At 69.8% G+C, this 55938-nt stretch carries 55 protein-coding genes and 1 riboswitch (1 of these 56 only partly in view); of the genes, 29 read left to right on the top strand and 26 right to left on the bottom strand.

Going from position 1 to position 55938, the window contains the following annotated elements:
- Together AP234_RS27630 and AP234_RS27625 are read right to left on the bottom strand one after the other, a co-directional pair.
- Positions 1 to 22 carry the start of a hypothetical protein gene (locus tag AP234_RS27630; RefSeq protein ID WP_055482670.1) on the bottom strand. It extends 1136 nt beyond the left edge of the window, so the window shows 22 of its 1158 coding nt (coding positions 1–22); its start codon is at positions 20 to 22; the stop codon falls past the left edge of the window.
- Positions 19 to 1011 carry a helix-turn-helix domain-containing protein gene (locus AP234_RS27625; protein WP_235558406.1) on the bottom strand — a complete coding sequence of 331 codons (993 nt, stop codon included), beginning with the start codon at positions 1009 to 1011 and terminating at the stop codon, positions 19 to 21. The genes AP234_RS27630 and AP234_RS27625 overlap by 4 nt, the downstream gene beginning before the upstream one ends.
- A gap of 108 nt (positions 1012 to 1119) precedes the next feature.
- Here AP234_RS27625 and AP234_RS27620 point away from each other — a divergent pair, with 108 nt between their 5' ends.
- On the top strand, positions 1120 to 1956 hold the full coding sequence (locus AP234_RS27620; protein ID WP_055482668.1) for a DUF2249 domain-containing protein: 837 nt from the start codon (positions 1120 to 1122) through the stop codon (positions 1954 to 1956).
- 356 nt (positions 1957 to 2312) lie between these two features.
- Here the strand turns inward: AP234_RS27620 and AP234_RS27615 are convergent, their stop codons facing one another.
- Both AP234_RS27615 and AP234_RS27610 read right to left on the bottom strand, forming a co-directional pair.
- The gene (locus AP234_RS27615) at positions 2313 to 4247 is read right to left on the bottom strand and encodes a cellulose binding domain-containing protein (RefSeq protein ID WP_235558405.1); all 1935 of its coding nucleotides are present in this window, start codon (positions 4245 to 4247) and stop codon (positions 2313 to 2315) included.
- A gap of 81 nt (positions 4248 to 4328) precedes the next feature.
- On the bottom strand, positions 4329 to 5006 hold the full coding sequence (locus AP234_RS27610; protein ID WP_055482666.1) for a nitroreductase family protein: 678 nt from the start codon (positions 5004 to 5006) through the stop codon (positions 4329 to 4331).
- Positions 5007 to 5136: 130 nt separating this feature from the next.
- On the opposite strand from AP234_RS27610, the gene AP234_RS27605 reads away from it, so the two are divergent.
- The gene (locus AP234_RS27605; protein WP_055482665.1) at positions 5137 to 5628 is read left to right on the top strand and encodes an Lrp/AsnC family transcriptional regulator; all 492 of its coding nucleotides are present in this window, start codon (positions 5137 to 5139) and stop codon (positions 5626 to 5628) included.
- Here the strand turns inward: AP234_RS27605 and AP234_RS27600 are convergent.
- The 4 genes from AP234_RS27600 to AP234_RS27585 all read right to left on the bottom strand — a co-directional run bounded on the left by AP234_RS27600 (position 5625) and on the right by AP234_RS27585 (position 8408).
- Entirely contained in the window at positions 5625 to 6155 is a 531-nt protein-coding gene (locus AP234_RS27600; RefSeq protein ID WP_055482664.1) for an SRPBCC family protein, read from the bottom strand. The two genes, AP234_RS27605 and AP234_RS27600, sit on opposite strands and share 4 nt — an antisense overlap.
- Before the next feature lie 94 nt (positions 6156 to 6249).
- The gene (locus tag AP234_RS27595; protein WP_063843111.1) at positions 6250 to 6957 is read right to left on the bottom strand and encodes a sulfotransferase family protein; all 708 of its coding nucleotides are present in this window, start codon (positions 6955 to 6957) and stop codon (positions 6250 to 6252) included.
- A 211-nt stretch (positions 6958 to 7168) separates the two neighbouring features.
- The gene (locus AP234_RS27590) at positions 7169 to 7621 is read right to left on the bottom strand and encodes a VOC family protein (RefSeq protein ID WP_055482663.1); all 453 of its coding nucleotides are present in this window, start codon (positions 7619 to 7621) and stop codon (positions 7169 to 7171) included.
- Between the two features lie 94 nt (positions 7622 to 7715).
- The gene (locus tag AP234_RS27585; protein WP_055482662.1) at positions 7716 to 8408 is read right to left on the bottom strand and encodes a helix-turn-helix domain-containing protein; all 693 of its coding nucleotides are present in this window, start codon (positions 8406 to 8408) and stop codon (positions 7716 to 7718) included.
- Positions 8409 to 8631: 223 nt separating this feature from the next.
- Between AP234_RS27585 and AP234_RS27580 the strand changes: the two genes are divergently transcribed.
- Positions 8632 to 9072, top strand: a complete 441-nt coding sequence (locus tag AP234_RS27580) for an OsmC family peroxiredoxin (protein WP_055482752.1) — start codon at positions 8632 to 8634, stop codon at positions 9070 to 9072.
- Between the two features lie 104 nt (positions 9073 to 9176).
- Here the strand turns inward: AP234_RS27580 and AP234_RS27575 are convergent, their stop codons facing one another.
- Complete coding sequence (locus AP234_RS27575; protein ID WP_055482661.1) at positions 9177 to 9434, bottom strand: DUF2249 domain-containing protein; 258 nt, start codon at positions 9432 to 9434, stop codon at positions 9177 to 9179.
- Between the two features lie 158 nt (positions 9435 to 9592).
- Between AP234_RS27575 and fdxA the strand changes: the two genes are divergently transcribed.
- The 4 genes from fdxA to AP234_RS27555 all read left to right on the top strand — a co-directional run bounded on the left by fdxA (position 9593) and on the right by AP234_RS27555 (position 12438).
- Positions 9593 to 9937 (top strand): ferredoxin, encoded by a 345-nt coding sequence (gene fdxA / locus AP234_RS27570; RefSeq protein ID WP_055482660.1) that lies wholly within the window; start codon positions 9593 to 9595, stop codon positions 9935 to 9937.
- 194 nt (positions 9938 to 10131) lie between these two features.
- Entirely contained in the window at positions 10132 to 10737 is a 606-nt protein-coding gene (locus AP234_RS27565; RefSeq protein ID WP_055482659.1) for a pyridoxamine 5'-phosphate oxidase family protein, read from the top strand.
- A gap of 74 nt (positions 10738 to 10811) precedes the next feature.
- Positions 10812 to 11219, top strand: coding sequence for a histone-like nucleoid-structuring protein Lsr2 (locus AP234_RS27560; RefSeq protein WP_055482658.1), 408 nt, complete (start codon positions 10812 to 10814; stop codon positions 11217 to 11219).
- Positions 11220 to 11481: 262 nt separating this feature from the next.
- A complete protein-coding gene (locus tag AP234_RS27555) occupies positions 11482 to 12438 on the top strand; it encodes an ankyrin repeat domain-containing protein (RefSeq protein WP_055482657.1) in 957 nt (318 codons plus the stop codon).
- A 79-nt stretch (positions 12439 to 12517) separates the two neighbouring features.
- Here AP234_RS27555 and AP234_RS27550 read toward each other — a convergent pair whose 3' ends face one another.
- Together AP234_RS27550 and AP234_RS27545 are read right to left on the bottom strand one after the other, a co-directional pair.
- Complete coding sequence (locus AP234_RS27550; RefSeq protein ID WP_055482656.1) at positions 12518 to 13765, bottom strand: cytochrome P450; 1248 nt, start codon at positions 13763 to 13765, stop codon at positions 12518 to 12520.
- Positions 13766 to 13783: 18 nt separating this feature from the next.
- Positions 13784 to 15139 (bottom strand): glutamine synthetase family protein, encoded by a 1356-nt coding sequence (locus AP234_RS27545; protein ID WP_055482655.1) that lies wholly within the window; start codon positions 15137 to 15139, stop codon positions 13784 to 13786.
- Positions 15140 to 15319: 180 nt separating this feature from the next.
- Here AP234_RS27545 and AP234_RS27540 point away from each other — a divergent pair, with 180 nt between their 5' ends.
- Positions 15320 to 16132, top strand: a complete 813-nt coding sequence (locus AP234_RS27540; RefSeq protein WP_055482654.1) for an acetoacetate decarboxylase family protein — start codon at positions 15320 to 15322, stop codon at positions 16130 to 16132.
- A 136-nt stretch (positions 16133 to 16268) separates the two neighbouring features.
- A complete protein-coding gene (locus tag AP234_RS27535; RefSeq protein ID WP_200926747.1) occupies positions 16269 to 17102 on the top strand; it encodes a PaaX family transcriptional regulator C-terminal domain-containing protein in 834 nt (277 codons plus the stop codon).
- Positions 17103 to 17193: 91 nt separating this feature from the next.
- On the opposite strand, the gene AP234_RS39690 is transcribed toward AP234_RS27535, so the two are convergent.
- The gene (locus tag AP234_RS39690) at positions 17194 to 18549 is read right to left on the bottom strand and encodes an extracellular catalytic domain type 1 short-chain-length polyhydroxyalkanoate depolymerase (RefSeq protein ID WP_055482652.1); all 1356 of its coding nucleotides are present in this window, start codon (positions 18547 to 18549) and stop codon (positions 17194 to 17196) included.
- Positions 18550 to 18802: 253 nt separating this feature from the next.
- Here AP234_RS39690 and AP234_RS27525 point away from each other — a divergent pair, with 253 nt between their 5' ends.
- Entirely contained in the window at positions 18803 to 19273 is a 471-nt protein-coding gene (locus AP234_RS27525) for a MarR family transcriptional regulator (protein WP_055482651.1), read from the top strand.
- A gap of 72 nt (positions 19274 to 19345) precedes the next feature.
- On the opposite strand, the gene AP234_RS27520 is transcribed toward AP234_RS27525, so the two are convergent.
- Positions 19346 to 20839: an APC family permease gene (locus AP234_RS27520; protein WP_063843110.1), complete on the bottom strand. Its 1494-nt coding sequence runs from the start codon at positions 20837 to 20839 to the stop codon at positions 19346 to 19348.
- Between the two features lie 226 nt (positions 20840 to 21065).
- Between AP234_RS27520 and AP234_RS27515 the strand changes: the two genes are divergently transcribed.
- The gene (locus AP234_RS27515) at positions 21066 to 21638 is read left to right on the top strand and encodes a MarR family transcriptional regulator (RefSeq protein WP_055482650.1); all 573 of its coding nucleotides are present in this window, start codon (positions 21066 to 21068) and stop codon (positions 21636 to 21638) included.
- 120 nt (positions 21639 to 21758) lie between these two features.
- Here AP234_RS27515 and AP234_RS27510 read toward each other — a convergent pair whose 3' ends face one another.
- Complete coding sequence (locus AP234_RS27510) at positions 21759 to 22496, bottom strand: gamma-glutamyl-gamma-aminobutyrate hydrolase family protein (RefSeq protein WP_055482649.1); 738 nt, start codon at positions 22494 to 22496, stop codon at positions 21759 to 21761.
- A 106-nt stretch (positions 22497 to 22602) separates the two neighbouring features.
- Between AP234_RS27510 and AP234_RS27505 the strand changes: the two genes are divergently transcribed.
- The 7 genes from AP234_RS27505 (at position 22603) to AP234_RS27475 (ending at position 29933) form a co-directional block, all read left to right on the top strand.
- Complete coding sequence (locus AP234_RS27505) at positions 22603 to 24057, top strand: aldehyde dehydrogenase (protein WP_055482648.1); 1455 nt, start codon at positions 22603 to 22605, stop codon at positions 24055 to 24057.
- On the top strand, positions 24050 to 24991 hold the full coding sequence (locus tag AP234_RS27500) for a catechol 1,2-dioxygenase (RefSeq protein WP_055482647.1): 942 nt from the start codon (positions 24050 to 24052) through the stop codon (positions 24989 to 24991). Before AP234_RS27505 ends, AP234_RS27500 begins: the two co-directional genes overlap by 8 nt.
- Positions 24991 to 25848 (top strand): fumarylacetoacetate hydrolase family protein, encoded by an 858-nt coding sequence (locus tag AP234_RS27495; protein ID WP_055482646.1) that lies wholly within the window; start codon positions 24991 to 24993, stop codon positions 25846 to 25848. The genes AP234_RS27500 and AP234_RS27495 overlap by 1 nt, the downstream gene beginning before the upstream one ends.
- Positions 25849 to 25860: 12 nt before the next feature.
- On the top strand, positions 25861 to 26049 hold the full coding sequence (locus AP234_RS27490) for a ferredoxin (protein WP_055482645.1): 189 nt from the start codon (positions 25861 to 25863) through the stop codon (positions 26047 to 26049).
- A gap of 5 nt (positions 26050 to 26054) precedes the next feature.
- Positions 26055 to 27293, top strand: coding sequence for an NAD(P)/FAD-dependent oxidoreductase (locus AP234_RS27485; RefSeq protein ID WP_235558404.1), 1239 nt, complete (start codon positions 26055 to 26057; stop codon positions 27291 to 27293).
- A 24-nt stretch (positions 27294 to 27317) separates the two neighbouring features.
- The gene (locus AP234_RS27480; protein ID WP_055482644.1) at positions 27318 to 28736 is read left to right on the top strand and encodes an aminobutyraldehyde dehydrogenase; all 1419 of its coding nucleotides are present in this window, start codon (positions 27318 to 27320) and stop codon (positions 28734 to 28736) included.
- Positions 28737 to 28931: 195 nt separating this feature from the next.
- Entirely contained in the window at positions 28932 to 29933 is a 1002-nt protein-coding gene (locus tag AP234_RS27475; protein WP_055482643.1) for an AraC family transcriptional regulator, read from the top strand.
- A gap of 84 nt (positions 29934 to 30017) precedes the next feature.
- On the opposite strand, the gene AP234_RS27470 is transcribed toward AP234_RS27475, so the two are convergent.
- From AP234_RS27470 to AP234_RS27440, 7 genes are all read right to left on the bottom strand, one after another.
- The gene (locus AP234_RS27470; protein WP_055482642.1) at positions 30018 to 30758 is read right to left on the bottom strand and encodes a GH25 family lysozyme; all 741 of its coding nucleotides are present in this window, start codon (positions 30756 to 30758) and stop codon (positions 30018 to 30020) included.
- 12 nt (positions 30759 to 30770) lie between these two features.
- Positions 30771 to 30914: riboswitch (cyclic di-AMP (ydaO/yuaA leader) on the bottom strand.
- A 170-nt stretch (positions 30915 to 31084) separates the two neighbouring features.
- Positions 31085 to 32074 carry a pirin family protein gene (locus tag AP234_RS27465; protein ID WP_055482641.1) on the bottom strand — a complete coding sequence of 330 codons (990 nt, stop codon included), beginning with the start codon at positions 32072 to 32074 and terminating at the stop codon, positions 31085 to 31087.
- A 223-nt stretch (positions 32075 to 32297) separates the two neighbouring features.
- Positions 32298 to 33281: a DUF2804 domain-containing protein gene (locus tag AP234_RS27460; RefSeq protein ID WP_055482640.1), complete on the bottom strand. Its 984-nt coding sequence runs from the start codon at positions 33279 to 33281 to the stop codon at positions 32298 to 32300.
- On the bottom strand, positions 33278 to 34984 hold the full coding sequence (locus tag AP234_RS27455; protein WP_055482639.1) for a glycoside hydrolase family 2 protein: 1707 nt from the start codon (positions 34982 to 34984) through the stop codon (positions 33278 to 33280). Before AP234_RS27455 ends, AP234_RS27460 begins: the two co-directional genes overlap by 4 nt.
- Positions 34974 to 37010 carry an alpha-galactosidase gene (locus AP234_RS27450; protein WP_055482638.1) on the bottom strand — a complete coding sequence of 679 codons (2037 nt, stop codon included), beginning with the start codon at positions 37008 to 37010 and terminating at the stop codon, positions 34974 to 34976. The genes AP234_RS27455 and AP234_RS27450 overlap by 11 nt, the downstream gene beginning before the upstream one ends.
- The gene (locus AP234_RS27445; protein ID WP_200926746.1) at positions 37007 to 38728 is read right to left on the bottom strand and encodes a glycoside hydrolase family 13 protein; all 1722 of its coding nucleotides are present in this window, start codon (positions 38726 to 38728) and stop codon (positions 37007 to 37009) included. Before AP234_RS27445 ends, AP234_RS27450 begins: the two co-directional genes overlap by 4 nt.
- Positions 38718 to 40184 carry an MFS transporter gene (locus AP234_RS27440; RefSeq protein ID WP_055482637.1) on the bottom strand — a complete coding sequence of 489 codons (1467 nt, stop codon included), beginning with the start codon at positions 40182 to 40184 and terminating at the stop codon, positions 38718 to 38720. Before AP234_RS27440 ends, AP234_RS27445 begins: the two co-directional genes overlap by 11 nt.
- A gap of 72 nt (positions 40185 to 40256) precedes the next feature.
- Between AP234_RS27440 and AP234_RS27435 the strand changes: the two genes are divergently transcribed.
- From AP234_RS27435 to trhA, 6 genes are all read left to right on the top strand, one after another.
- Positions 40257 to 40886, top strand: coding sequence for a TetR/AcrR family transcriptional regulator (locus AP234_RS27435; RefSeq protein WP_055482636.1), 630 nt, complete (start codon positions 40257 to 40259; stop codon positions 40884 to 40886).
- A gap of 206 nt (positions 40887 to 41092) precedes the next feature.
- The gene (locus tag AP234_RS27430; RefSeq protein WP_055482748.1) at positions 41093 to 41812 is read left to right on the top strand and encodes an MOSC domain-containing protein; all 720 of its coding nucleotides are present in this window, start codon (positions 41093 to 41095) and stop codon (positions 41810 to 41812) included.
- A gap of 197 nt (positions 41813 to 42009) precedes the next feature.
- On the top strand, positions 42010 to 42753 hold the full coding sequence (locus AP234_RS27425; RefSeq protein ID WP_055482635.1) for a class I SAM-dependent methyltransferase: 744 nt from the start codon (positions 42010 to 42012) through the stop codon (positions 42751 to 42753).
- Between the two features lie 282 nt (positions 42754 to 43035).
- Positions 43036 to 43899, top strand: a complete 864-nt coding sequence (locus tag AP234_RS27420; RefSeq protein ID WP_055482747.1) for an isocitrate lyase/PEP mutase family protein — start codon at positions 43036 to 43038, stop codon at positions 43897 to 43899.
- A gap of 117 nt (positions 43900 to 44016) precedes the next feature.
- Positions 44017 to 44622 (top strand): DUF1707 SHOCT-like domain-containing protein, encoded by a 606-nt coding sequence (locus tag AP234_RS27415; RefSeq protein ID WP_055482746.1) that lies wholly within the window; start codon positions 44017 to 44019, stop codon positions 44620 to 44622.
- 148 nt (positions 44623 to 44770) lie between these two features.
- On the top strand, positions 44771 to 45448 hold the full coding sequence (gene trhA / locus AP234_RS27410; protein ID WP_055482634.1) for a PAQR family membrane homeostasis protein TrhA: 678 nt from the start codon (positions 44771 to 44773) through the stop codon (positions 45446 to 45448).
- 39 nt (positions 45449 to 45487) lie between these two features.
- On the opposite strand, the gene AP234_RS27405 is transcribed toward trhA, so the two are convergent.
- Entirely contained in the window at positions 45488 to 46603 is a 1116-nt protein-coding gene (locus AP234_RS27405; protein ID WP_055482633.1) for a winged helix DNA-binding domain-containing protein, read from the bottom strand.
- Positions 46604 to 46792: 189 nt separating this feature from the next.
- Here AP234_RS27405 and AP234_RS27400 point away from each other — a divergent pair, with 189 nt between their 5' ends.
- From AP234_RS27400 to AP234_RS27390, 3 genes are all read left to right on the top strand, one after another.
- Positions 46793 to 48841 carry a SpoIIE family protein phosphatase gene (locus tag AP234_RS27400; protein ID WP_055482632.1) on the top strand — a complete coding sequence of 683 codons (2049 nt, stop codon included), beginning with the start codon at positions 46793 to 46795 and terminating at the stop codon, positions 48839 to 48841.
- 214 nt (positions 48842 to 49055) lie between these two features.
- Positions 49056 to 49529 (top strand): hemerythrin domain-containing protein, encoded by a 474-nt coding sequence (locus AP234_RS27395; protein ID WP_055482745.1) that lies wholly within the window; start codon positions 49056 to 49058, stop codon positions 49527 to 49529.
- A 142-nt stretch (positions 49530 to 49671) separates the two neighbouring features.
- Entirely contained in the window at positions 49672 to 50286 is a 615-nt protein-coding gene (locus AP234_RS27390) for a cytochrome P450 (RefSeq protein WP_235558403.1), read from the top strand.
- Between the two features lie 312 nt (positions 50287 to 50598).
- Here AP234_RS27390 and AP234_RS27385 read toward each other — a convergent pair whose 3' ends face one another.
- The 3 genes from AP234_RS27385 to AP234_RS27375 form a co-directional block, all read right to left on the bottom strand.
- Entirely contained in the window at positions 50599 to 51354 is a 756-nt protein-coding gene (locus AP234_RS27385) for an SDR family oxidoreductase (RefSeq protein ID WP_055482631.1), read from the bottom strand.
- Between the two features lie 193 nt (positions 51355 to 51547).
- On the bottom strand, positions 51548 to 52315 hold the full coding sequence (locus tag AP234_RS27380) for a pirin family protein (RefSeq protein WP_055482630.1): 768 nt from the start codon (positions 52313 to 52315) through the stop codon (positions 51548 to 51550).
- Between the two features lie 106 nt (positions 52316 to 52421).
- Positions 52422 to 52985, bottom strand: coding sequence for a YceI family protein (locus tag AP234_RS27375; RefSeq protein ID WP_055482629.1), 564 nt, complete (start codon positions 52983 to 52985; stop codon positions 52422 to 52424).
- A 113-nt stretch (positions 52986 to 53098) separates the two neighbouring features.
- On the opposite strand from AP234_RS27375, the gene AP234_RS27370 reads away from it, so the two are divergent.
- Entirely contained in the window at positions 53099 to 53563 is a 465-nt protein-coding gene (locus tag AP234_RS27370) for a MarR family winged helix-turn-helix transcriptional regulator (RefSeq protein ID WP_055482628.1), read from the top strand.
- Positions 53564 to 53699: 136 nt separating this feature from the next.
- Here AP234_RS27370 and AP234_RS27365 read toward each other — a convergent pair whose 3' ends face one another.
- A complete protein-coding gene (locus AP234_RS27365) occupies positions 53700 to 55196 on the bottom strand; it encodes a DUF2079 domain-containing protein (protein ID WP_083502485.1) in 1497 nt (498 codons plus the stop codon).
- A gap of 161 nt (positions 55197 to 55357) precedes the next feature.
- On the opposite strand from AP234_RS27365, the gene AP234_RS27360 reads away from it, so the two are divergent.
- On the top strand, positions 55358 to 55549 hold the full coding sequence (locus tag AP234_RS27360) for a hypothetical protein (protein WP_055482626.1): 192 nt from the start codon (positions 55358 to 55360) through the stop codon (positions 55547 to 55549).
- Positions 55550 to 55938: the final 389 nt, after the last annotated feature.

Raw genomic sequence — 55938 nt, 5'->3', positions numbered from 1 at the left:
GTGGCGGGGCTCCGACGTTCATGATCCGGGACCTCCGACGCCGTCGCACGAGCACGCGGTCCCCCCGCAGCCGTGAGGCCGGTCGTGGTCGTGCCGGTCGTGGTCGTGCCGGTCGTGCTCGTGATGGTCGTGCAGCGTGGCGACGCACAGGTCGGGCCGTACGAACGGGTGCAGGTGAACGGCGTCGGGCGGGGCGCCCATCTCGGCGAGCGCCCCCTGCATGAGGCCGAGGTGCACGCCGCAGACGACCTCGGGGTCGGCCTGGGCGAGCTCGTGGAACGGGCAGCGATGCAGCTCGATGCGGGAGCCGTCGCCGATCGGCAGCGGCTCGAAACCGGCCTCGTCGAGCAGGGCCACGATCTCGGCGGTCGTCGCCGCGAGGGCGGTCTCCATCGGCGAATGATCATCCGCGTGCGGCCGGTCGTCCGCCGCCTCGCCCGTCGCCGTTTCAGCCGGGGACACTCGCTGCGCGGTCCGGTTCTCGGTACGTCTCCCGACGCGCTCGCCGTACGCGCGACCTGCGGCGATCGCGGCCGCCCCCCGGTCGCCGTCCAGTCCGCCCAGGTAGGCGAGCAGCACCTCGGCGAGCAGCCGATAGTTGCGCCGTTCGTCCCCGCCGCGTTCCGCCGTCGCCGAGTAGAGCAGCCGGGGGCGGCCCGGCCGTTCTCGGTCTTCCCGTCCCTCTGTCACGTAGCCGTGCTCGACCAGGAGCGCGAGGTGGCCGCGCACGGTGTTGGGATGCAGACCGACCTCGGCGGCGATCTCGGGAATGGCCATCGGCCGGCCGGCCCGTCGCAGGGTCTCCAGGACGGCCACGCGGCTCACGTCCGCCAGCACCCGGTGGGCGCGCGGGTCGATGTCCCGGCCGCGGCCGCCGGTCGAGCGCCGAGCCGCCGCACCCTGCGTCGCCTGGCCCTGCGTCCCGCTCTGAGTCGTCCCGCTCTGAGTCGTCCGGCTCCGTGTCTTCCCGCTCTGTGCCGGCTGGCTTTGAGTGACCCGTCGAGTTTCCACGGTATGTAGTATAAATACAGCCGAGACCGTGAAAACGCCTTCCGGCCGTCGGCCCGGAGGGAGAAGACGCTGCCGGCCCCCGGGCAGGCACGAGGTGAGGAGCCGTAGATGACCGTTACCGGCGAGAAGGACCAGCAAGCGACGGTGCAGGCGATCCGTGACCATCACCGGAAGCTCGGCCGGACGATGGAGGATCACGCGCTCACCATCGGGCGCGCGGTCGACCAGCTCTCCTCCCCGTCCGCCAGGCAGGCGACGATGGTCGCCTTCTGCCGGGAAGAGGTGCTTCCCCACGCGATCGCCGAGGAGCAGACGCTGTACGCCACGGGCGCGAAGCTGGCCGAGGCCGCGCTGCTGGTGCGCGCCATGACGGGCGAGCACACCGAGCTGCGCGACCTGGTGGACGCGCTGGAGCAGGCCCGCACCCCCGGTGAGCTCGCCGGTTCCGCCGCCGCGCTGAACGCGATGTTCCAGTCGCACCTGGTGAAGGAGAACGACGTCCTGCTCCCGGCGCTCGTCGACGCCGGCGTCGACCTCGGCGCGCTGCTGGGCGGTATGCACGAGATCCTCGGTGAGTCCGGCCACGCACACGGGACGGACCACGGGACGGACCACGGGGCGGACCACGGAGCGGAAGAGGCGCAGGGGCACGGCGGATGCTCGTGCTCGTGCGGCGGCGGTCACGACGAAGCCGCGGCCGCCGACACGAGTGCGGAGGTCGTGGACGGCGAGCTGGACGTACGGCGCCTGGCGCACGGGCGGCGGCACGAGGAGATCTTCGCGACCTTCCGCGCTCTCCGGCCGAAGGAGGCGTTCGTGCTGGTCAACGACCATGACCCGAAGCCGCTCTACTACCAGTTCGCCGCTCAGCACCCGGGCGAGTTCGACTGGGGCTACGTCGAGTCCGGCCCCGAGGTGTGGCGGGTGCGGATCGGGCGGCTCTGATCGTTCTGGTCGCGCCGATCGTGCTGATCGGAGGCACGCCCGTGGCCCGGTCCGCGGGCGCTCCGCTCTCCTCATAGGGGACAGCGTCTCGGGGATGCCCGGGTCGGCGGCAGGGACCAAGGTCCCGCTTCACCGGATCCGATGACCCGCGCTCCGCGCTCCGCGCTCCGCGTTCCGGGCCTTCCGGCAACGTCTCCGGGCCTCCGTCAGCGCCGGATCACCTTGAACGACTCCGGACCTCTCGGTGACGTCTACGGGTTTTTGAAACGCCGACGCCGGCGCTGGGAGGCCCCGTTGGGGGAAGCTCTCCCGTGCGCCGGCGTCGACGGACCGTCACTCCTGATCGGGAAGCGTGATCAGGGGAGGGTCGCGAGGTGGGGCTTGACGGTCTTGGAGAAGTTCCAGTTGTGGGTGGCGTCCCAGTTGATCGACCAGGTCATCGCGCCCCTGATCTCCGGGTAGGCCCGCGGCGGCACGAACGTGCCGCAGTTGGTCCTGGTGGCCAGACAGGTGAGGGCCTGGTTGACCAGGGACGGCGAGACGACGCCGCCGCCCGCGGCGCCCGCCCCGGCCGGCAGGCCGAGCGCGACCTGGTCGGGCCGCAGGCCGTTCTCCAGTTGGATGCAGGCGAGCGCGGTCATGAAGTTGACCGTCCCCTGCGAGTACGCCTGCGCCTGGTCGCAGCCGAGCATCGAGCCGGAGTTGTAGTACTGGGTGTGGACGACGGTGAGGATGTCCTTGATGTTCAGCGCGAGCTGGAAGTAGGCCATCCCGGTCGACTGCATGTCGATGGTCTGCGGCGCCATCGTGATGATCAGGTCGCTGCCGGCCTTCGCCCGCAGCGAGCGGAGCGCCTGGCCCATGTAGGTGGCGTTGAGCCCGTTCTCCAGGTCGATGTCCACACCGTCGAAGCCGTAGCTCTGCATGAGGCCGTAGACGGAGTCGGCGAACTTGGTCGCGGCGGCCGCACTGCCCACCTGGATCCGGCCCTTCTCCCCGCCGACCGAGATAATGACCTTCTTGCCGCGCGCCTGCAGGGCCTTCACATCGGCCTTGAACTCCGCGTCGGTGTAGCCGCCGAGCCCGGCCGACAGGTCGGCGCCAACGCTGAAGCTCACCTCACCGGGTGTCGAGGTGGCCTCGCCGAAGGCCACGGCGATCAGGTCGTACTCGTTCGGCACGGCCGACAGCTTCAGCAGCTTGGCCGCCTGGTTGTCGAAGTTGTGCCAGTAGCCGGTGAGGAAGTGCTTGGGCAGCGGACCGGTCGAGCAGCCGGTGGTGGTGACGCTCACGGGGGCACTCGCCGGGCCCTCGCCGACCGAGTTGTACGCGGCGACCGTGTACGAGTAGCTCGTGCAGGCGGTCAGACCGCTGATCGCCTGGGAGGTCCCGGTGGTCGTGGCGACGACCGTACCGCCGCTGCGGATGCGGTAACCGGTGACGGTGCCGGTCGCCGCGGGCCAGGTCAGGGTCAGGCCGGTATCGGTGACCGAACCCGCGGCGACCGTTCCCACCTTGCCGGGCACGCCGTTGGAGCACCCGGTGGTGGAGCCGGAGATCGGGTCACTCGCCGGGCCCTCGCCCGCCGAGTTGTACGCCTTGATCGTGTAGGTGTGCGAGGAGCAGGCGGCCAGGCCGGAGATGGTCGCGCTGGTCCCGGTCACCGAGGCGCGCTGCGTAGTGCCCTCGTAGACGCGGTAGCCGGTCACCGTGCCGGAGGCGGTGCCCCAGGACAGGGAGATCGAGGTGTCGGTGGTCGCGCCGATGCTCGGGGCACCGGGCTTGCCGGGAGGTTGGACCTCCGGGCCGCCGGCGCACGGCCCGCCGTTCACCGTGCAGTTGGTGATGCCGGGGAAGTTTCCGGGGTTGCCGTTGAAGCCGAAGCTCTGGCTCGCGCCGGGGGCCAGTGCCCCGGCCCAGCTCGGCGGGGTGAAGGTGTAGTGCTGGCCGCTGCGGGTCATGGTCGCGTCCCACGCGGAGGGAATGGAGAACCCGGCGGGCAGGTCGAACTGCACGTTCCAGTTCACCGGCGACGAGGTGCCGTTGGTGACGGTGACGCTGCCGCCGAATCCGGAGCCCCAGTCCTGGGTCTTGGTGAAGGTGGCGGTGACCGACCCCGCCGCATGGGCGGGGACCGCCATGAACGGCAGGATCAGGGCCGCCAGCGCGGCCAGGCCGCCCAGGGTGGCGCGTAATTTCATGTTCACCTCAGGGGTCGAGATGGTCGGGGGGAGCCGTACGGCTCGCGCCTCACGAGGCGACGGGCACGAGCCGTACGGGGGGAGAGTCATCCCGGCTCTATTAAGAAAGTTTCCTGATAGTTGTCGCGATCGTATCCCCGGGGCGGCCGCCCTTCAAGGCCCAAAATGCGGCTATGGCTGGAAGAACACCAGCGCGTCCGGCTTGCGGGTCAGATCCGGCACCTCGGCGTCGTGCGCCGCGTAGCCGACGGGGAACAGGATGTACGGCCGCTCGTTGGCGGGCCGCCCGCAGATCTCGCTGAGGAACGCCATGGGGTTGGGGGTGTGGGTGAGCGTCGACAGACCCATCGCGTGCAGCGCGGCGATGAAGAAACCGCAGGCGATGCCGACGCTCTCGTTGACGTAGTAGTGCTTGACCCGACCGCCGTCCGGCCGCGTGCCGTACTTCTCCGCGAAGCAGACCACCAGCCACGGCGCCACCTCCAGATAGTCCTTGTCGGAGGTGGTCTCCAGCGGGGCCAGCGCCGCACGCCATTCGGGGGGCAGCCGTCCACCCTCGTAGTTCTGCCGCTCCTCGACCTCGGCGGCCTCCCTGATCCGCTTCTTGGTCGCGGCGTCGCCGATCAGCACGAACTTCCATGGCTGCTGGTGCGCGCCCGACGGAGCGGTGTTGGCCGCCCGCACCGCGAGTTCCAGGCACTCGCGCGGCACGGGTTCTTCGCTGAAGAAGCGCACGCTCCTGCGCCGGTCCAGGTGCTCGTAGAATGCCCGGCCTCGGGCGATCATGTCCTGCTCCGCGTATCGCTCCGGGCGATAGGGGACGAACGGGTGGGAATGCTCCCGGGCCATCTGCCACCTCCGTGACTGCCCATATATGCAGGCGTAGTGTGATTCGCGATGGCAGGCCGGGCAACGGTTCGGTGTGATCGCTGCCAGATTGGCAGTCTCCGGTCGAGTTCGCGCCGCGGAGGTGGGCAGATTGGCAAGAACGGGGCTCGACGCGCTCGACGTACGGATCCTCCGGTTGCTCCGGGAGCGTCCCAGGACGGGCCTGCTGGAGATCTCCCGCTTACTGGGGGTCGCCAGAGGTACGGTCCAGGCCCGCCTCGACCGGATGATCGCCGACGGCGTCGTCGCCGACTTCGGGCCGAACCTGTCCCCTCGCGCCCTGGGCTACCCGGTGCAGGCGTTCACGACGCTGGAGGTCGAGCAGGCCTCCCGCGCCGACATCTCCGCCGCGCTGGCCGCGATCCCCGAGGTGCTCGAGGCGCACATCGTCACCGGTCCCGGCGACGTGTGGTGCCGGATCGCCGGCCGGGACAACGAGCACATCCAGTCCGTCATCGACCGCACCCTGACCATTCCCGGCGTACGGCGCAGCAGTACGGTCATCGCCCTGTCCGTCGTCGTCCCCCACCGCGTCCAGCCCCTCGCCGAACACGCCGAACACGCCGAACTCGGAGAACGCTAGCGAGGGCGCTCGGCGAGGGATTTGATGCCTTGCAGTGTGTTCTCCATGCCCGCGCGCAGGTCGGCGAGCCGCCACCGGATGATGGCCTCCTCCTGGTCCGGGTTTCCGGCTATCGCCAGGGTGAGCCCGGAAGGCGCCGGACCGATCCGCGTGCCGTGGACCAGGCGCGTGCCACCGGCCGCGGGTTCGAGGACGAATCGCCAGGTGGCCACGGGGGTTCGCGGGTCGGGCGCTGCCGCACCGAACCGGCCATCGGGGTCGACCACGGCCCAGGCGAACACACGCGGCGCGTCCAGCTCGACCACGTACGACATGGTCCGCCACTCGCCCAGCATGTCATTGCGGTTGTGCCCCTCGAAGCGGGCGTTCACCTCCGGATGGTCGACGCCGTCCAGCCATCGCACGCGTCGTAGCTCGGGGCTGAACCGGGCGGGCAGTTCGATGTCCGTCACCAACTCCCACACCCGCGCCGGGTCGGCCTCGATGTGCGTCTCGCACTCCACGCTCGGGCCATCCGTATGACGCACTACCCCATCTCCCCTCAGCCTGACCGATTCGGGCCACCTCCTGAAAATACGCAGCCGGGTCTTCCCCGCGTCGGGCGGGGCGTGCGGTCGTGGATCAGCGTCCCGCGTCGAAGGGTGCGGGCATGCGGCCCTCGGTGAGCAGTGTCGTTATGGAACGGCGCAGGGATTCGGCGTCGTTCAGGTGGGGGAACGGCTCGTCCACGGGTGGGTCCACGCCCAGGAAGGCGCACAGCGGCCCCCATCCCTGACGGACGTCGAACACGAGGAGACGCTCCGGCGGCAGGCTCTTCCTGACGGTGGCGATGTGCCGGTGATAGGCGGCGATGGCCTGGCGCTCGTCCGGCGCACCCTCACCGAAGTGCCACTCCACCCCGAAAACGGACTGGCCGATCTTGTGCAGCAGTGGGCGCATCCGCTCCATGGCGGCGAGGACCCGGTGCGAGGCGTCGTGCGCGTGCTCCTGGAAGGTCCGACCGGGTCCGTTCGCCATCAGTGCGTGGAAGCTCGCGTACCAGCCGGCCGGATCGCGAACGGTGAGAACGACCTTCGCCTCGGGATAGGTCTCCGCGAGCTCCCGCCAGAAATAGCTGGCCGGCCAGTCCACGCATGATTGGTAGCCCTCGAACGTCCGCTCCCAGTCCATCGGGGAGCCAGAGCCGGCGGGCAGCCAGTGCTCGGCGTACTCGGGGTGTGCCATGACCTCGAACATGTGGTAGCAGGGGCCGAAGCCCAGTCGCTCCAGGGCGGCCTTCGTCGAGGTCGTTCCGGTGCGCGGGAGCCCCGCGCCGATGACCTTTATCATCTTCAGCCACTTTCCGTCGCGGCAGTCGGCCGACCACCTTCATGTCGGTCGACCGTTGTGCCTGCCTGTTCCCGGCGGGCTGTAGCACTAATTGCCGCATTTTCGGAGAAAATGGCCAAGGCTTCGTGAATTCTCCGCGTGATCGAAGAAGAAGATCAGCGCGGGGCGGGCGCGCCGGCGGCCTGTCGGCGGGGACGCGCGAATCTCCGACCTACGCCACGCAGAACTCGTTGCCCTCCGGGTCCCGCATGATCCACCAGTGCCCGGCCGCCCCCTTGTTCACCTCGCCCACGCGGGTCGCGCCCAGGTCTTCCAGCCGGGTCACCAGCTTGTCGAGGCCACCGGGCTCGCCGTGGACGTCGATGTGCAGGCGATTCTTGCCGGACTTTCCCTCGGGCACATCCTGGAAGAGCAGCCGCCGCCCGTGGCCGACGCCGCTGACCTCGTCGTACGGATCCTCCGGATGCCGGATCGCGGCGTAGCCGCGGAAGATCTTGCGGCCGCGGTGATCGATGATCGCCTCTTCGTCGATGTGACCGGCGGCCAGCAGCCGCTCGATGAGCGCGCTCGGATCTTCCACCTCGTAGTCCAACGCCGCGGCCCAGAAGTCCGCGAGGGCGCACGCGTTCGCGCTGTCGATGACGAGTTTCCAACCCAGTGTCATGTAACCAGTTTTAGTGGTTACACGAGGCAGACGGCAGCCGAAGGGCCGATGTCGTGCTCCCGCACCGGCGGGTGACCGTTACCCGACCGATGTTCTACGACTCGGGGGACGTCGTGGGGGAGAGGTGGGCGATGCACAGGCCGGGCTCGACGAACGGGTCGAGGCGTTCGGCCTCCACCGGCGCGCCCAGCTCGGCCAGCAGACCCTGTATGAGCCCGAGATGGATCGAGCACACCACCTCTTGATGCTCCTCGGCGGTCTCCCGGAACGGGCAGTGGTGCAGCAGCACCTTCCGACCGTCGTCAGTGGACTCAGGGGCGAAGCCGATGTCGTCGAGCATGCGCACCAGTTGCCGGGTGGCGCTGTCGGCGTCGAGCCGCCGGAACGGCGGCGGCCGGTCCGCGAGGTAGCGGCCCCAGGCACGTCCGGCACGCAGGGCGGCCTGGGCGGGCTGGGGCGTCTCCGCCGCCAGTGAACCGGCGAGGATCTCGGCGAGCAGCCGGTAGCTGCGCCTCCCGGTGTGGGCGCTGCCGGGACGGGCGGTGTACAGGATGCGCGGACGGCCCGGTTGCTCGCGGTCTTCGACGTTCCGTTCGGCGAGGCCCCCCTCGACCAGGGCGTCCAGGTGGAAGCGGGCCGTGTTGGCATGGAGGCGCACGCGCTTGGCGACCTCGCCGGCGGACAGCGGCCTGGCGGCCTCCTGTAGCGCGGCGAGCACGTGGGAGCGGCTCTCATTCAGCGCCGGCACCCCTCCGGGGTCGGGGCGAGTCACCTTGCGAGCGTCCATCCGGCCATTTTACACAAGTTATTGGTGGAAACCAGATGATCGCGAACGCCGTTTCGGAGCGAAGATCTGCGCGCTGACTGATCGTTGAGTTTACATGATTACTACTGTAAAAATGTCAACGACAGGACAGAAGTGACCGGTGCCGACCGCCTTCTCGACGTCCGGCACCACGCGGGCGTGGGCGTCGTCCGGTTCGTTCGGGAAACGGCACATGGAGGCAGGAATGGCGATAGCGGAGCGTACGGCAGAGACCACCTGGGAGGGCTCGCTGGCCCGTGGTCGCGGGAAGGTGGACGGAGCGAGCGGGGCCATCGAGCTGCCCGTGACGTGGGCGTCCCGTACGGAGAGTCCGGACGGGCTGACGAGCCCGGAGGAGTTGGCCGCCTCGGCGCACTCCTCCTGCTTCGCCATGGCGCTCGCACTCAAGCTGGGCGAGCAGAAGGCGGTGCCCGAGCGGCTCACCGTGGCCGCCACCGTGACCCTCGACGAGGTGGACGGCGTGCCCACCATCGTGTCCTCGGCACTCAAGGTGCGCGGGCGGGTGCCGGACCTCGACGCCGACGGCTTCAGCAAGGCGGTGGACGAGGCGGCGGGGCTGTGCCCGGTGTCCCGGCTGTTCGCCGGAGCGAAGATCACTGTCGAGGCGGAGCTCGAATCGGAATGATCTGCCCCTGGTCGTCGTGATCAGGGCCGAGAGGCCGGCGAGCATCGGTCACGCCATCCGTGACCGATGCTCGCCGGCCTCTTCACTCCGCGCGGGAGCCCGCCTCAGCCGGCGGCGCCGCTCGCGTTCGCGGTGCGGCCGATCCGCACCCGCCAGGTCTCGGGCCCCTGCTCGAGGTAGTCCCAGCTGAACTGCCCGGTGTGCTCCGCGGCGAACTGGTAGTAGAGCGGCTTGGGGTCGTGGTCGTTGACGAGCACGAAGCCCTCTCCCGCGCCCAGTGCGGTGTAGGTCTCGAAGATGAGCTCGTGGCGGCGGGCGGGGGCCTCGCTGCGCACGTCGAGTTCGCGGTCCTCGGTTGCCATGGTGGTCGGTCTCCTCTGGATGGTCGATCAGGTCGTCGTCCGGCCGCTTTACGCCTCGTCCCGGCCTGAACGTCGATATTAACCAATCAGGTTTGTTTATACGAGCACGCTAGTGCAAAATAGCATGCGGGACAACGACCCGACCGAGGAGGCCTGCCGTGACATACGTGATCGGCGAACCGTGCATCGACGTGATGGATCGCGCCTGTGTCGAGGAGTGCCCCGTCGACTGCATCTACGAGGGGGAGCGCTCCCTGTACATCCATCCGGAGGAGTGCGTCGACTGCGGGGCGTGCGAGCCGGTGTGCCCGGTGGAGGCCATCTACTACGAGGACGACCTGCCCACGGCCTATCAGCCGTACGCGCAGGATAACGCGCGGTTCTTCACCGAAACGCTGCCCGGCCGCGACGCGCCGCTGGGCTCGCCCGGCGGTGCGACCAAGCTCGGCGCGGTCGGCGTTGACACCGCGCTGGTCGCCTCCCACCCCAAGCCGGAGGAGTGAGCCGTTCGGCGGAGCCCATGCCGTACCAGCGTGTCGGCGTGGGGCGACCGGCGATCATGCCCTCAGGCCGAAGGGCGGCATGATCGCCGGACTCGTGCGGATCACGGACACCGCGGAGTGGCACGCGGCCCTGGCGGAGGAGCGCGGCGTCGGCGCGACCGTAAAAGGGTTGTCTCCGCAGGCATGATGGCATCATGGGCAAAACCTATGAGCGGATAGCCGGTCGGCTGCGTGACTTCATCGAGGCGCAACCGATCTTCTTCACGGCGACCGCCCCCCTCGCGGACACCGGCAGGGTCAATCTGTCGCCCAAGGGTCTCGTTGGATGCCTCGCGGTCATCGACGACCTCACGGTGGCCTATCTCGACTTCGCCGGCAGCAACGCCGAGACCATCGCCCATCTCCGCGAGAACGGCCGGATCACGCTCATGTGGTGCGCCTTCGAGGGGCCGCCGAACATCGTGCGCGTTCATGGGCGGGGCGAACCGGTCTTCCGAGACGACCCTCGATGGGCGGAGTTGCTGGCTCACTTCCCCGACATCGACTCCAGCCTGCACGGCCTGCGGGCGATCATCGTCGTACATGCCGAGCTCATCCGCGACACGTGCGGCTATGCGGTTCCTTTCATGACGTACGACGGGGACCGGGATCTGCACGGCAAGCGCTTCGCGCGTGAGGACGACGAGTCGTTGAGCGCGTACTTCGAGAAGAAGGAGCACGTCGCGACCAGCCTCGACGGACTGCCCGGCCTTCCCTTGCCGTTGCCCCCGACGTCGAGGGCGCCGAAGGCAGGTCGATGACCGGCTTCTGTCGGCGGACACGAGTAGGATGCCACGGTCCAAGCAGGCGATGATCTACCTGGAAAGGGCTGCACGTGGCGCAGAAGGTGATACTGGTCGACGATCTCGACCTCTCTGAGGGCGATGATGTGGCGAGGCGGGAGTTCCCGCTGCTGAACCGGACCTTCGCCATCGACCTGTCCGACGCCAACCATCAGCGGCTGAACGAGGCTCTCGCGTTCCTCGACCGGATTTTGGAGAACTCCCGCGAGGTGAGGCAGGCCTCGCGGTCGAAGAAGGCCGCCGACACCTCCCCCCGTTTGCGCGGCTACACGCTCACCGATGTCCGCGAGTGGGCCCGTGAACAGGAGGTGGAGGTCCCGGCTCGGGGGAAGGTGCCCGACGAGGTCATCGAGCGGTTCATCGCGGCCCACCCCGACGCGGCAGCCGATGATCCCCAGCCGGAGGCGGAGCCCGCAGCGGACGACGCAGCGGGCGCCTGAAGCCCGGGCGGCTCGCCGAGATGACATAGGTCCGAAACGCACCTTCGCGGAGCACCGTCGAGGCCCACCGCGAGGAAGGTCCGTGCCGCACGGACATCATCAGAGGCTCGTGTCATGGGCCGGTCCTTCCGGGCCGCCGTTCAGACGTCGGGGCTCGCGGCATCAGCGGTGGCAGAGGCGAAGCCGTGGACGACCACAGAATGTCGGTCGGGTGCGCAATGATCGGCCAGCGTAGATCAAGTGCGTCGTCTCAAGGAGTGCCATGACCACCGCAGGATGGTCCGGCGTCGGCTGGCAGGACTGGTCCGATCTGAAGTTGATCCGCTCCCGGCTCGACGCGGGAGCGGATCCCAACTCGGGCGTCTTCTATCCCGGTCCGCCGCTGCATTCGGCGGCCGAGTACGGCTCACCCGCCGTGATCAGGGAACTCGTCGGCCGAGTCGACGACGTCGACGCGGAATATCAGGGCCGCACCGCTCTGTGGGCGGCCGTCTTCGCCAACCGCCCCGACAACGCCAGGGCCCTGGTCGCGGCGGGAGCGCGGCCGTGGCGGCAGATGATGGCCGGGTGGTCGCCCGGGCGGCTCAGCCTGGCGACTCCCACCCCCGACCTGTTCGACGTCCCTGATGGCGAGAGCGGTCTGTCCGCCGCCGAGGCCGCTGCCGTGGCGGAGGCCAGGCGTCTGATCGCGGCACTGGGCGATTTCGACTATGACGGACTGGGGTTGGCCTGTGTGGCCGGCATCGGCTCCGAGGAGGCGATTCATCGGCTCGAAGCCGTTCCGGTGGCTGACGAGGAACTCGAAGAGATGATGGAAGACGTCTTCGAGAATTTCGACGAGGCACTGGCCGTCGTCGGGGTCACGGACGTGTCCGGCGGATGCGTCGTCACCCAGCCCTGGGGCTACACCCCGTCCACTCCCGGCGTCACGAAGATCCTGTCGCGGGGCACCGTCTGCTATGGGCTGTACGCCAATCCCAAGAGCGGCAACCAGGGGAGCGTGACCCGCGACGGCGTCAACGAGGCATGGGACACCCACCCCGGCGGCGGCGACCCGTCTTCCGACGATCCGGCCGAAGAGATCCTCGCCACCTACCTCTACCAGGGGAAGGCGATCGCCTACTGCTGCGCGGGCGCGGGGCTGCGGCTGACCGACGATGGGGCGATCACGGATGCCGACACCTGGGTGAGGCTCCCCGATCGGGACTACTGGAGCTGATCGGACGGCGCGGACAGTGCCCGTCGGGGAGATCCGCCGCGCCGTCCCAGGTCAGGTGTCACAAGTCAGGTGTCACGCGTCAGGCGAGGGTGACGGTGACGGGCAGCTCCTTGATGCCGTTGACGAAGTTGGAGCGGACCCGCCGCACGTCTCCGGCGAGCCTGATGTCGGCCAAGCGCGGCAGCAGCTCCTCGAACATGATGCGGATCTCCAGCCGGGCCAGCGCGTTGCCGAGGCAGAAGTGCGGGCTGCCCTTGCCGAAGGTGATGTGGTCGTTGTTCTTGCGGGTGACGTCGAACGTGTAGGGGTCGGGGATGGCCCGCTCGTCCCGGTTGCCCGAGGCGAACCACATCACGACCTTGTCCCCTTCCGAGATCCGCTGTCCGTGGATCTCCACGTCGCGGGTCGCCGTACGGCGGAAGTGGTAGACGGGGGAGGCCCAGCGCAGGAACTCCTCCACCGCACCCGCTATGAGTGCGGGCTCGTCGCGCAGCTTCGCCAGCTGCTCGGGATGGTCGATGAGCGCGCGCATGCTGTGGGTGATCGCGTGCCGGGTGGTCTCGTTGCCGGCGACCACGAGAAGCAGGAAGTAGTTGTCGAAGTCGCGGTCGCTCAGCGGCACGCCGTCAGCGGGGGTCTGGTTGACGAGCCGGCTCACCAGGTCGGTGCCGTCGCCGCCGCGACGCCGACGGGCGAGCTCCCGGCCGTACTCGAAGACCTCCAGCGAGGCGGGGCTGCGGAAGGGCAGGTCGCGATATCTCTCGCTCTCCTCGCTGTGCAGCAGCACGTCGGCGTAGTCGGGGTCGGTGTTGCCGATGATCCGGTTGCCCCAGTCGATCAGCTGCTGGGTGTCGTCGGCGGGGACGTCGAGCATCCGGGCCAGCACGTTGATCGGGAAGTCGGCCGAGACCTCCTTCACGAAGTCGAACGTGCCCTTGGCCAGCGCGGCGTCCAGCGTACGCGCGGTCAGCCCGCGCAGGAACACCTCATAACCGGCGACGGCCCTGGGAGTGAAGTCCCGCTGCAGGAGGCGGCGCAGCGAGGTGTGCCGGGGCCCGTCGGTCTCCAGGAGAGAGCGCCGGATCTCGGCCTGCCGGTCGTCCACCTCCTCCAGGTTCACGAACTTCGTCGAGGTGAAGGTCGCGACGTCGCGGTCGGCCCTGACGATGTCGGCGTGCCGGGTGAGCGACCAGAAGCCGCTGCCGTGCTCGCCCTCGTCCTGCCAGTGGACCGGCGCCTCGTCCCGCAGCACGTCGAACATACGCCAGGGGGTCTCGCCGTCGAGGAAGTTGTTGAGATCGGCCAGGTCGACGTCTTCCGGGCGCATCCGTACTCCTTTGAACAATCAGAGGTGGTAGGCGTACTCGCGGAACTCCCAGTCGGTGACGAACTGCGAGAACCGCTCGACCTCGTTGCGCTTGTAGGCGAGGTAGGCCGTGGTGAACTCCTTGCCGAGCACCTCGCCGAGCGCGTCATCGGCGGCGAGCGCGTCGAGCGCCTCGGGCAGTGAGGAGGGCAGCATCGGCGACCTGCCGGTGTCGTAGCCGTAACCTTCGAGCGGGGGCGGCGGCTCGACGCGGTCGCGGATGCCGAGATAGGCCGCCGCGAGCAGGCCCGCTATGCCGATGTAGGGGTTGGCCGAGGCGTCGCCGAGCCGTACCTCGAACCGGCTGGCCGCGCCGCGCTCCGGCGGCACGCGGATCATGGCGCTGCGGTTGTCCAGCCCCCAGTCGATCAGCCAGGGGGCCAGGGTGTCCGGGCCGAACCGTTTGTAGGAGTTGATGGTCGGGTTGAGCAGGGCCGCCAGCGCGGGTGCGTGCGCGAGGACACCGCCGATCGCGTACCCGGCCGTCCGGGACAGTCCGTACGGCCCGGCGGGGTCGGCGAAGACGTTGCGGCCGTCGGCGTCGACGCAGGACAGGTGGGCGTGGAAGCCCGACCCGCCCTCGTCGTTGAACGGCTTGGCCATGAACGTGGCCAGCAGCCCGTCCCGCCGGGCCAGCTCCTTGATCGCCGACTTGAAGCGGAACGCGCGGTCGGCCGCGTCGACCGCCTCGCCGTGGTGCAGGTTGATCTCGAACTGACCGCCGGAGAACTCGTGGTTGCCCATCGTCACGCCGAGGTTCACCGGGCGCAGCGCACGCAGCGTGCGCAGGATGTGCGAGCCCCGGTCGCCCTTGGTGCCCGCCACGTACACATTGCCGGGGGCGTCGTCGTAGCGCCGCCAGCCGCCCGTGCCGTCGGGTTCCAGCAGGAAATACTCCAACTCTGGGCCGATCACCCCGGTCAGGCCCAGCTCGGCCAGGCGTGCCGCGGTGGCCCTGACCACCTCGCGCGGCGCCTCTGGGAAGGGTGCGCCCTCGACCGGATCCACCGCGTCGCCGAGGCAGGCGGCCACGCCCGGCTCCCACGGCAGCGGGACGAGGGTGGACAGGTCGGGGCGGATCGTGATGTCGGGCAGGCCCTGGTCGAGCCCGCCGGGCACCGGCACCACGTCGGCCTGGGGCGAGGTGTAGTAGACGGCCCGGCAGAACGCGACGCCGTGCTCCATGACGTCGGGGAGCCGCTCGACCAGGACGTCCTTGCCGCGTTCTGTCCCGATGAGGTCGGAATATCCGATCCGGACGATGTCGATGCCCTGGTCGGTGAGGCGTCGGACGAGCTCCGCCCCCGGCTCCGTGCTCGCTGAGCCCTCCACCATTGGGCCTCCTCAGAACTGGTCGAACGGGTCGTCGATTGATCGTTTGGGGGCAAACAATACGCGCCCGTGATTCGGGCCACAAGACCCCATGTCGGAACCCGCCTGCCGAAGGGTGGTGACAACGCCCAGCTCAGGGCATATCGTATGGGTCCAAATGATTACGACAAGGAGGCGGGCGCAGTGGCGACGGTGCGCGGTTTCTTCACGCCCAAGACGGCGACGGGACGATCCTCGCTGATTCCCAGCCCCCCGTGGTACTACTCCGGCGATCTGCTCACCGTGGAGTATCGGACCGACCCGGCGAAGGTGGCCGCGCTGTTGCCGGAACCGCTCGGCCTCGCCGAGGAGGACCCCGGCGCGGTGGCGGTGATCTGGGCCGACTGGCAGTCGTGCGCGCAGAGCCGGGAGGAACTGCTCGACCCGGTGCGCGCGCAGTACAAGGAGTGCTTCGTCGTGGTCCGCTGCTCCTATGGCGGGCGGACGTACTCCCGCTGTGTCTACATCTGGGTGGACAAGGACTTCGCCGTCGTCCGCGGCATCCACCAGGGCTACCCCAAGAAGCTCGGCTCGATCCACCTGACCCGGCCTCATCCGTACGGCCTCGCCGCGCCGCGCATCGGTGTGGGCGGTGTGTTCGGCGCCACGCTGGCGGCGGCGGACCGACGGCTCGCCCAGGCGGTTGTACGGCTGCGCGAGCCGAGTGAGACGAACGGCTTCGTCAACGGCCATCCGATGGCGCACCACCGCTGGCTGCCGTCCATCGAACCGGGCGGGGGACTGGCGCTGGACGAGCTCATCGCCACGTCGAGCGAGTCGTTCGAGGCCGGCCAGGCGTGGGCGGGCGAGGCCGAGATCGAACTGTTCGAGGCCCCCACCGAGGAGCTCGCCGACCTCACCGTCGACGAGGTCATCGGCGGCTACTACCGTCAGGTCGGGGTGAGCTGGAACGGCGGCACCCTGCTGGAGGCAGGCACCTCCGGCGCCCTCGGCTGAATCACGTTTCCGAAGTCATGAACGTCCGGATGCGCCTCGACTTAGGCCGGACAATCGCGACGTCGTCGAACATGCGTCACTTGTGTGACGGACGTCAAGGTTCTGGATGGCATCGGGAAGCGTCTACCCTTTTGCTGTGACTCTCGGTGGCGAAGACGACCAGGTGACGCCATCCGCGCGCCCGCAGTCATTGATGTTCAGCTTCCTCGGCATCTATGTGCTGCACCGTGACGTCGCCGTCTACTCCGGGAGCGTCATCGACGTGTTCGCCCGCCTCGGCGTCTCCGAGGAGGCCGTGCGATCGACGCTCGCCCGCATGGTGAAGCGCAACCTGCTGGTACGCCATCGGCGGGGCAGGAAGGTGTACTTCGGGCTGACCCCGCGCGCCGTGGAGGTGCTCGAAGACGGGCGCGAGCGCGTGTGGAAGACCGGTGCGGTGAACCGCGACTGGGACGGCACCTGGACGGTCGTCGGGTTCTCGCTGCCGGACAGCCGCCGCAGCACCCGGCACGACCTGCGCTCCCGGCTCATCTGGAACGGATTCGGCCTGCTGCAGAGCGGGCTGTGGATAGCGCCGGGCACCAAGGAGGTCGCCGAGGTCCTCGCCTCGCTGGAGCTGGGCGACAACGTCACGGTCCTGACCGCCCGGGCGTTCGAGCCGACCGACGCCGCCGACCTGGTCAGGAAGGCGTTCGACACCGAGCAGATCGCCCGGCGTTACGGGGCGTTCCTCGCCCAGTGGGACGTCCCCCGGCCGCTTCCCGGCGCGCCGGACGATCTCGCGCGGCAGCTGCTGCTGCACACCGATTGGCTGCAACTCGTCCGTCAGGACCCCCTCCTGCCGACCGAGCATCTGCCCGAGGACTGGCCGGCGATCCGGGCCGAGCAGGTCTTCCACACGCTCGCCCGGGATTACGAACCGCGTGCCGCCGCACTGGCCGCAGCCGTTCTGGACGAACTGGCCGTGTGACGGCGCACTCCGCGGCCCGGTGGCGAGGGTGGTGCTGGCCCGAGGTGGGCCTGCACCACCCTGATCCCGGCTCCGTGCCGTACGGCTCGAGCTACGCGATGCCGCAGGTCGTTCCGTTGAGTGCGAAGCCGGTCGGCGCGGCGTTGGCACCGCTGTAGCCGCCCTGGAAGCCGAAGTTGGTGCTGCCTCCGGCGGCGACGGTGGCGTTGTAGAAGACGTTGCGCGCGGTGACCTGGGCGCCGGACTGGGTCACGGTGGCGTTCCAGGCATTGGTGACCCGCTGATTACCCGGCCAGGTCCAGGTGAGGGTCCAACCGTTGATGGCGGCGGAGCCGGAATTCGTGATCGTGATATCCGCCGTGAACCCGTCGCCCCAGGAGTTGGCGGCATAGGCGACGCGACAGGTGGTGCCGCTCGGGCCCGACGGAGTGGGGGTGGGTGTCGGGGTTGGGGTCGGGGTCGGTGTCGGTGTCGGTGTCGGTGTCGGTGTCGGGGTGGGCGTCGGTGTCGGTGTCGGACTCGGGCCGGTACCGGTGAGGCCGAAGAACTCGATGGCGTTGGCGGCCATGCCGTTCGACGGGAGAGTGTGCCCGGCGCCCTGGATGCTGTACGCCTCGACCTTCACCGCTCCGGAGGCGTCGGCGTAGCGGCGGCGGTTCCAGCCGGCTTGTGGGGTGTCCGTGCCGGTCGGCGTCTGGCTCAGGCCGTGCACGTTCGTCCACTGCTTGATCTCCTCCTCCAGTTCGGAGTAGGAGACGACGAAGTCGTTGGTGCCATGCCACAGCTGCATCCGCGGCCACGGTCCGTTGTAGGAGGGATTCGCGTTGCGCACCAGGTCGCCCCACTGCTGCGCGGTCTTGCCGACGCAGGGGGCGGAGTTGCCGCCCGGCTGGTAGGCCGCCTCGTTGGGGAAGCACGTGAACGGCACCCCCATGAACGCCGCACCCGCCTTGAACACCTCCGGATACAGGGCGAGCATGGCGTTGGTCATCATGGCGCCCGAGGAACTGCCGGTCGCGAACACCCGGTTCGGGTCGCCGTGGTACTGCTGCTCGACGTAGGTCACCATGGACATCAGCGACACCGGGTCGGTCTGGCCACCGCGCACCTTGGACGCCTCGGACCAGTTGTCGAAGCAGTTCATCTTCTTGGACGCCGACGGGTAGATCACGATGAAGCCGTACCGGTCGGCCAGCGAAGCGAACTCGGAGGAGGAGTAGAAGCTCGGCCCCGAGCCGCCGCACGGATGCATGGCCAGCACGATCGCCGGATTCTGCTGGGCGTTGTTCGGCACGTACACGTGCATGCGCAGGTTGCCGGGATTGGGACCGAAGCCGGTCACCTCGGTCAGCGTGGCCGCGGCGGCGGGGTGCGCGACGACCAGGGTGGCGGCGGCGCACAGCACCCCGACGCAGGCTCTGGTGAGCACCGTGAGTAATCGTTTCATCCGCTCCTCCTCTGCGAGTTGCGGCGGTTTCCCCTGCCCGGCGCATCGGACGGAGGCGCCGCCGACTCGGAATGGCATGACGCCATCCGATATAGGAGCGGTCAAACCAATGGTCAAGGCGGGTGGGGCCGGGGCATGGCGACCCCGGCGCGGAGAGAGCGCGTTCGCGCAGGTTATCAAGCAACTTGTTATAAAGATGCTTGATACCGCTTCGCGAAACTTACATCTCGGACTCGCGCGATATCGTCGTGCGATGACCCCCCGCCGTACCCGCCCGGCCGTCCAGCAGGCCGCACCCGCACCGCGCCTCGGCTACCTGGTGTTCCGGCTGGAGCGCCGCATCCGAGCCCGTCTGGACGACGCACTCGCCCGGCACGGCGTCACCACGACGGAGTACATGGCGCTCAGCGAACTGCGCACGCGCGAGGGAGTGTCCTCGGCGGAGCTGGCCCGCATCGCCTTCGTCACGCCGCAGGCGATGAACCTCGTCGTACGCGATCTGGAAGGGCGCGGACTGATCCGCCGCGACCCGCACCCGGACGGTGGCCGGGTGCTGTGCTCCCGGCTCACCTCCGAAGGTCTGGCCGTGCTGCGGCGCTGCGACGGCTCCCTCGACGACATCGAGGCGGTCATGCTCGCGAAGATCGACGATGCCATGCGCGAGACGCTCGTGGAGGGGCTCACCGTGTGCGCGCGGGCCCTGCGTCCGGATGCGCCTGTCTGATTCCGGACTCCGGCCGCCCGCCCCGGAACCGGTGTTCCGGGGCGGCGCGCTGTGCTCATGACCTCGTGGGCGCTATCGGTCCAGGGCTTCCTGGGCCGCTCCCGCACCCTGGCCGATCCGGGCGTAGGTGCCCGGCCTGTTCGCCTTGATCCACCGGCCGTAGCCGAGGCCGATGATCCCGGCGATCACCACGAGGCTGGGGATCAGCCAGTTCAGCACGGAGTCGGGCGGGGTGCCGAGCAGCGCGTGGAAGTTGATGATCGCGAGCACGAGGATGACCGTCAGCGCCGCGCCGGCCAGCGCCGGTGCGACCATCCGGCTCCAGTGGTCCTCGCCGCGCGGATCGCGCGAGAAGAAACCGACGACCGAGATCGAGGTGATCACCAGGAGCAGGATGACGCCGAGCGCGCCGAGGTTGGTGAACCAGTTGAACAGCGTCTCGGTGGGGTCGTCGCCGATGACGGCGAAGACGAGCACCACGGCCGCGGCGATCACGGTCTGGGTGGCCGAGCCCACGTGCGGCGAGCCGTGCCGGGGGTGGGCCCGGCCGAGCTTACGCGGCAGCACGCCCTCGCGCCCGAGCGAGAAGAAGTACCGCGCGACCGCGTTGTGGAAGGACAGCAGGGCGGCGAACACCGCGGTGACCAGGAAGATCGCCCCGATCCTGCCGAACGTCGGGCCCATCGTGCCGCTGCCCAGCACGAACAGCAGGTCGGGGCCGTGCTCGCCGGCCTGGTCGACGACTCGGTCCACGCCGGCGCCGATCCCCATCGCCCAGGCGGTGAAGGCGTAGAAGACGCCGATGACGCCGACCGCGATATAGGTGGCGCGGCCGACGGTGCGGCGCGGGTCGCGGCACTCCTCGCTGTAGATCGCACCGGACTCGAAGCCCATGAACGACGCCATGACCCAGCAGAACCCGGCGCCGACCGCACCGGTGGTCAGCGCGCTCCAGGAGAGCGCGTCCATGGTCGGCCCGGCCGGGGCCGAGGCGATCTGGGAGACGTCGAAGACGAGCACGATGATGCTCTCGCAGATCAGCAGGACGGCGAGCACGCGGGCGTTCAGGTCGATGCGGCGGTAGCCGAGGAACGCGATGAGGAGGATCGCCGCGAGCGAGACCGCCCACCAGGGGACGTCCACCCCCAGCTCCGCGGTGATCACGCCGGCGGCGGCGAAGCCGAACAGGCCGTACAGGCCGGTCTGCATCGCGTTGTACGCCATGATGGCGACGAACGAGGCGCCGACGCCCGGAATCCGGCCGAGTCCCTGCGCGACATAGGCGTAGAACGCGCCCGCGTTGGAGATGTGCCTGCTCATCGCCGCGTACCCGGCGGAGAAGAGGGCCAGTACGGTGGCGAGGATCAGATAGATCACCGGGATGCCGACCACCCCGGTGGTGGCATAGCTCAGCGGCAGTCCGCCGGCGGCGACGGTCAGCGGTGACGACGCGGCGACCACGAAGAAGACGATGTGGACGACGCCGATGCGACGACGGGACAACTCATGTTTCGCAGGTGTGGTCGCGGGGACGGACCGCCCCGCTGCGATGGCCTCGTCTGCCATGGGGACCTTCCATCGGGGGAGGGAATGGGTTCGATAGAGTGATCGGCCGACGGCCCGATCAACGCCCGGGTGAAGATCGTTTGCCCCCGAACGACCTGCATGTCCGCGGATCGTACGTGCACAAATGACCTGATGCAAGAGTCGGGGTTGTTTCGAAAAGGCCGGCCGTGCGTAGCAGGACAGGGTTTTTCGAACACCCCCTTGAGTCTCCGAAGGGAGCCGGGACGTGCCCGCGCACTATTCGTTGTCCGCCACGGAGGAGGCGGTCAGTCGTCGGCTGGGCTCCATCCCGGTCAATCGGGAGGCTCTCGTCGCGGTCTCCAACATCCACCGCGCGGCCAGTGCCGTACGCCAGCACCTGGAGAACTCGGCGCTGCGCGCCGCGGACCTCACCTGGAGTGCCTTCGTGGTGCTGTGGGTGGTGTGGATCTGGGAGGAGATCGAGACCCGGCACACGGCGGCCGAGGCCGGCATCTCCAAGGGCACGCTGACCGGCATCATCAAGACGCTGGAGTCGCGCGGCCTGATCGAACGCCGGCAGCATCCCGACGACCGCCGCCTGGCCCTGCTGCGCCTCACCCCGGAGGGGCTGGCGCTGATGGAGGAGATCTTCCCCGCGTTCAACGCCGAGGAGGCGTTCGTCGTCGACCCCCTGAGCGGAGAGGAGGCCCTGCACCTCGCGGACACCCTCCGCCGCATCATCACCCACCTGGAGGAGAAGGGCGAGGAGCGGCGCGAGAGCCTGCACCGCGACGCCCCGGTCCCGCCCCGCCGCGGCGGCCGCCGCCGCGCCACCTGAAAGGCCGGCACGTACGCCATCGGAAACGCCGGTCCGCAGGCCATCGGAAACGCCGGCACGTACGCCACCGGAAACGCCGACCAGTAGACCACCGGAAACGCCGGCCTGCGGGCCGAGCGGTCAGTCGCCGAAGGGCCGCCCGCCGGAGGTTCGGCCGCCGGCCGCGGCGACGAGCGCGTCGAAGATCCGCTGGTTGGCCGGGTCGGTCGCCGCGGTGTCCTCCGGATGCCACTGCACGCCCAGGAACCATCCGTACGGCTCCGCCGACCCGGCCGGCTCGGTCAGCTCGGCGGCCTCGATCGTGCCGTCCTCTGCGTGGGCGGCGGCCACCAGGCCCCGTCCCAGCGATGAGGCGCACTGGTGGTGGTAGCAGGACGCCTCCACCTTCTCGGCACCGGTGACCTCGGCGAGCAGCGAGCCGGGCCGCACCCGCACGGGATGCACGACGTGCCGGTGGTCGGGCTCCATGTGCTGGCGCAGCCGGCCGCCGAGCACCACGTTGACGACCTGCAGCCCCCGGCAGATGGCCAGCGTGGGCAGACCGGTGCGCAGCGCGTGCCGGGCCGCGGCGAAGTCGAAGTCGTCCTGCTCGGCGTCCACGTCGTAGACCGTGTCGTGCGGCAGGCTCTCGCCGTACGCCGCCGGGGCGATGTCGCCGCCGCCGGGCAGCAGCAGCCCGTCGGCGACGGCGAGCCGGGCGGCGGCCTCGCCCGCGTCAACGGGATGCATGAGGAACGGCTCCCCGCCCGCCCGATAGACGGCGTCGGCGAGCGCCCGCGCGGTCACCACGGCCGCGTAGCGCAGCGCGGAGGTCGTGGCGGCGAACCGGGACGGGATCGCGATGATCGGACTGGCCATCCGGACACTCCTACGGGTTGTTCGTCCCCAAACGATAGTCCTTGTATTGACTCCTGAGCAGCCACGACCCTAAGTTGTTTGGGACCAAACGACTTGGAGGAAGCGGATGGCCACTGTCGCGGATGTCACTGTCCACGAGGGGCACTGGATCGGCGGCGAACGGATCTCCTCACCGGCCGACTTCGACGACGTGTCGCCGATCGACGGACAGGTGATCGCACGCGTGGCCCGCGGCGGCGCCGAGGAGGCCGCCGCCGCGGTGAGCGCGGCCGAGCGGGCGTTCCCGGCCTGGTCCCGCACCACCCGGGAGGAGCGGGCGAGGCTGCTGCACGCGATCGCCGACGGTGTGGAGAAGCGCCTGGAGCGGCTCGCGATCGTGGAGACGACCGACAACGGCGCACTGCTCCGCTCGCACCTGCGCGGCGTGATGCCCCGGGTGGCGCACAACTTCCGGTTCTTCGCCGACTGGCTGCTGCGGCTCGGGCGGGACGACTTCGAGACCCGAGGCCACCGCAACCACGTCTCGTGGGACCCCGCCGGGGTCTGCGCGCTGATCACCCCGTGGAACGCCCCGCTCATGCTCGCGACCTGGAAGATCGCCCCGGCGCTCGCGGCCGGGAACACGGTCGTGCTCAAACCGGCCGAGTGGTCCCCGCTGACCGCCTCACTGCTGGCGGACATCACGGCCGAGGCCGGGCTGCCCGACGGGGTGTTCAACGTCGTGCAGGGCTACGGCGAGGAGGTCGGCGCCCCCCTCGTCGCCGACCCCCGGGTGCGCCGGATCAGCTTCACCGGCTCGGTGCCCACGGCCCGGCACATCGCCGCGGCCGCGGCGCCCAACCTCACCCCGCTGTCCCTGGAGCTCGGCGGCAAGTCGCCGCTGATCGTGTTCGCCGACGCCGACCTCGATCTCGCCGTCGATCTCGCGGTGGAGCAGTACGACAACGCGGGGCAGGTCTGCCTGGCCGGCACCCGGCTGCTCGTACAGGAGGAGATCTCGGCCGAGTTCACCGAGCGGTTCCTCGCCAGGGCCGCCGCCCTGCGCCAGGGCGACCCGCGTGATCTCGCCACCGACATCGGGCCCCAGATCCACGCCGAGCACTTCGCCCGGATCGACGGGTTCGTACGCCGGGCCGTCGAGGCGGGGGCCACCCCGCTGATCGGCGGCGGGCCCAACACCGACCTCGGCGGGCTCTACTACCGGCCCACGCTCTTCACCGGTGTGGCCGCCGACAGCGAGATCGTCAACGAGGAGGTCTTCGGACCCGTTCTCACGCTGCAGACGTTCCGTACCGAGGAGCAGGCCGTCGAGATGGCCAACTCCACCGAGTTCGGGCTGGCCGCCACGCTCGTGACCGGCTCGCCCGAGTCGGCCGGGCGGGTCGCCGCCCGCCTGGTCGCCGGCACCGTCTGGGTCAACTGCTTCTTCGTCCGCGATCTCCGGGCGCCGTTCGGCGGGGCGCGGCAGTCGGGCATGGGCCGCGAGGGCGGCGACTGGAGCTTCGACTTCTACTGCGACGTCAAGAACACCGTCTTCGCGCCGGGAGGCTGGAATGGGTGAGGTCGTCGGCGCGGGAATCCTCGCGCACGCCCCAACGATCATGCTGCCCCTCGAGGTGCGCAAGGAACTCAACGAGGGCAGGGAGATCAGCATCGTCCCCGGGCTGCACCGCCTGCGGGAGGAGGTCTTCGACGCCCTCGACTACGACACGGTGATCGTGTTCGACTCGCACTGGGCGACCACGTTCGAGTTCGTGGTCACCGCGCAGGACCGCCGCTCCGGGCTGTTCACCTCCGAGGAACTGCCGCGCGGCATGTGCCGCATCCCCTACGACTTCCCCGGCGACCCCGAGCTCGCCCGGTCGATCGCGTCGTATCAGGACAGGCACGCCACCTGGATCACCGCGATCGACGACCACCACCTGCCGATCTTCTACGCCACCGTGAACCTGTGGAAGTACCTGGGGGCGCCCGGCAAGCGCTGGATCTCGATCAGCATGTGCCAGACCGCTGAGATGGAGGACGACCTCCGGCTCGGCCGCGCGGTCGGCGACGCGATCGCCGCGAGCGACCGCAGGGTGCTGCTGGTCGCGTCGGGGGCGTTCTCGCACCAGTTCTGGCCGCTGCGCCACCTGCGCGCGCACGAGTCGAGCGACCCGGCGCACGTACGGACCCCCGAGGCGCGGGCGGCCGACGAGGAGCGCATCGCGTGGCTGCTCGACGGCGACCACGCCCGGGTGCTCGACACGATGGACGACTTCTACCGCTTCAAGCCGGAGGCGGGGTTCGGCCACTACCTGATGCTGGCCGCCGCCCTCGGCGAGCGGGACCTCACCGTGCCCGGCCGGCTCTACAGCGACTACGAGAACGCGACCGGGACCGGTCAGGTGCACATCTGGTTCGACCGGCCCGAGGGCGGCTTCCCCCGGCCGAAGGCCACCGACGCCTCCGGCGATCCGTACCCCTATCCGTTCCGCCTCGAAGGGACCGGCTGATGGCTCGGCAGACGAAGGAGTATCGGCGGATCCTGCTCGACGGCGCCGCCGTACAGGTGCGCAGGGAGGGCGATGAACTGGTCGCCGCCGACGGCCGGGTGGTCGGCGTCGACGAGGCCGTGCACCTCCCGCCGTGCACCCCATCGAAGATCATCGCGGTGCATCTCAACCACCGCAGCCGGGTCGAGGAGTTCATGACCTCGCTGCCCCCGGCCCCCACGTACTTCCACAAGCCGACCTCGGCGCTGAACGCGCATCGGGGCGCGGTCGTACGGCCGGAGCGGTGCAAGTACCTCAACTACGAGGGCGAGATCGCGATCGTCATCGGCCGCACCACCCGCAACGTCTCTCCGGAGGAGGCGGGCGACCACATCGCCGGGTACACGATCGGCAACGACTACGGCCTGCACGACTTCCGCGACACCGACGCCGGCTCGATGCTGCGGGTCAAGGGCTCGGACACGCTCTGCCCGCTCGGCCCCGGGCTGGTCACCGGATGGGACTTCCGCGGCAGGCGGCTGCGCACGTACGTCAACGGCGAGGTCGCGCAGGACGGCTCCACCGACGAGATGGAGTGGGACATGCACTACCTCGTCGCGGACATCGCCCGCACGATCACCCTCTATCCCGGCGACGTGCTGCTGTCGGGCACGCCGGCGAACTCCCGTCCGGTACGGCCCGGCGATGTCGTCGAGGTCGAGGTCGAGGGCATGGGCAGGCTCACCAACCACATCGTCAACGGTCCGGTCCCGATCAGGGACGACTGCGGCGCCCAGCCCACCGAGTCGGAAGAGGTGATCTCGACCGCCTTCGGCGGCGACTGGGAGTTCCGCGGCATCCGGCCGCCCAAGCGTTAAGGAGTGCCCTCGATGAAGGTCATCGTCGACATGGACGTGTGCAAGGACCACGGGCAGTGCGTCTTCGCCGCCCCCGAGGTCTTCCAGATCAACGAGAACGGCCGACTGGCCTACGTCGCCGAGCCCGACGAGTCGCTGCGCGACGCCGTGGAGGAGGCGGCCGACGTCTGCCCGCTGCAGGCCATCACGATCGAGGACTGATCACCGTGGGGACCACGCGGCGCATCGTGATCGCCGGTGCCTCGATGGGCGGCCTGCGCGCGGCGGAACGGCTGCGCGCCGGCGGTTTCACCGGCGAGATCGTCGCGATCGGCGACGAGCCGCACCTGCCGTACAACCGGCCGCCGCTGTCGAAGGAGGCCCTCGCCACCGAGGTGACCCACGAGGCGCTCGCCTTCCGGCTCCGCCCGGCCGTCGCCGACGTGGCCTGGCGGCTGGGCGTGCGGGTCGTGGGGGCCGACCTGGACGCCCGTGCCGTACGGCTCGGCGACGGCACCGAGCTGACCTATGACGGGCTGGTGGTCGCCACCGGCATGCGGCCCAGGCGGCTGCACCTCGCCGATTCGACCCGGCCCGGTCAGACACGGCCCGGACCGGTGACCGGCCGGCATGTGGTGCGCACGATCGAGGATGCCCGCGCCCTGCGCGCCGAGCTGCGCCCGGGGGCGAACGTGCTCGTCGCCGGCGCCGGCTTCATCGGCTGCGAGGTGGCGGCCACCGCCCGGACGCTGGGCGCCTCGGTGACCGTCGTGGCACCGGAGGACGTCCCGATGCTGCGCCCGCTCGGCCCCGGACTGGGCGCCGCCCTGCGCCGCCGCCACGAGGAGCGCGGCGTCGCGTTCCTGCTCGGCCGTACGATCGCCGCGTTCCTGGGCGAGACCGGGAGAGCGGGGGAGGGGAGTCGCGTGACCGGCGCCGAGCTGTCCGACGGCACGCGCGTCGCCGCCGACGTCGTCGTGGAGGCCGTGGGGTCGGTGGCCAACACCGAGTGGCTCGCCGGCAACGGGCTCGACCTGTCCGACGGCGTGCTGTGCGACGACGCGCTGCGCGTCGAGGGACGGCGCGGCGTCGTGGCGGTGGGGGACATCGCCCGGTTCCCCAACCCCCGCTACGACGAGGTGCCCCGCCGGGTCGAGCACTGGAGCATCCCGACCGACACGGCCAGGCACGCCGCGATCACCCTGCTCGCCGATCTGGGCCTGGCCGAGCCCGCGGCCACGCCCTTCGCCCCGCTGCCGACCTTCTGGAGCGATCAGTACGAGCTGCGCCTCCAGTCGTTCGGGGCGCCCGCGCTCGGCGGGTCGGACATCCGGGTGCTGGAGGGCGACATCGACGGCGAGGTCGTGGTCGGCTACCACCGCGACGGCGAGCTGGTCGGCGTGGTGCTCGTCGGCATGCCGTCCGCCGCGGCCCGTTACCGCGCCGCCTGTTCCGCGGCCGCCTGAGCCGCCCCTGATGAGGAGACCGTCGTGGACACATTGCGCAACGTGATCGCGGGAGAGAGCCGGGACGCCGGCGAGTGGATGGACCTGGTCGACCCCTCGACCGAGGAGGTGTACGGCAGGGCGCCCCGTTCGGGCGAGCGGGACGTCGCCCACGCTGTCGAGGCGGCCACCGCGGCCGCACGTGCCTGGCGGCGCACCACCCCGGCCGAGCGCCAGCGGCTGCTCCTCGAGCTGGCCGAGCTGATGTCGGCGAACCGGGAGGCGCTGGCCGAGGCCGAGGTGCGGGCCACCGGCAAGCCGCGCGGCACCGCCATGCGGGTCGACGTGGGCGGGGCCGTCGACGCGATCCGCTACTTCGCGGGCGCGGCGCGGGTGCTGGAGGGGCTCGGCGCCGCCGAGTACGCCGAGGGGCACACGTCGTTCGTACGGCGTGAGCCGATCGGCGTCGTCGCCCAGGTGACGCCGTGGAACTACCCGCTGATGATGGCCGCGTGGAAGATCGGCCCGGCGCTGGCGGCGGGTAACGCGCTGGTGCTGAAGCCGTCGGACACCACACCAGGCTCGGCCGTGCTGCTCGGCGAGCTGTGCGCCGAGGTGTTCCCGCCCGGCGTGGTCAACGTCGTGTGCGGCGACCGGGACACCGGTCGCGCGCTGGTCGCGCACCCGGGGGTGGAGATGGTGGCGCTCACCGGCTCGACGAGGGCCGGGGCCGAGGTGATGGCGGCTGCCGCGCCCGATCTCAAGGACGTCCACCTGGAGCTGGGCGGCAAGGCCCCGGCGGTGGTCTTCGGCGATGTGGACCCGGCCGTGACCGCCCGCGACGTCGCCGAGGCGGCGTTCTTCAACAGCGGGCAGGACTGCACCGCCGTCACACGGGTGCTCGTCGAGGATCGGGCGTACGACGACGTCGTCGAGGCGCTCGCCGACGCGGCGCGGGCGCTGGCCGTGGGCGGCCCCGACGAGGAGGGCGTCTTCCTCGGTCCGACGAACAACGCGGCCCAGGCCGAGCGGGTCGCGGGCTTCCTCGACCGGCTGCCCGGGCACGCCCGCGTGGTCACCGGCGGCTCCCGGCTCGATCGGCCCGGCTACTTCTTCGCGCCGACCGTGGTCGCCGACGTGCGGCAGGACGACGAGATCGTGCGGCAGGAGGTCTTCGGTCCGGTCGTGACCGTACAACCGTTCACGAGCGAGGAGGAGGCCGTCGAGCTCGCCAACGGGGTCGACTACGCGCTCGCGTCCAGCGTGTGGACCAGGGACACCGGCCGTGCGATGCGGCTGACCGCCGCGCTCGACTTCGGCGCCGTCTGGGTCAACTGCCATCAGGTGATCATCCCGGAGATGCCGCACGGCGGCTTCAAGCACTCGGGCACCGGCAAGGATCTCTCCCGCTACGGCCTGGACGCCTACACGCGGATCAAGCACGTCATGATCAGCCACGGCTGACCGGCTTTCGCCTCCGCTTTCAAGGGGGTGCGGCGAGATATCACCCAAACTTGGGGAGGGTTTGCCGCGTTCCAGGGCACGAGAGGACGTTGTCCGATGTATTACTGATTATCGGTTTATCGGCCAGATGGCGGGGCGTTGCCGGACGTGCCGGGTGGTCGCCTTTCACCTGGTGCGGAGCTCGGTCCGGATCACATGACCGCTCGGGAGGAGGACGTGCTCGTTAAGTCGCCCCCGCTCGCGGCCCATGAGCGGTTTCACACGCATGACCTCGAGGACGCCCACGCGGGGGTGGAGCAGGCGCTCGGCCCGCACGGACTGCGCCTCGTCGAGCGTGGGACGCGGCTCGACGCCCGCATGAACGGGGTGACGCTCGACCGGGTCGGCCTCTACTACCTCGGTTACGGGGCGGAGATGCTGGTCACGCCGGACGAGTGGGGGAGCTACTTCTTCGTCGAGATCCCGCTGACCGGGGCGGCGGAGGTGACCCAGGGCCGGGAGCAGATCGTGGCCACGCCCGAGCTCGCCTACGTGCTGTCGATGACGGGACGTACGTCCATACGATGGGCGGCCGGGAACGAACAGCTCATCGCCCGGTTCGACCGCTCGGCGCTCGAAGCCCAGCTCGGCAGGATGCTCGGGCGGCAGCCGGGCGAGCCGCTCGTCTTCTCCCTGGGCATGGATCTGACCCTGCCCCCGTCCCGGTCGTGGCTTTCGGTCGTCGACCTGCTCCGGCGGGAGGCGGAGACCGGCGGAGCCATGCTGACCCAGCCGGCCGCCGCCAAGCGGCTGGAGGAGCTGCTGATGACGCAGCTGCTGCTGGCCCAGCCCAGCAACTACACCCCCGCCCTGCTCGGGGAGCAGCCGCGTGTCCCGCCGCCCGTGGTGAAGCGGGCCATGGAACTCATCGAGGCCCACGCCGCCGAGCCGCTCACCGTGGAGGACATCGCCGAGGCCGTGGGCGTGGGGGCCCGGGCGCTGCAGGAGGGGTTCCGCCGCCACCTGGACACGACCCCCATGGCGTACCTGCGGGACGTGCGCCTGGACCGGGTGCGCGCCGAGCTGACGGTGGACGCCGTGGACGCGACGACCGTCACCGATGTCGCCTTCCGCTGGGGGTTCGCCCACCTCGGCAGGTTCTCCCTCGCCTATCGGCAGCGCTTCGGCGAGCCCCCGTCGGCGACGCTGCGCCGGTGACGCACGCGTCGGCGAAACCCCGTGCGACCGGCCTCGCCGGGGCCGGGACAGGCCCGGGCCGCCGGCGAGGACGGTCGCGCGTGATCAGGGCCGGCCGAGGGCGCGCAGCTCGTCGGGGGTGAGCGCGGAGACGTTCTTGTCGATGGGATATTCGGTGTACTGGTGGATGGCCCAGCTCTTCCAGTCGGCGGGCGGCGTGACGGCGCCCGGGGCCTTGCTGTAGTGGGCCACCCACAGCGGATACTCGGCCAGGCCGTGGCCATAGGTGTTGGCGAAGTTCCAGCCGCTGTAGAACATCGGGGTGACGCCGGTCTTGGCCTTCACGTGGGCGAGCCAGGCCTTGGCCCAGGCGTTGACGTGGGCCACCGACCTGCCGTTCGTGGTCTCCAGGTCCAGCACCAGCAGATCGCCGGGTTTGGCGGGGTGCTGGTTCACCATGGACAGGAAGTGTTCGGCCTCGGCGATGGGATCGTTCTTGGGGTGACCGTAGTGGTAGGCGCCGCGGACGATGCCCTTCTCGTCCAGCTCCTGCCAGAAACGGGCGAAGGTGGAGTCGCGGAAGGACAGGCCCTCGGTGGCCTTGATGATGCCGAACTTCGCCGGGCTGGCGGTCCAGTCGTGGTTCGGCTCGTGGTTGGAGACGTCTTCGCCGTACATCAGCGTGACGTTCTCTTCTCCGGGCGCCTGCGGTGCCGCCTGCACCGGCGTGGCCGCGAAGACGCCGACTGCGGTGAGTACGACCAGGGCCGCGCCGAGACGCTTGCCGGAGAGGCTCAGGCGGCGCTTGAGAGAGACAGGGGCTGCGGAGAGCCGGTGTTCCAGCATGAAGGGATTGACTCCTTGCTTCCATGCCGCCTGCCGGGACAGCTGACGGGTTCGGGGCGGCGAGCGCGCCCTACGGTGCGCAAGGGGGCAGGCGCTCCGATTCACCCGAGGGGTGGTCCCCGGCTCCGTGAGGTGCGGAGTCGGCGGCCGTGCACCTCCTGACGGGACAGCTCCGTCAGGAGACGCGCGGATCCGGGCAACGAACCGGCAACGCAACCGACGACGGAGTCACCGCTGCGCGTGCCGTGGAGTCAAAAGGTACACACACCCCCATTGGGGTGCAAATAGGACAAAAATCCTGGGACGGGAGCTTCGCGATGGGCTGCTTACTCCTTCGGGGAAAGAGGTCCGTCGGTGTGCGGGACGCGTTCGGCGGGGATGACGCCCAGGCGGCCGGCCTGGTAGTCCTCCATCGCCTGGAGGATCTCGGCCCGGGTGTTCATCACGAACGGTCCGTAGTGGAAGACCGGCTCGCGGATCGGCTGCCCGCCGAGCAGCAGCACCTCCAGGTTGGGCTCGGCCTGGGGCTGGGCGGTGTCGGCGGTGAGGGTCAGCGCCCCGCCGGGGCCGAAGGCGGCCAACTGCCCCCTGCGTACCGGTCGCCGCTCGGTCCCCGCCGAACCCTGGCCGGCCAGCACGTACGCGAGGGCGTTGAAGCCGGGGTTCCACGGCACCTCCAGCCGGGCGCCCGGGCTGATGGTCGCGTGCACCATCGTGATCGCGGTGAACGTGATGCCGGGGCCGGGGTGCCCGGCCAGCTCACCGGCGATCACCCGCAGCAGCGCGCCGCCGTCCGCCGAGGCGAGCAGCGCCGCCTCACGTCCGCGGATGTCCTGGTAGCGGGGCGGGTGGAACTTGTGCGCGCGGGGCAGGTTGACCCACAGCTGGATGCCGTGGAACAGCCCGCCCGAGACCACCAGGTGCTCCGGCGGCTTCTCGATGTGCAGCAGGCCGGACCCCGCTGTCATCCACTGGGTGTCGCCGTCGGTGATCGTGCCGCCGCCGCCGTTGGAGTCCTGGTGCTCGAAGACGCCGTCGATGATGTAGGTGACGGTCTCGAAGCCGCGGTGCGGGTGCCACGGGGTGCCCTTGGGCTCGCCGGGGCCGTACTCGATCTCGCCCATCTGGTCCATGTGGATGAACGGGTCCAGGACGGACTGCGGCACCCCGGCGAACGCGCGCCGTACGGGGAAGCCCTCGCCCTCGAGGCCGCTGGGCGCGGTCGTCACGGATCGTACGGGGCGGGGGGTGGCGACGGCCGGGTCGGGTGCGGTGACGCGGGGCAGCGTCAGAGTGTCGGCGGTGACGGCGGGCATGGCACGCTCCTGGTTGAAACTTAAATTACATGGGCTTGCAACCAATTGTGACCATCGCGCATTCCCCCGGCGAAGCCAAGCCCGCCCGCACTCCCGGATGCGGCTCCCACTCGCGGCAGATCTGCTCGAAATGAGGGCCGAGGACATCGCTGACGAAGCGGCGGCGGCCGGCCTGCCATGCTCGCGCGGCACTCACTGGGCCGGACCGCGTGGTGAGAGCATCTCACCAGCGGTTGCGTGCCTCCTCGGCCCAGCCGATAAGGCCGTCGAGGTCCACCCAGGCGCCGTCGTCGGCCCGGGCCCGACCCGAGAAGCGGCCGAAGCACTGGTGGGTCTCGTTGCCCACCAGGCCCAGCTCGGTGCGGGCGACCTTCTCGTGGAAGGGGTGGAACTCCACCTCGACGCGCGGGCCGGTGATCCGCCATGGACGCAGCCAGTCGGCCCGGTCGTACGACCAGGTCAGCTCGTCGTCGATCTTGTGCAGGCGGCCGTCGACGAACAGCGCGTTCTCGGTGGAACCCGTGCCGTCGGTCCACTTGCCGCCGAGCTGGATCGATCGGCCGGGCCCGCTGCCCGCCGCCCAGTTCCACGTGATCGAGTAGGGCCACTTGCCGCGGCCGTGGTCGAGCACGGCGAAGGAGTCGGCCTCGTCGATCGTGAACTCGGCCGACGCCAGCCGCAGCCGCCCGCGCACCGGACGGCCGACGTCCTTCACCGTGTACTGGAACCGGTTCGGCCCCCACGGCACCACCACGCCGAGCGACTCGTGCCCCTCCGGCAGCGGCACCTCCAGGTCGATCTCGGCTCCGGGCGCGACGGCCCGGATCACCGTGCCGTCCGCGTCCTGCTCGATGTCGATCGCCACACCCCCGCCGTGTACGGACGCCGTCCCGGCTCCGCTGCGCTCGGGGAAGACGGCGCCCCGGGCCAGCGGCACCACGACATCCCTGGTGGTCTCCGTACGGGTGGCCCGGTCGAGCACGTAGACGCCGTTCACCGCGGCGTAGTCCAGCGAGGAGGCGACCAGGCCGATGATGTGGCCGGGCGTGACGACGCCCCAGTATTCCCAGCGCTTGCGCCGTCCCCACCCGCGCAGGTTGCCCCGATGCAGCGGACGCCGGGTCCAGCCGACGGCGTCGGGGTTGAGCCGCCCGTCCGGCAGGCACAGGTCGACCGGCGCCGTGATCTCCCGCTCGTGTGTGGTCATTGGAACCTGAGCCTTTCCGTGATCGAGCGGACGAGGTCCTCGGGGAGTTTGAGCACCGCCCTGTCGTAGGTGAGCAGGCCGTTGATCTCGTCCTCCACGTCGGACAGCTGCGTGTAGACGGTCGCGCTCAGCCCCCGCCGGATGGCCGGGATGATCTGCTCCTCGTGCAGCCGGGCGAACGCCGCGCCGAGCCGGTCGGCCGTGTCGTACCGGCGGTAGCCGAACTCCTTCTCGCCCCAGGTGCGGCCCTCGACGCGCAGGCCGTACCCGCCGTATTCGGACAGCACGAGCACCCGCCCGTCGGGCCGCGGCGGACGGAACCGGCGGAAGTACACGTGCAGGCTCCGCAGGTCTCCCGCACGCTGGTCGTGCCAGCCGCTGGCGTGGTCGACCGTACGCGTCGGGTCGAGCCGGGCGACCTCGCCGGCGATCCGCGCCGCGTCGAACTGGCCCCAGCCCTCGTTGAACGGCACCCAGACGGCCAGGCTCACCACGTTGCGCAGATGCTCGACCGTGGCGCGCAGCTCGGCCTCGAACGCCGTACGGCCCGCCGCGTCGGCCCGGCCGAACCGGCGGTGCCGGCGGTCGTCCAGCCGCAGGGCGGGCAGGACCGCCGGGGTGGTGATCACCCAGGGACGGTACGCCGCGCCGCCGTTGACCATGTCCTGCCAGACGAGCATGCCGAGCCGGTCGCAGTGGTGATACCAGCGCAGCGGCTCGATCTTGATGTGCTTGCGCAGCATCGTGAAGCCGAGCCGCTTCATCGTGGCGATGTCGTGGATCATGGCCTCGTCGGACGGCGGGGTGTACAGGCCGTCTGGCCAGTAGCCCTGGTCGAGGACCCCGGCGTGGAAGTACGGCCGGCCGTTCAGCAGCAGCCGGGGGACGCCGTCGGCGTCGGGCCCGACCGAGAAGGAACGCATGCCGAAGTAGCTCCGTACCCGATCCGTGCCGAGCGAGACGGCCACGTCGTAGAGAAACGGGTCCTCGGGGCTCCAGAGGCGGGCCCCGGGCAGCGGCACGCGCACGGGCCGCCCGGCCGGCGCGGCGGCGTGCGCGACCACCTCGCCCCCGGCCGAGATCTCGACGTGCGCCTCGCCCTCCGGCGCGTGCACCGTCACCTCGACGCACGAGTCGTCGAGCATGGGGGTGAGCGTGAGCCGTTCGACGTGGAGCTCGGGCACGCGCTCGGCCCAGACCGTCTGCCAGATCCCCGACTGGGCGGTGTACCAGATGCCGCCGCGCCGCAGCCGCTGCTTGCCGCGTGAGCCGTGCCCGGTGTCCGAGTCGTCCCGCACCGCCACGACGAGGACGTTGCCGCTCTCGCGCAGGTGCTCCGTGACGTCGAAGGAGAACGGCAGGTAGCCGCCGGTGTGGCCGCCGGCCTCGACGCCGTTGACCCACACCCGGCAGGTCTGGTCCACCGCGCCGAAGTGCAGGATCACCCGCCCGTCGGTGAAATCCCCCGGCAGGTCGAACGAGCGCCGGTACCACAGCGTCTGCCCGGGGAGCAGTTGCCGGTTCACCCCCGACAGCGGCGCCTCCGGCGAGAACGGCACGAGGATCTCGCCGTCGTACGTCTCGGGCGGGCCGTCGCCGATCGCGTGCGGGCCGATCGCGTACTGCCAGTGGCCGTTGAGGTTGAGGTAGCCGTCCCGGACGAGCTGGGGCCTCGGGTACTCCTGGAGCGGGCTATCCGACACGGGTGAGCCTCCTCAGCTCGCTGGTGGCGTCGAACGGCCAGGGCCGGGGCAGGCCGTGGCTCATCAGGAGCGCGCCGTGGTGCACTTCCCCGGTGTCCTCGTCGCGGTAGCGGCCGCCGGGGTCCAGGCCCTTCAGCCGTACGGGCGCGGTGACGCGGATCAGCGTGGTGGGCCGCCAGGAGAGCACCACGACCCTCGGGCCGAGGGTGTACTGCACGGCCCAGTCGCCGAGCCGGTCCAGCCGCCCGTCGTGCACGACCGGGCGGATCTCCTTGTACCGCGCCACCAGCTCCTTCGCCTGCCGCAGGTCGTCGGCGTCCCAGCGCGGCAGGTCGCCGCCGATGCCGAGCGCCCCGGCCATCGCGACGTGGAAGCGGAAGTCCAGCGGCGCCCGCCCGGAGGTGATCGCGTTCGGGCTGTCGGTCACCCACGCGCCCATCGTGCAGGCCGGATAGATCTGGCCGTAGCCGTGCTGGACGGCGATCCGCTGGGCGGGGTCGGTGTTGTCGGAGGCCCAGATCTGATCGGTGCGGGCGAGCATGCCGAGGTCCGTACGGCCTCCGCCGCTCGCGCAGCCCTCGATCATCAGATGCGGGTGGTCCGCGCGGAGCCGGTCGATCACGGCGTACACGTTGCGGACGAACGGGATCCACACGTCGTCGCCGGCCTCGGTGACCGGCCGGTTCATGTCCCATTTGAGGAACGCGATGTCGTTTCGGGTGACCAGGTCGTCCAGCCATTCGTGCGCCCATTTGGCGACGTCGGACCGGGAGAAGTCGAGCAGGAGCTGGTCGCGCACCTCGGTCGTCCGCCGGTTCCGCTGGCGCAGCACCCACTCGGGGCGCGTCCGGTGCAGCTCGCTGTCGGGGTTGACCGACTCCGGCTCCACCCACAGGCCGAACTTCATGCCCAGCGCGGTCACGTGGTCGATCAGCGGGGTGAGGCCGCCGGGGAAGCGCTCGGGGTCGGGCCACCAGTCGCCCAGGCCCGCCGTCTCGCCCGTGCGTCCGGAGAACGCACCCGGGCGTCCGCCGAACCAGCCGTCGTCCACGACGAACAGCTCGACGCCGATGTCGGCGGCCAGCTCGGCCAGCTCCATCTGCCGCGCCTGGGTGACGTCGAAGCCGACCGCCTCCCACGAGTTGTAGATCACCGGCCGGATCCGGCCGGGCGAGGGCAGCACGTGCCGGCGGATGTGGTCGTGCCAGCGGTGGCTGATCCCGCCGAAGCCCTCGGCGGAGTAGACCCCGGTGAACACGGGCGTCTCCAGCGACTCCCCGGGTCCGAGCCGCCGGGTCACCCCGTCGTGGCCGAACCCGCCGCTCCAGCCGGCGTGGCCGTCGTGGTCGTGCTCCACGGTGATGCGCCAGCTTCCGCTCCAGGCCAGCGCGGCGCTCCACACCTCGCCGTGGTCCTCGGTCGCGTCGCCCGCGTCGAGCATCACCCACGGGTTGGCGTGGTGCCCGCTGTGCCCCCGCCTGCTGGTCAGCGTGGTCTCGGCCACGGCCAGCGGGGTGCGCCGCACCTGGAACTCCCCGCCCCACTCCCCGGTGACGTGGCTGAGGCGGTAGCCGGGACGCGGGGGGACCGTCCAGGCCGCCGAGTCGCAGCGCAGGATCGTGATCGGCTCGTCGCCCGTGTTGCGCAGGCAGGTCCAACGTTCGATCGCGTCGTCTCCTGGCCTGACCCGGTAGTGCAGGTCGATCTCCAGCGGGTAGTGGCGGTCGGCCATGCGGATCGTCAGGTGGCCGCCGTCGTGACCGCTGTCGATGTGGTCGCCGAGGTGGCGCCACTCGACGCCGCGTACGGCATCGCCGTACCTGACCTGCAGGCCCGCCACGCCGAACCGGCCGCCGCCCTCGACGGGCAGCTCCGCACGCCCGGGCGGCAGCGCGCGTGCCTGGTCCGGGGTGAGCCGCGGTCCCCAGTGCGCACAGCACGGCGCGTCGTCCGGCCCGAGCCGTACGGCATAGCCGCAGGTCGGGGTGGTCAGCAGCCACAGCCCGGGCCCGACATGATCGATCATGACAGCCACACTCCGGTGTCGGGCGGCAGCAGGCCGGCGTCGAGCGGGCCGCTGGCCAGCAGCACGTCCTGGCCCGGCGGCAGCGGCACCGGCTCGGCGCCGAAGTTCACCATCAGCACGAAGCCGGGCTCGCGGGCGAAGGCCAGCACATCGGGCGGGGCGTCCAGCCACGTCAGATCGCCGTCGCCGAGCGCGGGATGGCCGCGCCGGACGGCCAGCGCGGCGCGGTAGAGGTTCAGCGTGGATCCGGGGTCGGCCCGCTGCGCTGCCACGGTCAGCGCCGCCCAGTCCTCCGGCTGGGGCAGCCACGTCTCCCGGCCGCCGAAGCCGTACGGCGGAGCCGTACCGGACCAGGGCAGCGGCACCCGGCAGCCGTCCCTGCCGATGAACGTGCGCAGCGTGCGCTCGAACATCGGGTCCTGCCTGGCCTCGTCGGGAATGGCCAGGTGCTCCGGCAGGCCCAGCTCGTCCCCCTGGTAGATGTACGCCCCACCGGGCAGCGCGAGCAGCAGCAGCGCGGCCGCGCGGGCGCGCCGGGTGCCCAGCGCGACGTCGACGTCCAGCCGGCCGAGCAGCACCTCCGGGGTCGGCGCGCGGACCAGGTCCTGGTCGACGCCGAACCTGGTCACCATGCGCGGCACGTCGTGGTTGCCGAGCACCCACGGGATCGACCCACCCGTCTCGCGCGCCAGCCGGTGCGACTCGTCGATCACCGCGCGGAACTCCCCGGCGGACCACGGCGTGGGCATCAGCCGGAAGTTGAACAGCTGGGCCAGCCCGTCCCCCGTCAGGTACGGCCTGGCCTGGTCGGCGTGGCCGAACCAGATCTCCGCCACCGTGCCGCGGTCGCCCGGGTAGGCGTCGAGGATCTTCCGCCAGGACCGGTAGAGCTCCAGCAGCTCAGGCTGGTGCTCGTACGGAACGGGGGAGTTGCCCGGCGAGAGCGGGCCGCCCTGACTGCCGGGGGTCACATCAGGCAGGCCGTCCTGCTTGAACAGCATGGCGGCCACGTCGATGCGGAAACCGGCCACGCCCCGGTCGAGCCAGAACCGCAGCACCCGCTCGAACATGGCGACCACGTCGGGGTGCCGCCAGTTCCAGTCGGGCTGGCCGGAGTCGAACAGGTGCAGGTACCACTGGCCGTCAGGGACGCGCGTCCAGGCCGGGCCGCCGAAGATGGACTGCCAGTTGTTGGGCTCGTCGCGGAAGACGAACCGCTCCCGCTCGGGGCTGCCGGGACCGGCCGCCAGCGCCTGCCTGAACCACGGATGCTCTGCCGAGCAGTGGTTGGGCACGATGTCCACGATCACCTTGATGTCCCTGGCCGCCGCGCCGGCCACGAGCGCGTCGAAGTCGGCGAGCGTGCCGTACCGGGGATCGACGTCGCGGTGGTCGGCCACGTCGTAGCCGCCGTCGGCCAGCGGCGAGGGGTAGAACGGGTTCAGCCAGATCGCGTCCACGCCCAGCTCGGCCAGGTGGTCGAGCCGCGACAGCACGCCAGGCAGGTCCCCCTGGCCGTCGCCGTTCGCGTCGGCGAAGCTGCGTGGATACACCTGGTAGACCACGGCGTCGCGCCACCAGGCGTCCTGGTCGAAGGGGGTCGCGACAGGGTTCTCCGGGTGCTCGCCGGACTTTTCTGGGTGTTCGTCGGACTTTTCTGGGTGTTCGTCGGGCCTTTCTGCGTGCTCGCCGGACTTTTCTGGGTGTTCAACGGACACCGCGGATCCTCCAGACCAGACAGGCGCCCAACACGGCGAAGCCGGCCGCGACGCCGTACATGAGCGGATAACCGCCCGCCGAGGTGACCAGGGGTGCGGCGATCACCGGGCCGAGCGTGTTCGATGCGGAATTGGACAGGCTCACGATGCCGAGGTCCTTGGCCCGGTCGGCGTCGGCGGGTAGCAACTGGGTGACCATGGCCTGGTCCACGGCGGCGAACATGCCGTAGCCGGCGCCGAGCAGGGCGGCCGCCACGATGGCGGCCGGCCAGCTGGTCAGGAACGTCAGCACCAGCCCGGCGGCGGCCATGGTGATCCCGCCGGCGAAGACGGCGGGTCTGCGGCTGCCGCGCCGGTCCGACAGCCACCCCGCGAGCAGCGTCGGCACGACGCTGCTCAGCGTGAACACCGCCACGAGCACCACGACGCCCTGCTCCACCGTGGAACCGGGGAAGAGCCGCTCGTAATGGACGGCGTCGCGCAGGAAATACTGCAGGTAGCCGATCGCCATCGCGAGCGTGAGGGTGATCATGAGTCGGCTCAGCCAGGCCCAGGCGAAGTCGGGATGCCGGCGCGGGCTCACCCAGAAGCCACGCAGGAAGGAACCCGCGTCGAACGGCGGGAGCGCGGCCGTGGCGGTGGCACGTCCGACCGGATCGGCGGAGTCCTTCGAGTCGGCGGTGCCGACGGTCTCGGCGGTGTCGACGGGGTCGTCCGGTTCGGGGGTGTCGACGGGGTCGTCCGGTTCGGCGGTGTCGACGGGGTCGTCCGGTTCGGGGGTGTCGACGGGGTCATTCGGGTCGGCGGGTTCGGCGGGCTCGGCTGGTTCGGCGAGTTCGGCTGGTTCGGCTGGTTCGGCGGGTTCGCGGGTGAACAGCCCGAACGGCAGCACCAGCAGCAGCACCAGGACCGCCATCGCCAGGAACCCCGCCGGAGCCCCCGTCACCAGGACGGTGACCACCACCCCGCCCAGCAGCGGCCCGGTGAGCTGGCCCACGCCCGACAGCGCGGACACCTTGCCCCGCTGGCGGACCGGCACCTGGTCGGGCACGGTGGCGATGGCGGCGGCCAGTGCTGCGGTGAACGACAACTGGGCGACCGCCCAGCCGACGATCAGCCCGGCCAGAGAGTCCTGCCAGGCGAGGAAGACCAGGGAAGCGGCACAGACCAGTGCGCCCCCGACGATCCAGGGACGGCGCCTGCCGAAGCGGCTGCGGGTCCGGTCGGACATGGCGCCGAACAACGGGTTGGCGATGATCGTGCAGACCGCGCCGACGGCGAACACGGCCGCCAGCGACGCCTCCTTGTGCGTCGGGTCGATGCGTGCCACGTGGGAGGGCAGCAGGATCTGGTTCCCGACGGTCATCGCCATGATGACCCCCATCTGGGCGAGCGCCAGCAGGGACATCCATCCGGCGGAGACCGGTCTGACTGGCGTGGTCCGCACCTCGTGCATGCGCGTCCTTCGGGGAGAACATGAGAGGTTGCCACGTTAGAACATGACGGGGCGTTATGTTAAGACTGTTCCGTGGACAATCCGGGGCTCCGGCGGCGGCCGGTCCAGAAGCGCAGCATCGACAGGGTCGAGCGCATCCTCGACGCCTGCGCCCGCCTTCTGGACGAGGTGGGCCTCGACGCGCTCACCACGAGCGACGTCGCCAGGCGCGCCGGTGTGCCGAGCGGCACCATCTACCAGTTCTTCGACGGCAAGGCCGGAATCCTGCGCGAACTGGCCCTGCGCAATCTCGACCTGCTGCTGGTGCGGCTGCGCCGCCGGGTGGCCGAGGAGGACGGGCTGACCTGGCCGCGCGCGGCGGAACTCGTCCTGGACGAGACCGTGGAGATGCGCAGGACCGTCCCCGGCTACACCGTGGTCGACTTCGCCGACACCCGGCCCGGCGGGCCGTCGTTCCTGCCGCCCGGCGAGGCGAAGGAAGGTGGGGACGTGCTGGCCGAGCGGCTCTACCACTTCGCACTGGACGAGGCCGGGCTGCCGCCGCTGGCCGACCCCTATCGCGTCATGCGGCTGGCCATCCAGGCCACCGCGGCCGCCCTCCACCTCGCCTTCGCGGTCTCCGGGGAGGGCGACCCCGCGATGATCGAGCACGGCCGCAGGCTGCTGCGGGCCTACTTCGCCGACGTGGCCCCGACCGGCTGAACCCGCGTTCGGCGAGAGGCCCGCGCGTCGACGGCCCGGGCAGATCGGGACCACAGCGGACCCGGTCGTTCTGGTCATGCTCCGGGGCGCCGGTCGAGTCGGACACCCCCGGGCAATAGCCTGGAACCGCACCATGTCCGATCCGTACGCGCCCACGAGGAGGCCCGTGTGCATGCCACGCGGTGGCAGGTCAGGCCGGTCCGACGATGACCGTCGGGCGGGTGCTGGTCGTGTCCGTCGGTGCCGTACGACCGCTGTCCTGGCGCGGACGCACCGTGGCGTCGGGCATCGAGAAAACCCCCGTCCGAGGGCCGGTCGAGGTCACACGACTTGGTTTGACGGGCGACGAACAGGGAGACCGGAAACACCACGGTGGTCCGGACAAAGCGGTTCTCCTCTACCCGAGCGAGCATTACCAGGCGTGGGCCCAGCGGCTCGGTCGGCTCACTCCGCCGGCCTTCGGTGAGAACCTCACCATCTCCGGGCTCCTGGAGAGCGACGTAGTGCTGGGATCGATTTACACCATCGGTACCGCCCTGCTGCAGGTGAGCCAGCCGCGTCGACCCTGCTACAAGTTGGCCGCCCACCACGGCATCGCGGACATGGCCGTCATGACCCAGCGGACCGGCAGGACCGGTTTCTACTGCCGAGTGCTGCGCCCCGGTCACGTGGAAGCCGGCGACACCCTCGACCTGCTCTTCCGCCCTCGACACGGCATCACAGCGGCCGAGGTGCACCGTGTGCTCAACGTCGACCGCGCTGACCGGGCCGCCGCCCAACGCCTGCTCGACCACACCGAGGTGCTACCCGCCTCCTGGGTCGCACTGCTCCGTAAGCGCCTCGACGGGCAGGTCGACGACCAGACAGAACGCCTGCAGGGCCCGGCGTCGGCAGGGCCGATGGAAACCACGGCAGACCGAACATGAACAGGTCGAAGACCGTGGAGGAGCGTGAGGACGCCCTCCCGGAGCGCTAGGCCCCGTCCCGGGGTGATTGGCCACGCCGGCGGACCGGGTGCGTACTTCCCGAGGACAGGCCACCCTGGTCGGCCGCGTCCGTGATCTCTGCCCGAAGAGCGAAAATCATTGGACAAAGCGTACGGCCCACGGCGATCGTCGATGGTATGCGACAGGAGGAGATCTGGGACATCGAGGCCGCGCGGCACTATGACACGCCGGGGGTCGGCATGTTCGCACCCGATGTCCTGGGGCCGGCCGTGGACCGTCTCGCCGAACTCGCGGGTGACGGAAGGGCGCTCGAATTCGCCGTCGGAACCGGCCGCGTGGCCGTCCCTCTCGCGGAGCGAGGTGTTCCCGTCACCGGCATCGAGTTGTCCGTACCGATGATCGACCAACTGCGAACGAAGGCGGACGAGACCACGATCCCGGTGATCGTGGGCGACATGGCGACCGCCGTCGCCCCGGGGGAGTACTCGCTCGTCTACCTCGTCTACAACACGATCTCCAATCTGCTCACCCAGGCCGAGCAGGTGGCGTGTTTCCGCAACGCCGCCCGCCACCTCACGCCCGGTGGCCGGTTCGTGATCGAGCTGTGGGTGCCCGAGCTGCGCGAGCTCCCGCCGGGTCGGCAGGCCACGGTCTGGAGTTGCGAGCCCGGCTACATCGGGTTGGACACCTACGACGTGCTGCGCCAACACGTCGTGTCACACCATTTCACGTTCGGCGAGGACGGCCGGGCTCGGCTGTTCCGCAGCCCCCATCGCTACATCTGGCCGGCCGAACTCGACCTGATGGCGCAAATGGCCGGGTTCCAGTTGGAGACCAGGCACGCGGACTGGGCCGGAGCCGAGTTCACCGCCGATTCCCGTTCCCATATATCCGTCTACCGAATTCCCCGGGAGCGGTAGACCGGCCTCCGCCGGTCCTTTCACTGGCCGGTGCCGCGACCGCCAAGGTTTGCCCGGAAGGAGCGGCGGCCAGGATGGTGCATCGCAAGGCGGAGGAGGGGCTGAGTAGCGGAGCTACGAGCGACGACTCCAACGCCGCGAGGTGCCGCCCTGGACGACGCGACGAGGCAAAGATCGGCGGGAGGGGCACTAGGGTCGATGCGACCCGGCAGCCGTCCAGGCGGCTCGCTGTGGACATGACGGAATCGAGTAGTGGTGAGGCCCACCGAGGAGGGCACCGGCATGCCGACGGTGAGAACATCGACGACCCTGGACCCCGCTGACCAGCGCAGCCGCGCGGAGGCGTTCGCCTCGCTGCATGAAGGCCCCACGTTCGTGATTCCCAACCCGTGGGACGCCGGCACGGCGCGGCTGTTCACCCGGATGGGTTTTCCCGCCCTGACCACCACCAGCGGCGGCCTCGCCCTCGCCCTCGGCCGGGTGGACGGCGCCAACCAGGTCACCCGTGAGGAGACGCTGGCCAACATCCGCGCGATCGTCTCGGCCACGCATCTGCCTGTCGCGGCCGACCTGGAGAGCGGTTTCGGGCCCGACCCGCGGGACGTGGCCGACACGATCCGCCTCGCGGCCGAGGCCGGTGCCGTGGGCGGCTCGATCGAAGACGCCACCGGAGACCCGTCCCGGCCCATCGCCGGGCTGGACGAGGCGGTGCGCCGGGTGGAGGCGGCGGTGGCGGCCGCGCGGGCGCTGCCGTTCCGCTTCACGCTCACCGCACGCGCGGAGAACTTCCTGTACGGCCGACCCGACCTGGACGACACGATCACCCGGCTGCAGGCGTACGAGGCGGCCGGGGCCGACGTGCTCTACGCCCCGGGCCTGCCCGACCTTGAGGCGATCCGTACGGTCTGCGGCGCGGTCGGCAGGCCGGTCAACGTGCTCGCCGGCGGCTCGGACGGGGTGACCGTCGCCCGGCTCGCCGCCGCGGGCGCCCGCCGCGTCAGCCTCGGATCGGCCCTGGCGCGTGCCGCGTTCAGCGCGGCCTTCGCCGCGGCACAGGAGATCGCGGAGCAGGGCACGTTCGGTTTCTCCCGCGGGATGCTCACCTACGCGGAGATGAACGCCCTGGGGGCCGACCCCGCTGGGTGATCGCTGCCGACCTGACCGGAAGGCCGACCGGTCCGGGCGGTCTGGCCGCCCGGCGAGGGCCGGTCGGTGGAGACGGCGGGCTCCCTGTGGGGGCGAATGAGAACTATCGTGTTCAGCATGGAAAATCCTCCTCAGCGTAGGGACTCCCAGACTTCGCACCTGCGCGCATCGGACAGCGACAGGGAGCGGATCGCCACCGTGCTCGGCGAGGCCCTGAGCACCGGTCAGCTGAGCCACGAGGAGTACTCCGAGCGCCTGGACGGCCTCTATCAGGCCAAGACCATGGGGGAGCTCGAGGTCCTCACCCACGACCTACAGGTCGACCGGCCCCGTCCGGCCGCGAGCCCGGTGTCCTACGCGCCGAGTGCCAACTCGGAGCCCGAGAACATCGTCGCCGTCTTCGGCGGCGCCGAGCGCAAGGGCCGCTGGCGGGTACGGCGGCGGACGAAGGCCTTCGCCGTCTTCGGCGGCCTGCGGTTCGACCTGTCCGAGGCCCAGTTCGAGGCCAAGGAGGTCGAGATCACGGTCAACGCGGTCTTCGGCGGAGCCGAGATCATCGTGCCCGAGGGGGTGGAGGTGCGCTGCAGCGGTGTCGGCGTCTTCGGCGGCTTCGACGTGCAGAGTCCCCCGGACGTCGACCCGTCGGCGCCGGTCGTCGTGGTGAAGGGGTTGGCGCTGTTCGGTGGAGTGAGCGGCAGGGTCCGGCGCCGACGCGAACGCTGAGCGAGGCGCCTGGAACGCCATCGCGGCTGTTCGATCCCGGTCGTGGCCGGCGAGGACCGCGGCGATGGCGACCCTTCGTTGGGTGAGCCGGCTGTCGCGCCCGGAGAGCGTACTTGCGAGTAACCTACGGTACCGTAACCTAGAGGTCATGACGTCGGTCCATCCAACGCACCTGCGACCCGTGGACATCGGCAAGCCCCGGATGCGGGGCTGGTTGCACACCTATGCCTCCGGAGTCGCAGCGGTATGCGGCATCGTCCTGTGCTCGCTCGCCGCCGTACGGCCGGGCTGGTCCCCCTTCCTCAGCTGCCTCGTCTACAGCCTGAGCGTGTGCGCCCTGTTCGGCACCAGCGCGCTCTACCATCGGCGGGTCTGGTCGGAGCGGGGCTATCAGCTGATGCGCCGGCTCGACCATTCCATGATCTTCGTGTTCATCGCGGGGACCTACACGCCGATCAGCGTCCTGCTGCTGCCCGATGGCCTGCGACAGGTCATCCTGATGGTGGTCTGGGGTGGCGCCCTCTTCGGCGTGGGCATGAAGATGATCACTCCGAACGCTCCCCGATGGCTGTCCACCCCCGTCTACGTCGCCCTCGGCTGGGTGGCCGTGGTCGTGCTGCCCGACATCCTGCACAGGGGTGGGGTGACCGTGCTGGTGCTCGCCCTCGTCGGCGGCGCCCTCTACACCGTGGGCGCCGTCTTCTACGCCATGCGCAGGCCGAACCCGTGGCCGACCGTCTTCGGCCATCACGAGTTCTTCCACGCCTGCACGCTCGTGGCCGCGCTCTGTCACCACATCGCCGTCTACTTCGCGCTCTATTCCTGACCCGGATCTCCGGCCGCCGCTCCCAGGTACGGCGACGGCCTACGGCAGCTGCACCTCGGGTGTAAGGCCGACGAAGCGTCCGTACCCTTCGAAGGCCTTCTTGATCTTTGTCCGATCGGCCCTGTTCAGCGGCACGAGTGGATGGACCGCGATCCGCACCTTGGTCTTGGTGACTGACCGTTTCCAGGTGCCGACGACCCGGCCGTCGCGCACCACTGTGGCCTGGAACATGCCGTTGCTCCCGGGGATGATGGCCGACTTGTGCTCGTCCGCGAGCATGAGCGAGCGGTCCTTGTAGCCCAGCAGATATTCGTCGAACCCGGGCAGCACGATGACCTCGCGGCCGTCCAGCAGGGGTGGTGCGGCGTCGAGCAGCGCCGGATCCAGGTACATCTCGACGCCGTCGACGGTCACGGCGGCCAGTCGGTCGCCGGCCACCGCGATGCCGCGCCTGGCGTCGGTCATGGTCAGCCCGGTCCAGCCGGCGAAATCCTGCCGGGTGGCCGGCCCGCGGCCACGGAAGAACCGCACCGCCATGGTGGCCAGCGCCTCGTCGCGGTCAGGCCGGTGCGGGTCGGGGACCCACTCGTCGAGCAGCACGAAGCTCTGCTCGTTGCCGATGTTCGGGGCGATGCACAGCACGCCGCGCTGGCTGGCGTACCACAGCAGGTGGTAGCCGAACTGGCCGGGTGCTTCGATGCCCTTGTCGGCGAGCACGTCGATGCACTGCGACCGGGTCAGCCGGCCACCGCCGGCCAGTGCCGTCCCCAGCACCTCCACCGCCTGGTCGGCGATCTCCTTGCTCAGCCCGAGGTGCTCGCGACGCTTCGCCGCGCCCGCCAGCGCCCGCGGGCCCATCAGGTCGAGCATCCAGTGGGCGTCCCGCGACGGAACGAAGTGAATGGTGCCGCGCATCGGCCAGGTGCGCAGCGCCTCGCGCCGCTCCAGCGCGGCGGTCACGTCGTCGACGGTACGTCCCGGCAGGCGTACGCCGAACGACCACAGGCCGCCGGCCAGGTCCTGCGCCTGCATCGCGCCGAACCAGGTCACCACCCCCGCCACGTCGTCCGGCCGATCCGTACCGTCATGCCGGTCGTGCAACAGCAGACTGGCCATCCGTAAGGTGAGCGCCTGCGCCCGAGTGATCTGCGTCATTACCATCCCCTCGCGGGCAGCGTACCGACCGCCTACGACAACATCGGGCCGTCGCCCGACCACACCGATTCTCTATCCCACCGATGCATGCCAGTTGGGCGATTTGCACCTATATTTCCTAGTTGGGGCTAGTTGGCGCATTGCATTCGTCGTCGGTGCCTGGGGACGGTGCGACGGAGGAAACTGGTAATGGGCGTTGCCCGCGGGGAAGAAACGAGTGGCCTTCCGCTGGAGGTGTTCGACCCGTCGCCGGTCGGGGTGCTGGTCACCGAGGGGAAGGAACATCGCCTGGTGTACCTGAACGACGCCTTGCGTGCGATGTTCGGCGACCGGCCGCTCGGGACGCCTGTCCGTGAGGCGTTCAGCAATCTTCTACAGCAGGACTCCCTTTCGCTGTTCGACCGGGTCCTGGAGACGGGCGAGGCCGTACGGCGCGATCAGGCCACCGCGAGGGTGGCCTGCCCCTCCGGCGGATCGCAGGAGCGCTTCTTCCACTACAGCCTCTCGAAGATTCCTCTGCCCGGCGGGAAGAGCGGAGTGCTGCAAGTGATCGTGGAGGTCACGGAGCAGTTCGTCGCCACCAGGCGGATGCGTACCCTCGCCCGGGAGCAGCGCCGTCTCCTGCGCCGCTATCAGAGCCTGATATGGGTGAACGCGCACACGGTGTGGGTGAGCGACCCCAGCGGCAGGTTCAGAGAGGTGAGTCCGGACTGGAAGAAGATGACCGGGCAGACACGGGAGGAGTACCGCGGCTACGGGTGGCTGCAGGTCGTCCACCCCGAGGATCGCGCGTCGATCATGGACGCCTGGCTTCGGGCCGCGGAGGAGGTGCCTCCGCTGATAGAGCAGGTCTTCCGGGTGCGCGTCCTCGACGGCACCTATCGGCACTTCCGGCTGCGAGCCGTACCGGTATGCAAGGACGGCGCCGTGGTCGAGTGGGTGGGCGCATCCACCGAGATCGAACAGGAGTGGCAGGAGAACCGGTGCAGAAAGCTGCTCGACCGCGCCGCCGCGGCCGTGGCGGACATCACCGATCTGGAGGAGATGTTCCAGGCGCTGGCCGATGTGATCGTCCCGGAGCTCGCCGACGCCTGCCACATCCACCTGCTCCCCGAGCTCGCGGACAGTTTCTCGGACGTGTTCGTCACCGAGCGCATCGCCACCGCCGTACGCGCCGGACTGCCGAGAATGCTCCGGCGCCAGAAGGCCCACCACCCCTCCGACAGTGAGTTCATGCGCGCGGTACGGGAACGCCGGCCCGTCTACCTGTCCTTTCCCCCGGGTGAGCCGCCGCCTTACTACGACGCCAAGGCCAGGGTGTGGATCACCGAGGCCAGGGCGCACAGCCAGACGATCATCCCGGTCGTCGTTCAAGGCGAGGTGGCGGCGGTGGTGGTCGCCGCCGTCTGCGGGGACCGGCCGTCGATCGATCCGGCCGACGTCGAGCTGATGGGGCAGATCCTCGACCACACGCACGACGCCCTCGGCATGGCCCTGCGGTTCCGGCGCACCCAGCGGGTGGCGCTCGCCCTGCAGCACAGCCTGCTGGCGGAGCCGCCGCACGTCCCCGGGATGGAGATCGCCGCCCGCTACCAGGCGAGCCCGGCCGCAGCGGAGATCGGCGGGGACTGGTACGACGCGTTCACACTGCCCGGGGGCGCCGTGGAAGTGGCCATCGGAGACGTGGCCGGGCATGACCTGGCCGCCGCCGTCTGGATGAGCCAGGTACGGAACATGGTCCGGGCGCTGGCCGTCGACCGTGACGAGCCCCCGGGAGACATCCTGCACCGCCTGGACACCGCACTCGAGACCTTGAACGGTGAGACGACCACCGTGACCTGCGTACTGGGGCGACTCGAAGCGGCCGGGGACGGCGCGTGGCGGCTGACTTACGCGGTGGCCGGACATCTGCCGCCGTTGCTGGTCACGCACGACGGTGACAGCCGCTTCCTGCGTGAGGCGGACAACCCCCTCCTCGGCCTGGTGTTCCACGATCGGCCGTGGATCAGTGCAGTCGTGCCGCTGCCGCCGGCCAGCACGCTGCTGCTCTACACCGACGGCCTCGTCGAGCAGAGGGGAGAGGACCTCGATCGGGGCCTGGACCGGCTGCGACGGTACGCCGAGTCGCTCGCAGGCGAACCCCTGAACGGGTTCTGCGACGGACTGCTCACCAGCATGCCCATGACGGGGGAGGACGACGTCGCGCTGATCGCACTGCGGGTGCCCCCCATCGGATGACGATCCGCCCACGACCGCTCTCACCGACAGCCGTCGCGTCAGCTCAGATGCCGCTCGTCTCCTTCGGCATTTTTATCCAAGTGGCGTTGTAAATACAAGTAGAATGGGGGAAAGTCGAACCCAGAGAGAACGACCGCGAAGCATCGGCGCACCGGTCCGGCATGACGCCGTACGTGCGACATCGATGGTGACGCCGGCAGAAGGAGATCACGTGGTGGAGAGCGGGACACTGTCGTCGGCGCTGGAGCGCGAACACCGCGAGATCGATGAGGGGATCGAAACCTTCGTCGCGGGACTGGCCGAGGGCAGAGAGGACACCACGCCGCTGAAGCGCGCGATCGAGGGGCTGCGCCGCCACATCTACCTTGAAGAGGAGTTCTTGTTCCCGCCGTTGCGGGAGGCGGGCATGATGGCACCGATCTTCGTCATGTTGCGCGAGCACGGTGAGATCTGGCAGGCGATGGATCGCCTGGACGCCGAGATCGGTAAGGGCGTCGCGGCCGACCCGGTGCGTGGGCTGTGCGCCGAACTACTCGATCGGCTCGAACAGCACAACTCCAAAGAAGAGCCGATCATCTATCCGCAGGCCGACTCGGTGCTGACGCCCGAGGCGACCGATCACCTCCAGCGGTTCCTCGCGTCCGGTCGCATCCCCGAGGGCTGGGTGTGCGGGCGGGCGAAGGCCTGACCGTTCTCCGCGGCCGACGCCGCCGCCGCGACCACGCTCGACCGGCCCGGCGGATTTCCCGGCTGTGCCCGCCACCTTCGCGGCCTCCACCGTGTCCCCAGCGGAGTCGACACACCGCGTGTGACGGCAGTCTCCTCGTCCCGTGTGCCGCGGCCCCTCCCTCCTCATCGCGGCACGCGACGAGGAGTCGGACGGCTCCGGATTCACCGACGTCGAACTCCGCGACACGATGATTCTGATGATCAACGCCGGGTACGAAACGACCGTCAACGTCATCGACCAGGCCGTCTTCGCGATGCTGGCGTTCCCCGACCAGCTCCACCTCGTCCGTACCGGCAGGGCCACCTGGGAGGACGTGGTGGAGGAGACCCTTCGCGCCGAGCCCGCCATCAAGTATCTGCCGCTGCGCTTCGCCGTGACCGACATCGAGCTGCCCGACGGACAGGTCATCGCCGCGGGAGACCCCATCCTCGCCGCCTACGGAGCCGCCAACCGTCACCCCGACTGGCACGGGCCGGACGCCGACACCTTCGACGTCACCCGCAAGGTGAAGGACCATCTGACGTTCGGCTACGGCGTGCACTTCTGCCTCGGCGCCCCCCTGGCCCGCCTCGAAGTCGCGGAGGCCCTGCGCCGGCTCTTCGAGCGTTTCCCCGACATGTCACTCGCGGCACCGCCCGAGGCACTGCGGCCGGTGCCCACCCTCATAAGCAACGGTCACCAGGAACTCCCCGTGTACCTGCGCGCAGTGGAATAGCACGTCGCCGTTGTCCGAAAGAAGGCGGGAGCGGGTTCGGTTCCCGCCTTCACCGTCGCCGGAAGGGCCACCGGCCGAGGACATCGCCCTGGCCCAGGCCGTACGGTCGCCTGGGCGTGGGTGGGGGCCGTCGGCGAGCAGCGCGAGGGGTTCGGGTGGGGAAGCGGCCGCCGCCCGGAGCCGGAAGGATCTCGCGGTTCCGGACGGCGACCGCCACAAGCCCGGCGCGGCATCGGGCTTCGGCACCCGGCGAATCGCGCTGAGCACCGCGGTCTTGTCCCGCACGGCTCTCGTGAGCTGTGGGCGCCCCGGCTACTTTCCGGTCACGTTCCGGCCGGGCCAGTCCTCGTAGCGGATCGTGCCGAGGGTGGCATCGTCAATCGGGACCAGCGACAGCTCGCTCAGCTCGCTGCCGAAGTAGCGCGCGTGCGGGTCGGTGACCACCTCGCGCGGGTCGTCCCAGGCGGCCAGCGCCTGGCGGAAGAACTCGTCCATCCGGAACCGCTCGGGGCCGGCGATCTCGACCCTGCCGTTCAACGGCGCCCCCACGGCGGTCCGGCCGACCGCCTGGGCCACATCGTCGCCCGCGATCGGCTGGAACGGTACGGGCGCCAGGTGCACCTTGCCGTCCACCGTGGCCTCATCGGCGATGCTGCGGGTGAACTCGAAGAACTGGGTCGCGTGCACGAGCGAGAACGGGATCTCCGACTTCTCGATCAGCCGCTCCTGAGCGATCTTCGCCGCGAAGTAGCCGTTGTCCGGCATCCGTTCCGTGCCCACGATCGACAGCGCGACGTGGTGACCCACGCCCGCCGCCGCCTCCGCCGCCAGCAGGTTGCCCGTGGAGGTCTCGAAGAACCTCAGCACCGCGGCCCGCTCGAACGACGGCGAGTTCGACACGTCGATCACCACCTGCGCACCCGCCAGCACCTCGGCCAGCCCCTCGCCGGTCAGCGTGTTGACGCCGGTGTTCGGCGCGGCCGCCACCGCCTCGTGCCCATGCTCGCCCAGCATGGTCACCAGCTTCGAGCCGATCAGGCCGGTCCCCCCGACTACCACGATCTTCATCACTGTCCCCTTTCGTCCGCCGGGTCGTCTTGTCGCCGCCCGGTCGCCGGCTAAGACCGGGCAGCCTCCGGGTTTGTGACACCCGCCGCGAAATTCCTTGGAGGGGAGGCCGGTTGACGATCAAGGCGATTCGCGTGCGGCTACGGGCACCTGCCTCGGCGCTGTGAGATTCGCAAGCCGTGCGCGGCCGTCTTCAGGCGGCGATGGCGGCGTGCATCTCCCACACCAGGATCTCGGCCGGCTCGACGGCGGTGACCCTCTGGCCGCCGGTGGCGGTGAAGCGTACGGCGCCACCGGTGCCCAGCGTGCCCGCGCCCTCGAGATCGACCGCGCCGCGCGGCACGAACAGGTGCAGGAACGGCGCCTCGGGCAGCTGTACGCTCTGCCCGGCCTGCAGGCGGGCCGCGTACAGCGCGGCATAGCGGTTCTTGATCCGGATGGCGGCGGCCCCGTCGTGCTTGGCCATGCCGGACGCGACCGGCACCAGCCCTCCGCCGAGCAACTCGGCGTCGATCTCCAGTTGCTCGTAGCCGGGGGAGATACCCGCCTCGTCGGGAACCACCCACATCTGCACGAAATGCACCGGCTCGTCGTGGACGTCACCGCCAAGGCGCCAGGAGTCGTTCTTCTCCGAGTGCAGGATGCCGGTGCCGGCGCTCATCCGCTGGGCCAGGCCCGGGTAGATGACTCCGTTGTGCCCCTCGGAGTCCTGATGGACCAGGGAGCCCTGCAGCACCCAGGTGACGATCTCCATGTCACGGTGCGGATGGGTGTCGAAGCCGGTCCCCGCGCGTACGACGTCGTCGTTGTTGACCAGCAGCAGACCGTGGTGGGTGTTGGCGGCGTCGTAATGGTGGCCGAAGGAGAACGAGTGCTTGGAGTCCAGCCAGTCGATCTCGGTGACGAAGCGCTCGCCGGCACGGCGGACGTCGACGCGCGGTGTGAGGGACAGGGCGGTCATGTCGGATTCCCTTTCGCGAAGGTGACGTGTTCGTGAAGGTGGCGGCGTGCGTGAAGGCGACGGCCGTTCGTGACGGCGACGGCGGCGGGACGGTGGACGGACGCCCTCAGGCGTTCTTGATCGCGGAGACCTCGAACTCCAGCACGATCTTGTCGCTGACCAGGAAGCCGCCGGTCTCCAGTGCGGCGTTCCAGGTCACGCCGTAGTCCTTGCGATTGATCGCCACCGAGCCCTCGAACCCGAGCCGGGTGTTGCCGAACGGGTCGGCGGAGGCGCCCTCGAAGGTGAAGGGAATGGTGATCGTGTTGGTGACGCCCTTGATGGTCAGGTCGCCCGTGAGGTCGAAGCTCTCGTCGCCGGTCATCCGGAAGCCGGTGGAGACGAACGTGATCTGCGGGTGCTCCTCCATCGCCAGGAAGTCGTTGCTGCGCAGGTGTGCGTCACGCTGCTCGTTGCGGGTGTTGATGCCGGCGGCCTGGATGGTCACGCGCACGGCGGTGGCGGCAGGGTCCGCGGCGTCGAAGGTGACCGTGCCGTCGAAGTCGTCGAACGCGCCGCGGACCTTGGTGACCATCGCGTGGCGGGCCACGAAGCCGATCTGGGTGTGTGCCGGGTCGATGGTGTAGGTGCCGGTGTACGGGGTCAGGTCGAGGCCGGTGGTGGCGGTCATGTCGATCCCTCCGGGAAAGAAGATGATGTGTCATTCACTGCCTTGAACATACATGACACGTCATTGATCCCGCAACTCAATGACGTGTCATGGAGATCGGGTAGGGTGGACGCATGGACGCTCCCCGATGGCTCGACGACGACCAGCAGCGTGCTTGGCGGGCCTACCTGCGCATGCAGGCAGGGCTGAGTGCCGCGCTGAACCGGCGGCTGCAGGCGGCCTCCGGGCTGTCGCTGGCCGACTACGACGTGCTGGTCCACCTCACCGACGCGCCCGATGGGCGCCTGCGCCCGTATGAACTGCAACATGCACTGGACTGGGAGCAGAGCCGTCTGTCACACCACCTGAGCCGGATGCAGCGTCGCGGCCTGGTCGAACGCCAGGAATGCGCCGCCGACGGCCGAGGCGCGTTCATCGTGCTCACCGAGACCGGCCGCGGCGCCATCGAGACCGCCGCGCCCGACCACGTCGAGACCGTCCGGCGGCTGTTCTTCGACCAGCTCACCCCCGAGCAGGTCACCACGCTTGAAGAGCTCTCCACCCGGGTCCTGGCCCGGCTCGACGGCGCTGACGGATAAGACGCGCGACTGATGAGGCGCTCCACCGGAGCCTCGGCTCGGATGGCGGAGGTGCCGACCGGGCGGCAGAGCGCGTTTCAGCGACCGCTTTCCATGGTTCCTGAAGCGAAGATGATGCACGCATGGCTGGAAGCGTTCAGCGCGCGAATGTTTCCTGCGACCACGGCTGAACCGATAACGGATCACACAGGACGATATAGCCGTCTCGCGCGAAGACTTCGCGGTATCCGCGTCGTCGCAGTCGTTCCACGTCTGCGGCTTGGTCTTGAATCGAATCGAAGTGTGGTTGCTTGTCCTTGAGGTCGGCCAGAATCCACGGCGCACGCGCAGGGCGTGCGGCCGTCTTCGCGGCCCAGGCCACGACCTTTGCCCGAGCCGACATGTTGGGGCCCAGAGCGTTGGCCGCTTCCACGAGGACATCGTCCGGTATCCGGCGTACTGCTTCACTGGCCGCGGCGAATCGGGTGCCGGTCTTGTACCAGCTCGGTATGAAAAGATTTTTGAATGCGAAGAACGGGACTATGCCCACCGCCGTAACCGCCGCGACAACGGTCCAGGACGGGACGAATTTTTCAAGTCGCCGCCCTCGCACCGCCCTGCGGAGCCGTAACGTGCCGTCGACGGCGGCGCAGAAGAGAGCCATCACGATCGCGGCGTTGTAGTGGTAACCGGTCCCCCACCAGCCGGCGGCGCCGGGATCGGTGGCCAGCATACGTTCGGCCAGCAAGGCGCCGGGCGCCAGGACGTACGGTGACAGGAGCGGGAGGAAAAGCAGGGGAGTGAAGAGTAGCGAGACCGTCCACAATTTGGTGTCCGGTGTGGAAAGGACACTAAAAATGTCGTGAGGCTGGGTCACAATGTGGGTGACCGCCTCAAGGGGATTTTCGCCCCACCCGCTGTAGTACCAGTAGCGGTTAGGATCTCCGCCGTTGGCCGGCATGATCACATAGTTGGTCAGGCACAGAAACCCCGTACCTCCAATCATCATCACGAGTCCCACTCGGCGCCATTCGCGGACGAAGAGAAGGCCGGCTCCGAGACCGGTGACCAAGACCCCAAGATCTTCCTTGACCATGAGCAGGGCGACCGCTGCTGCGAGCACCTGCCATCGTCGCCCTGCCTGAAGTCTCTCGAACAGGATTGCGGTGATCAGCGGTACGAAGGCGTACTCATGGAAATGAAAGCTCATCGCCTCAGCGATGGGCCAGGACAGAGCGTAGGCAATGCTCAAAGAGTATGCGGCTCTCGCGCCGAGCGCGCGCCTCACATAGGTCCAGAAGGGCACCACTGCCAGAGCGAAAAGAGCGGCCTGCGTCACGATGAGCGTTTCCGGGCCGTCATGGATCCAGTACAGCGGGGCCAGCAACGCGAGGATCGGCGAGAAGTGATCTCCTAGCAGGGAGAATGCCGATCCGAGCTCCTGCCAGTTCCCCTTGGTGAACGAGAGGGGCGGGCCGAAGTTCGCGTACCCTCGTACACCCTGGTCAAAGATGACCAGATCATAGACTCCTGTCCGGAATGTGTAGAACTTGACCAGGCCAAGCAATGAGTATCCCAGGAAGGATATTACAGTGATGGTTCCCACGGCGTAGCCATGGCGCAGGTCAATAGAAGATCGCCGTGAAGGAGACATGGGGCAGATGATGTCATGATTTCTGGCGTCGGGTTGACATCTTCCAGTAATGAGGGCAACGTGACTCTGTGTATTTGGAAATATCCATTCCGCTGACTCGTCAAGGTTAATATCCTGGCTCTGAAGGTACGTATGCCGCTCTTGGGGATAGCGGCAGGTTCGTGCCCCGGCGTGAGTTCGGCAAGGACAAGAACCTCACCGACGCCAGGGGTACCCATGAGCAGTTCCGGCGGCATGTGTGCAACGTCTACAAGATGCTGCTCACGCGTGGGCTTCGTAGGGTGGTCATCTACGCGGTCGATCCGGAAACACGGGAGTTCCTGGCCGGGCTGGTCAAGCTCGAGAAGAAATGAGGTCGGCCAGGAAGCTTCGCGGCTCCGGGTTCACCGCGTAGATAACTGTCCCGCGCATGTCCTGGGTGAGCAGGACCTTGTACGCGACTGCGACGCCGGGCTGAGCGACGCTATCGCCGCGATGTTGCCGGGCGCTTAATTCGAGGGTGCCGCTGCCGCATCTGAACGAACGGCAGCGGCGGTCGATGCTGGCGGCCGAGGCCCGATTCCTGGGCACGGCGGTGTGCGAGCTGTTGCCCGGGCGACTGGGGTCAGCGAGAGGAGCAGCTCAGGCGGCTACCCAACCCGGGACGGCAGTGGCGGCCCAAGGCGATCCGGTCCAGGTCGAAGACCACAGCTTCTTCTTAACCGGCCCCGACGTCCCGCACGCGATCTCCTACGGCGTCTAG

Origin of the sequence: Sphaerimonospora mesophila, from assembly GCF_001417795.1 — a bacterium.
Taxonomy (GTDB): domain Bacteria; phylum Actinomycetota; class Actinomycetes; order Streptosporangiales; family Streptosporangiaceae; genus Sphaerimonospora; species Sphaerimonospora mesophila.
This window is presented reverse-complemented; position numbering and strand designations above follow the sequence as displayed.

What these genes read in the sequence shown, in the direction of transcription:
- AP234_RS27620 (WP_055482668.1), top strand. Translation starts at nt 1,120, where the DNA reads ATGACCGTTACCGGCGAGAAGGACCAGCAAGCGACGGTGCAGGCGATC.
- AP234_RS27430 (WP_055482748.1), top strand. Translation starts at nt 41,093, where the DNA reads ATGACCGTCGGGCGGGTGCTGGTCGTGTCCGTCGGTGCCGTACGACCG.
- AP234_RS27405 (WP_055482633.1), bottom strand. Translation starts at nt 46,603, where the DNA reads ATGACGCAGATCACTCGGGCGCAGGCGCTCACCTTACGGATGGCCAGT.
- AP234_RS27470 (WP_055482642.1), bottom strand. Translation starts at nt 30,758, where the DNA reads ATGCTGGAACACCGGCTCTCCGCAGCCCCTGTCTCTCTCAAGCGCCGC.
- AP234_RS27500 (WP_055482647.1), top strand. Translation starts at nt 24,050, where the DNA reads ATGGGTGAGGTCGTCGGCGCGGGAATCCTCGCGCACGCCCCAACGATC.
- AP234_RS27460 (WP_055482640.1), bottom strand. Translation starts at nt 33,281, where the DNA reads ATGACCACACACGAGCGGGAGATCACGGCGCCGGTCGACCTGTGCCTG.
- AP234_RS27415 (WP_055482746.1), top strand. Translation starts at nt 44,017, where the DNA reads ATGGAAAATCCTCCTCAGCGTAGGGACTCCCAGACTTCGCACCTGCGC.
- AP234_RS27400 (WP_055482632.1), top strand. Translation starts at nt 46,793, where the DNA reads ATGGGCGTTGCCCGCGGGGAAGAAACGAGTGGCCTTCCGCTGGAGGTG.
- AP234_RS27590 (WP_055482663.1), bottom strand. Translation starts at nt 7,621, where the DNA reads ATGACACTGGGTTGGAAACTCGTCATCGACAGCGCGAACGCGTGCGCC.
- AP234_RS27475 (WP_055482643.1), top strand. Translation starts at nt 28,932, where the DNA reads ATGACCGCTCGGGAGGAGGACGTGCTCGTTAAGTCGCCCCCGCTCGCG.
- trhA (WP_055482634.1), top strand. Translation starts at nt 44,771, where the DNA reads ATGACGTCGGTCCATCCAACGCACCTGCGACCCGTGGACATCGGCAAG.
- AP234_RS27365 (WP_083502485.1), bottom strand. Translation starts at nt 55,196, where the DNA reads ATGTCTCCTTCACGGCGATCTTCTATTGACCTGCGCCATGGCTACGCC.
- AP234_RS27440 (WP_055482637.1), bottom strand. Translation starts at nt 40,184, where the DNA reads ATGCACGAGGTGCGGACCACGCCAGTCAGACCGGTCTCCGCCGGATGG.
- AP234_RS27450 (WP_055482638.1), bottom strand. Translation starts at nt 37,010, where the DNA reads ATGATCGATCATGTCGGGCCCGGGCTGTGGCTGCTGACCACCCCGACC.
- AP234_RS27545 (WP_055482655.1), bottom strand. Translation starts at nt 15,139, where the DNA reads ATGGTGGAGGGCTCAGCGAGCACGGAGCCGGGGGCGGAGCTCGTCCGA.
- AP234_RS27505 (WP_055482648.1), top strand. Translation starts at nt 22,603, where the DNA reads ATGGCCACTGTCGCGGATGTCACTGTCCACGAGGGGCACTGGATCGGC.
- AP234_RS27615 (WP_235558405.1), bottom strand. Translation starts at nt 4,247, where the DNA reads ATGACTCTCCCCCCGTACGGCTCGTGCCCGTCGCCTCGTGAGGCGCGA.
- AP234_RS27420 (WP_055482747.1), top strand. Translation starts at nt 43,036, where the DNA reads ATGCCGACGGTGAGAACATCGACGACCCTGGACCCCGCTGACCAGCGC.
- AP234_RS27575 (WP_055482661.1), bottom strand. Translation starts at nt 9,434, where the DNA reads ATGGCAACCGAGGACCGCGAACTCGACGTGCGCAGCGAGGCCCCCGCC.
- AP234_RS27555 (WP_055482657.1), top strand. Translation starts at nt 11,482, where the DNA reads ATGACCACCGCAGGATGGTCCGGCGTCGGCTGGCAGGACTGGTCCGAT.
- AP234_RS27370 (WP_055482628.1), top strand. Translation starts at nt 53,099, where the DNA reads ATGGACGCTCCCCGATGGCTCGACGACGACCAGCAGCGTGCTTGGCGG.
- AP234_RS27550 (WP_055482656.1), bottom strand. Translation starts at nt 13,765, where the DNA reads ATGCGCCCGGAAGACGTCGACCTGGCCGATCTCAACAACTTCCTCGAC.
- AP234_RS27520 (WP_063843110.1), bottom strand. Translation starts at nt 20,839, where the DNA reads ATGGCAGACGAGGCCATCGCAGCGGGGCGGTCCGTCCCCGCGACCACA.
- AP234_RS27565 (WP_055482659.1), top strand. Translation starts at nt 10,132, where the DNA reads ATGGGCAAAACCTATGAGCGGATAGCCGGTCGGCTGCGTGACTTCATC.
- AP234_RS27595 (WP_063843111.1), bottom strand. Translation starts at nt 6,957, where the DNA reads ATGATAAAGGTCATCGGCGCGGGGCTCCCGCGCACCGGAACGACCTCG.
- AP234_RS27510 (WP_055482649.1), bottom strand. Translation starts at nt 22,496, where the DNA reads ATGGCCAGTCCGATCATCGCGATCCCGTCCCGGTTCGCCGCCACGACC.
- AP234_RS27465 (WP_055482641.1), bottom strand. Translation starts at nt 32,074, where the DNA reads ATGCCCGCCGTCACCGCCGACACTCTGACGCTGCCCCGCGTCACCGCA.
- AP234_RS27525 (WP_055482651.1), top strand. Translation starts at nt 18,803, where the DNA reads ATGACCCCCCGCCGTACCCGCCCGGCCGTCCAGCAGGCCGCACCCGCA.
- AP234_RS27495 (WP_055482646.1), top strand. Translation starts at nt 24,991, where the DNA reads ATGGCTCGGCAGACGAAGGAGTATCGGCGGATCCTGCTCGACGGCGCC.
- AP234_RS27580 (WP_055482752.1), top strand. Translation starts at nt 8,632, where the DNA reads ATGGCGATAGCGGAGCGTACGGCAGAGACCACCTGGGAGGGCTCGCTG.
- AP234_RS27585 (WP_055482662.1), bottom strand. Translation starts at nt 8,408, where the DNA reads ATGGACGCTCGCAAGGTGACTCGCCCCGACCCCGGAGGGGTGCCGGCG.
- AP234_RS27380 (WP_055482630.1), bottom strand. Translation starts at nt 52,315, where the DNA reads ATGACCGCCCTGTCCCTCACACCGCGCGTCGACGTCCGCCGTGCCGGC.
- AP234_RS27490 (WP_055482645.1), top strand. Translation starts at nt 25,861, where the DNA reads ATGAAGGTCATCGTCGACATGGACGTGTGCAAGGACCACGGGCAGTGC.
- AP234_RS27610 (WP_055482666.1), bottom strand. Translation starts at nt 5,006, where the DNA reads ATGGCCCGGGAGCATTCCCACCCGTTCGTCCCCTATCGCCCGGAGCGA.
- AP234_RS27425 (WP_055482635.1), top strand. Translation starts at nt 42,010, where the DNA reads ATGCGACAGGAGGAGATCTGGGACATCGAGGCCGCGCGGCACTATGAC.
- AP234_RS27385 (WP_055482631.1), bottom strand. Translation starts at nt 51,354, where the DNA reads ATGAAGATCGTGGTAGTCGGGGGGACCGGCCTGATCGGCTCGAAGCTG.
- AP234_RS27375 (WP_055482629.1), bottom strand. Translation starts at nt 52,985, where the DNA reads ATGACCGCCACCACCGGCCTCGACCTGACCCCGTACACCGGCACCTAC.
- AP234_RS39690 (WP_055482652.1), bottom strand. Translation starts at nt 18,549, where the DNA reads ATGAAACGATTACTCACGGTGCTCACCAGAGCCTGCGTCGGGGTGCTG.